General features: G+C 60.1%; 50 protein-coding genes. 23 read left to right on the forward strand and 27 right to left on the reverse strand.

All coding sequences use genetic code 11. From position 1 onward, the window contains the following. The 7 genes from ACIOWE_RS21650 to ACIOWE_RS21680 all read left to right on the forward strand — a co-directional run. Positions 1-146, forward strand: a 146-nt coding sequence (locus ACIOWE_RS21650) for a c-type cytochrome (RefSeq protein WP_401395730.1), incomplete at its 5' end; no start/stop codon positions are given. Positions 147-178: 32 nt separating this feature from the next. Further along, positions 179-790, forward strand: a complete 612-nt coding sequence (locus tag ACIOWE_RS21655; protein WP_201236142.1) for a cytochrome c — start codon at positions 179-181, stop codon at positions 788-790. A 200-nt stretch (positions 791-990) separates the two neighbouring features. After that, positions 991-1,632 (forward strand): thiol:disulfide interchange protein DsbA/DsbL, encoded by a 642-nt coding sequence (locus ACIOWE_RS21660; RefSeq protein WP_077575197.1) that lies wholly within the window; start codon positions 991-993, stop codon positions 1,630-1,632. 14 nt (positions 1,633-1,646) lie between these two features. Then, a complete protein-coding gene (locus ACIOWE_RS21665; RefSeq protein WP_401395617.1) occupies positions 1,647-2,525 on the forward strand; it encodes an endonuclease/exonuclease/phosphatase family protein in 879 nt (292 codons plus the stop codon). Beyond that, positions 2,522-4,573, forward strand: a complete 2,052-nt coding sequence (locus tag ACIOWE_RS21670; protein WP_401395620.1) for a diguanylate cyclase — start codon at positions 2,522-2,524, stop codon at positions 4,571-4,573. Before ACIOWE_RS21665 ends, ACIOWE_RS21670 begins: the two co-directional genes overlap by 4 nt. Positions 4,574-4,674: 101 nt before the next feature. Continuing rightward, a complete protein-coding gene (locus ACIOWE_RS21675) occupies positions 4,675-5,457 on the forward strand; it encodes an N-acetylmuramoyl-L-alanine amidase (RefSeq protein ID WP_401395623.1) in 783 nt (260 codons plus the stop codon). 73 nt (positions 5,458-5,530) lie between these two features. Continuing rightward, positions 5,531-7,147: an EAL domain-containing protein gene (locus tag ACIOWE_RS21680; protein WP_401395626.1), complete on the forward strand. Its 1,617-nt coding sequence runs from the start codon at positions 5,531-5,533 to the stop codon at positions 7,145-7,147. On the opposite strand, the gene ACIOWE_RS21685 is transcribed toward ACIOWE_RS21680, so the two are convergent. Continuing rightward, complete coding sequence (locus tag ACIOWE_RS21685; RefSeq protein ID WP_401395629.1) at positions 7,144-8,934, reverse strand: KinB sensor domain-containing domain; 1,791 nt, start codon at positions 8,932-8,934, stop codon at positions 7,144-7,146. The genes ACIOWE_RS21680 and ACIOWE_RS21685 overlap by 4 nt on opposite strands. Before the next feature lie 10 nt (positions 8,935-8,944). Then, positions 8,945-10,291 (reverse strand): sigma-54-dependent response regulator transcription factor AlgB, encoded by a 1,347-nt coding sequence (algB, locus tag ACIOWE_RS21690; RefSeq protein ID WP_401395632.1) that lies wholly within the window; start codon positions 10,289-10,291, stop codon positions 8,945-8,947. Between the two features lie 427 nt (positions 10,292-10,718). On the opposite strand from algB, the gene ACIOWE_RS21695 reads away from it, so the two are divergent. The 3 genes from ACIOWE_RS21695 (at position 10,719) to ACIOWE_RS21705 (ending at position 11,708) form a co-directional block, all read left to right on the forward strand. After that, positions 10,719-11,003 (forward strand): hypothetical protein, encoded by a 285-nt coding sequence (locus ACIOWE_RS21695; protein WP_201236149.1) that lies wholly within the window; start codon positions 10,719-10,721, stop codon positions 11,001-11,003. A 73-nt stretch (positions 11,004-11,076) separates the two neighbouring features. Next, positions 11,077-11,241, forward strand: a complete 165-nt coding sequence (locus ACIOWE_RS21700; protein WP_003177151.1) for a DUF1328 domain-containing protein — start codon at positions 11,077-11,079, stop codon at positions 11,239-11,241. A 2-nt stretch (positions 11,242-11,243) separates the two neighbouring features. Further along, positions 11,244-11,708, forward strand: a complete 465-nt coding sequence (locus tag ACIOWE_RS21705; protein WP_201236150.1) for an inhibitor of vertebrate lysozyme family protein — start codon at positions 11,244-11,246, stop codon at positions 11,706-11,708. Positions 11,709-11,853: 145 nt separating this feature from the next. Here ACIOWE_RS21705 and ACIOWE_RS21710 read toward each other — a convergent pair whose 3' ends face one another. Then, entirely contained in the window at positions 11,854-12,105 is a 252-nt protein-coding gene (locus ACIOWE_RS21710; protein WP_401395637.1) for a hypothetical protein, read from the reverse strand. A 307-nt stretch (positions 12,106-12,412) separates the two neighbouring features. On the opposite strand from ACIOWE_RS21710, the gene gltP reads away from it, so the two are divergent. Both gltP and ACIOWE_RS21720 read left to right on the forward strand, forming a co-directional pair. Continuing rightward, on the forward strand, positions 12,413-13,744 hold the full coding sequence (gltP, locus tag ACIOWE_RS21715; RefSeq protein WP_401395640.1) for a glutamate/aspartate:proton symporter GltP: 1,332 nt from the start codon (positions 12,413-12,415) through the stop codon (positions 13,742-13,744). A 230-nt stretch (positions 13,745-13,974) separates the two neighbouring features. Continuing rightward, positions 13,975-15,204, forward strand: coding sequence for a nucleoside recognition domain-containing protein (locus ACIOWE_RS21720; RefSeq protein ID WP_401395642.1), 1,230 nt, complete (start codon positions 13,975-13,977; stop codon positions 15,202-15,204). A gap of 118 nt (positions 15,205-15,322) precedes the next feature. Here the strand turns inward: ACIOWE_RS21720 and ACIOWE_RS21725 are convergent, their stop codons facing one another. The 9 genes from ACIOWE_RS21725 to ACIOWE_RS21765 form a co-directional block, all read right to left on the reverse strand. Next, positions 15,323-15,946, reverse strand: a complete 624-nt coding sequence (locus ACIOWE_RS21725; RefSeq protein WP_401395645.1) for an ABC-type transport auxiliary lipoprotein family protein — start codon at positions 15,944-15,946, stop codon at positions 15,323-15,325. Then, positions 15,943-16,881, reverse strand: a complete 939-nt coding sequence (locus ACIOWE_RS21730; protein WP_401395648.1) for an MlaD family protein — start codon at positions 16,879-16,881, stop codon at positions 15,943-15,945. Before ACIOWE_RS21730 ends, ACIOWE_RS21725 begins: the two co-directional genes overlap by 4 nt. Before the next feature lies 1 nt (position 16,882). Then, the gene (locus tag ACIOWE_RS21735; protein ID WP_166222142.1) at positions 16,883-17,686 is read right to left on the reverse strand and encodes an ABC transporter ATP-binding protein; all 804 of its coding nucleotides are present in this window, start codon (positions 17,684-17,686) and stop codon (positions 16,883-16,885) included. Next, on the reverse strand, positions 17,683-18,831 hold the full coding sequence (locus ACIOWE_RS21740; RefSeq protein WP_401395653.1) for an ABC transporter permease: 1,149 nt from the start codon (positions 18,829-18,831) through the stop codon (positions 17,683-17,685). The genes ACIOWE_RS21735 and ACIOWE_RS21740 overlap by 4 nt, the downstream gene beginning before the upstream one ends. A gap of 55 nt (positions 18,832-18,886) precedes the next feature. Further along, complete coding sequence (locus ACIOWE_RS21745) at positions 18,887-19,915, reverse strand: DUF5924 family protein (RefSeq protein WP_201236157.1); 1,029 nt, start codon at positions 19,913-19,915, stop codon at positions 18,887-18,889. A gap of 257 nt (positions 19,916-20,172) precedes the next feature. Continuing rightward, on the reverse strand, positions 20,173-21,552 hold the full coding sequence (locus tag ACIOWE_RS21750; protein ID WP_401395656.1) for a M16 family metallopeptidase: 1,380 nt from the start codon (positions 21,550-21,552) through the stop codon (positions 20,173-20,175). A gap of 175 nt (positions 21,553-21,727) precedes the next feature. Further along, positions 21,728-23,386, reverse strand: coding sequence for a Na/Pi cotransporter family protein (locus ACIOWE_RS21755; protein ID WP_401395659.1), 1,659 nt, complete (start codon positions 23,384-23,386; stop codon positions 21,728-21,730). Between the two features lie 437 nt (positions 23,387-23,823). Continuing rightward, positions 23,824-24,591, reverse strand: coding sequence for a TerC family protein (locus tag ACIOWE_RS21760; RefSeq protein ID WP_401395662.1), 768 nt, complete (start codon positions 24,589-24,591; stop codon positions 23,824-23,826). 85 nt (positions 24,592-24,676) lie between these two features. Then, entirely contained in the window at positions 24,677-25,984 is a 1,308-nt protein-coding gene (locus ACIOWE_RS21765; protein WP_201236161.1) for a CitMHS family transporter, read from the reverse strand. A 320-nt stretch (positions 25,985-26,304) separates the two neighbouring features. On the opposite strand from ACIOWE_RS21765, the gene ACIOWE_RS21770 reads away from it, so the two are divergent. Then, the gene (locus ACIOWE_RS21770) at positions 26,305-26,706 is read left to right on the forward strand and encodes a GFA family protein (RefSeq protein WP_401395665.1); all 402 of its coding nucleotides are present in this window, start codon (positions 26,305-26,307) and stop codon (positions 26,704-26,706) included. Positions 26,707-26,722: 16 nt separating this feature from the next. Here ACIOWE_RS21770 and ACIOWE_RS21775 read toward each other — a convergent pair whose 3' ends face one another. Beyond that, positions 26,723-27,049 carry a DOPA 4,5-dioxygenase family protein gene (locus ACIOWE_RS21775; protein WP_401395668.1) on the reverse strand — a complete coding sequence of 109 codons (327 nt, stop codon included), beginning with the start codon at positions 27,047-27,049 and terminating at the stop codon, positions 26,723-26,725. An 83-nt stretch (positions 27,050-27,132) separates the two neighbouring features. On the opposite strand from ACIOWE_RS21775, the gene ACIOWE_RS21780 reads away from it, so the two are divergent. Further along, positions 27,133-27,798 (forward strand): NAD(P)-dependent oxidoreductase, encoded by a 666-nt coding sequence (locus tag ACIOWE_RS21780; RefSeq protein ID WP_401395671.1) that lies wholly within the window; start codon positions 27,133-27,135, stop codon positions 27,796-27,798. A gap of 30 nt (positions 27,799-27,828) precedes the next feature. Here the strand turns inward: ACIOWE_RS21780 and ACIOWE_RS21785 are convergent, their stop codons facing one another. Then, positions 27,829-28,779: a choline sulfate utilization transcriptional regulator gene (locus ACIOWE_RS21785; protein WP_401395674.1), complete on the reverse strand. Its 951-nt coding sequence runs from the start codon at positions 28,777-28,779 to the stop codon at positions 27,829-27,831. A 114-nt stretch (positions 28,780-28,893) separates the two neighbouring features. Between ACIOWE_RS21785 and betC the strand changes: the two genes are divergently transcribed. The 3 genes from betC to ACIOWE_RS21800 all read left to right on the forward strand — a co-directional run bounded on the left by betC (position 28,894) and on the right by ACIOWE_RS21800 (position 33,124). Further along, entirely contained in the window at positions 28,894-30,408 is a 1,515-nt protein-coding gene (gene betC, locus ACIOWE_RS21790) for a choline-sulfatase (RefSeq protein WP_401395677.1), read from the forward strand. Positions 30,409-30,424: 16 nt separating this feature from the next. Continuing rightward, positions 30,425-31,345, forward strand: a complete 921-nt coding sequence (gene choX / locus ACIOWE_RS21795) for a choline ABC transporter substrate-binding protein (protein WP_401395680.1) — start codon at positions 30,425-30,427, stop codon at positions 31,343-31,345. A 210-nt stretch (positions 31,346-31,555) separates the two neighbouring features. Next, entirely contained in the window at positions 31,556-33,124 is a 1,569-nt protein-coding gene (locus ACIOWE_RS21800) for a SulP family inorganic anion transporter (RefSeq protein ID WP_401395683.1), read from the forward strand. Positions 33,125-33,240: 116 nt separating this feature from the next. On the opposite strand, the gene aroE is transcribed toward ACIOWE_RS21800, so the two are convergent. Together aroE and hemF are read right to left on the reverse strand one after the other, a co-directional pair. Further along, complete coding sequence (gene aroE, locus ACIOWE_RS21805; protein WP_401395686.1) at positions 33,241-34,062, reverse strand: shikimate dehydrogenase; 822 nt, start codon at positions 34,060-34,062, stop codon at positions 33,241-33,243. Positions 34,063-34,071: 9 nt separating this feature from the next. Beyond that, entirely contained in the window at positions 34,072-34,986 is a 915-nt protein-coding gene (gene hemF / locus ACIOWE_RS21810; RefSeq protein WP_401395689.1) for an oxygen-dependent coproporphyrinogen oxidase, read from the reverse strand. Between the two features lie 162 nt (positions 34,987-35,148). Between hemF and ACIOWE_RS21815 the strand changes: the two genes are divergently transcribed. After that, positions 35,149-36,126 carry a quinone oxidoreductase family protein gene (locus ACIOWE_RS21815; protein WP_401395692.1) on the forward strand — a complete coding sequence of 326 codons (978 nt, stop codon included), beginning with the start codon at positions 35,149-35,151 and terminating at the stop codon, positions 36,124-36,126. 7 nt (positions 36,127-36,133) lie between these two features. Here ACIOWE_RS21815 and ACIOWE_RS21820 read toward each other — a convergent pair whose 3' ends face one another. The 8 genes from ACIOWE_RS21820 to ACIOWE_RS21855 all read right to left on the reverse strand — a co-directional run bounded on the left by ACIOWE_RS21820 (position 36,134) and on the right by ACIOWE_RS21855 (position 44,283). Beyond that, the gene (locus ACIOWE_RS21820) at positions 36,134-37,420 is read right to left on the reverse strand and encodes a phenylacetate--CoA ligase family protein (RefSeq protein WP_401395695.1); all 1,287 of its coding nucleotides are present in this window, start codon (positions 37,418-37,420) and stop codon (positions 36,134-36,136) included. Further along, a complete protein-coding gene (locus ACIOWE_RS21825) occupies positions 37,413-38,678 on the reverse strand; it encodes an aminotransferase class I/II-fold pyridoxal phosphate-dependent enzyme (protein ID WP_401395698.1) in 1,266 nt (421 codons plus the stop codon). Before ACIOWE_RS21825 ends, ACIOWE_RS21820 begins: the two co-directional genes overlap by 8 nt. Continuing rightward, positions 38,675-39,529: a DUF3419 family protein gene (locus ACIOWE_RS21830; RefSeq protein WP_401395701.1), complete on the reverse strand. Its 855-nt coding sequence runs from the start codon at positions 39,527-39,529 to the stop codon at positions 38,675-38,677. The genes ACIOWE_RS21825 and ACIOWE_RS21830 overlap by 4 nt, the downstream gene beginning before the upstream one ends. 281 nt (positions 39,530-39,810) lie before the next feature. Next, the gene (locus tag ACIOWE_RS21835) at positions 39,811-40,545 is read right to left on the reverse strand and encodes an iron-containing redox enzyme family protein (protein ID WP_401395704.1); all 735 of its coding nucleotides are present in this window, start codon (positions 40,543-40,545) and stop codon (positions 39,811-39,813) included. Beyond that, entirely contained in the window at positions 40,523-41,191 is a 669-nt protein-coding gene (locus ACIOWE_RS21840; RefSeq protein WP_401395707.1) for a hypothetical protein, read from the reverse strand. The genes ACIOWE_RS21835 and ACIOWE_RS21840 overlap by 23 nt, the downstream gene beginning before the upstream one ends. Positions 41,192-41,464: 273 nt before the next feature. Then, complete coding sequence (locus ACIOWE_RS21845; protein ID WP_401395710.1) at positions 41,465-42,022, reverse strand: L-threonylcarbamoyladenylate synthase; 558 nt, start codon at positions 42,020-42,022, stop codon at positions 41,465-41,467. Positions 42,023-42,076: 54 nt separating this feature from the next. After that, positions 42,077-43,177 (reverse strand): DNA-processing protein DprA, encoded by a 1,101-nt coding sequence (gene dprA, locus ACIOWE_RS21850; RefSeq protein WP_401395713.1) that lies wholly within the window; start codon positions 43,175-43,177, stop codon positions 42,077-42,079. A gap of 80 nt (positions 43,178-43,257) precedes the next feature. Further along, the gene (locus tag ACIOWE_RS21855; RefSeq protein WP_401395716.1) at positions 43,258-44,283 is read right to left on the reverse strand and encodes a LysM peptidoglycan-binding domain-containing protein; all 1,026 of its coding nucleotides are present in this window, start codon (positions 44,281-44,283) and stop codon (positions 43,258-43,260) included. 158 nt (positions 44,284-44,441) lie between these two features. On the opposite strand from ACIOWE_RS21855, the gene def reads away from it, so the two are divergent. From def to ACIOWE_RS21880, 5 genes are all read left to right on the forward strand, one after another. Beyond that, the gene (gene def, locus ACIOWE_RS21860; protein ID WP_150603671.1) at positions 44,442-44,948 is read left to right on the forward strand and encodes a peptide deformylase; all 507 of its coding nucleotides are present in this window, start codon (positions 44,442-44,444) and stop codon (positions 44,946-44,948) included. A 57-nt stretch (positions 44,949-45,005) separates the two neighbouring features. After that, a complete protein-coding gene (gene fmt, locus ACIOWE_RS21865) occupies positions 45,006-45,965 on the forward strand; it encodes a methionyl-tRNA formyltransferase (RefSeq protein ID WP_401395720.1) in 960 nt (319 codons plus the stop codon). Continuing rightward, entirely contained in the window at positions 45,962-47,272 is a 1,311-nt protein-coding gene (rsmB, locus tag ACIOWE_RS21870) for a 16S rRNA (cytosine(967)-C(5))-methyltransferase RsmB (protein ID WP_401395723.1), read from the forward strand. Before fmt ends, rsmB begins: the two co-directional genes overlap by 4 nt. Positions 47,273-47,294: 22 nt before the next feature. Then, entirely contained in the window at positions 47,295-48,671 is a 1,377-nt protein-coding gene (gene trkA / locus ACIOWE_RS21875) for a Trk system potassium transporter TrkA (RefSeq protein WP_064389689.1), read from the forward strand. A gap of 147 nt (positions 48,672-48,818) precedes the next feature. After that, positions 48,819-49,133, forward strand: a complete 315-nt coding sequence (locus tag ACIOWE_RS21880) for a tetratricopeptide repeat protein (protein WP_401395726.1) — start codon at positions 48,819-48,821, stop codon at positions 49,131-49,133. Between the two features lies 1 nt (position 49,134). On the opposite strand, the gene ACIOWE_RS21885 is transcribed toward ACIOWE_RS21880, so the two are convergent. The 3 genes from ACIOWE_RS21885 to ACIOWE_RS21895 form a co-directional block, all read right to left on the reverse strand. Continuing rightward, on the reverse strand, positions 49,135-49,374 hold the full coding sequence (locus ACIOWE_RS21885) for a PilZ domain-containing protein (protein WP_025112264.1): 240 nt from the start codon (positions 49,372-49,374) through the stop codon (positions 49,135-49,137). A 123-nt stretch (positions 49,375-49,497) separates the two neighbouring features. Then, positions 49,498-50,385, reverse strand: a complete 888-nt coding sequence (locus tag ACIOWE_RS21890; RefSeq protein WP_064389687.1) for a lysophospholipid acyltransferase — start codon at positions 50,383-50,385, stop codon at positions 49,498-49,500. Positions 50,386-50,425: 40 nt separating this feature from the next. Further along, complete coding sequence (locus ACIOWE_RS21895; protein ID WP_201236181.1) at positions 50,426-50,983, reverse strand: DNA-3-methyladenine glycosylase I; 558 nt, start codon at positions 50,981-50,983, stop codon at positions 50,426-50,428. Positions 50,984-51,023: the final 40 nt, after the last annotated feature.

Here is a 51,023-nt window from a genome sequence, read left to right on the forward strand (position 1 = left end):
GGTGGGCGACAGGTATGGAGACGCTGGTGCAACACGTGACCCAGGGTTTCAAGGCGATGCCGCCGCGTGGTTGGTGCATGGACTGCAGTGCCGAGGATTACCAGGCCATCATCCTTTGGATGAGCGAGAGTAAACCCGGTCCATAACTCTTAACCCTTAGCCGTAGTTGGATTAGCTGATGAACAAACTGATCGTGAGTCTGCTGTTGACCGTGGGAATTTCAGGCTTCGCCCATGCTGCCGGTGATGCCGCCGCCGGCCAGGCGAAAGCTGCCGTTTGCGGAGCCTGCCATGGTCCGGACGGGAACAGCATGGCGCCAAACTTTCCAAAACTGGCCGGCCAGGGTGAACGTTACCTGACCAAGCAACTGCACGACATCAAGTCGGGCAAGCGCACCGTTCTCGAAATGACTGGCCTGCTGACCAACCTGAGCGATCAGGATCTGGCCGACATCGCCGCCTATTTCGCCAGCCAGAAAGGCAGCGTCGGCGCTGCCGATCCGAAGATCGTTGCTCGCGGTGAGGCGCTGTTCCGCGGCGGCAACCTGGCCAAAGGCCTGCCAGCCTGCACCGGTTGCCATTCGCCGAACGGTGCCGGCAACGCCGCTGCCGGCTTCCCGCATCTGGGTGGACAACACGCTCAATACATCGCCAAACAGCTGACCGATTTCCGCAAGGAAGAAGGCGGTCGCACCAACGATGGCGACACGCTGACCATGCAGACCATCGCCAAACGGTTGAGCGACGAAGACATCGCCGCCGTCTCCAGCTACATTCAGGGTCTGCACTAAGACCCGCGGATCGAGCGCTGCCGGTGAGAGACATCTCTTGCAATGTTAACGCTCGATTAATCCGTCGCAGCAAGTATAAAAAGGGTGGCTTTGGCCGCCCTTTTTTGTGGCCGCTGCCGTTACACTACAGAACTCATGCCCGCCAGGATCTGTCTGAAAACAGGTCGCGCGAGGCGACCAAAATTGTCCAGGAGTAAAGCATGCGTAATCTGATCATCAGCGCCGCTCTCGTCGCTGCCAGCCTGTTTGGCGTGACTGCCCAGGCCGCCGAAGCCCCTGCCGCCCCTTATGTTGAATTGGCCAACCCGGTTCCGGTTGCCGAGCCTGGCAAGATCGAAGTGGTCGAGCTGTTCTGGTACGGCTGCCCGCACTGCTACGCCTTCGAGCCGGTGATCAATCCATGGGTTGAAAAACTGCCTTCCGACGTCAACTTCGTACGCATCCCTGCCATGTTCGGCGGCCCATGGGACGCTCACGGTCAAATGTTCCTGACCCTGGAAGCAATGGGTGTCGAGCACAAGGTTCACAATGCCGTGTTCAACGCCATCCAGAAAGAACACAAGAAGCTGACCGACAAGAACGACATGGCTGACTTCCTCGCCACCCAAGGCGTGGACAAGGACAAGTTCCTCGCCACGTTCGACTCGTTCGCCATCAAGGGCCAGATCGTCAAGGCTCGTGAACTGGCCAAGAAGTATGAAATCACTGGCGTTCCAACCATGATCGTCAACGGCAAGTACCGCTTCGACATCGGCTCCGCCGGTGGTGCCGAGCAAGCTCTGCAACTGGCCGACCAACTGGTGGCCAAAGAGCGAGCGGCAACCAAGGCTGCTGCCAACTAAGCGCGGCAACTGCAATGCGCCGCTGGAAGTCTGAACGCATCGTTGGCCTGCATGATCCGCAGGTCAACGAACATCACCTGGCGTCTACGGGACTGCCAGCGGATCATCGCCTGCGTTTGCTCAGTTTCAATATCCAGGTCGGCATCAGCACTGAGCGCTATCGGCACTACCTGACCCGCAGTTGGCAGCATCTGCTGCCGCACACCGGGCGCTCAGGCAATCTGCAAAAGATCGGCGACCTGCTCGGCGACTTCGATCTGGTCGCCTTGCAGGAAGCCGATGGCGGCAGCCTGCGTTCAGGCTACGTCAATCAAGTCGAACACCTGGCCCATCTCGGCGCCTTCCCCTACTGGTATCAACAACTCAATCGCAACCTCGGCCGACTGGCTCAGCACAGCAATGGCGTGCTCAGTCGTCTGCGTCCGTGGGCGATCGAAGACCACCCGTTGCCCGGCCCGAAAGGTCGCGGCGCCATCCTCCTGCGTTTCGGCGAAGGCCCGGAAGCGCTGGTGGTGGTGATGATGCACCTGGCGCTTGGCGCGCGGGTGCGCAGCCTGCAACTGGGCTATATTCGCGAGCTGATCGGCGGCTATAAACACCAGGTGTTGATGGGTGACATGAACACCCATGCCAGCGATCTGCTACAACAGTCACCGTTACGCGATCTCGGCTTGCTGGCCCCGCAGGTGGAAGCGACATTCCCCAGCTGGCGCCCTCAGCGTTGCCTTGATCATATTTTGCTCAGCCCGACCCTGACCCTCGAAAAGGTCGAAGTGCTGGCCCAACCCATTTCCGATCACCTGCCGGTCGCGGTAGAGATTCGTCTGCCGGGTTCGCTCACGGCCGATGCATTGCCCGCGTTGAGTCCTGCCCCTCGCGGAACCCCTGAATGAGCGACGACGCCCAGCGCTGGAAAGAGAAATACCTCAAAAGCATCGAACAACAGGACAAGCTCGAACGTCGCTGGGCCGCCCGGCTCGACTTGCTGCGTCGCGGTCTGGTGCGCAGCACATTGGCGGCCGAAGGCACCGACCGCGTCGTTGATCAATGCATGAAAGAGATGCGCGACGTGGTGCGCACTGACGACATGGACGCTGGCCTCGCCGCCCTGTTGCCGCGCCTGGAAAAAGCCGTGCTCGATTCCGAGCAGCGCCGCGAGACCCGCATTGATCAGGTCAGCACCGCGCTGACGTCTCTGGTAACCCAGTTGCAAGCTCTACCGCTGCCGCGAGAAGTCGCCCAGCCACTGAAGAAGTTCGCCAAGCAATTGGACAGCCGTGTCGGTCAGGCGCGGGAAATGCCATTGCTGCTGAGTGAACTGAGCGGTTTGCAGGGCAAGGCGTTGAGTCAGTTGGAAACGCCACCAGAGCCCGGACGCCCGGGATTGTTGCAGCGTCTGTTTGGCAACCGTGACAGCGACGAGGTGCCTGCACCTGCACAGGCTACGCCTGAGCACATTGCGCCAGTCGAACAGCTGCATGCATCCGAACCTGTGCAAACTGCCCCTATCGCTGAACCGGCGTTAGCCACTACGGTTATCAAAGACACTGCGCCAATCACGGCAGTGGAAGCACCAGCGCCCTTAGCTCAGTCGGAAACAGACGTAGTTGCCTTCGTTCCGCCGACAGTCACTACTGAAGCGGCCTCACCGATTGAAGTGGAATCCATCGCGCCCGAGCCTGAAACCGTTACGGCTCCAGCTCCAGCTGCGATCCCACACCCAGTCGCACCTGTCGCTTTCAACCCCGACGAATTGATCCACCCCGGCGATCCCGCGCCGCTGTTCCTCGACAGTCTGCCCCTGCCCGAGCCCATCGCTCAGGCACTGGCGGCCATCGACCCGGAGCAGTCCGAGCACGACATCCTCTTTGCCCTGCCGGATTCTCCGGAGCCGTCCTACAGCTCCGTAGCCAAACACATCGAAGATACGCTGATCGGCCTGCTCGACGACCTGACGCTGCCCGAGCGCCACCGCCCACAAGCTGAAGCCATGCGTGAAAGGCTCAAACATGGCTTGAACTGGTACGAACTGATACCGATCCTCGACGATCTGGCGACGTTGATGCTGGCGATCACCGACAGCGGCCAACACGAGTTCGAAGCTTACCTGCAGCAACTCAACGAACGCCTCGAAGCGTTTCAGAGCAACCTGCAGGCCGCCAGCGAAGGCCATGCCGACAACAGCTCGGCGGCACGAGCGATGGACACGCAGATCCGTGAGCAAGTCGATGGCTTGCAGACCAGCGTTCAGGAAGCGGCGGACCTGGACGACCTCAAGCAAGTGCTGGAGAACCATCTCGAAGGCTTGCTCGGCACTATGGACCAACACCAGAAGCAGCGCGATGCCCGCGAGCAGGAAGTCGCGGCACGGCTTAAAGGCCTGTCCGAGCGCGTCGCGCATATGGAGCAGGAAGCGCAGGGCTTCCGCGAACACCTTGAAGAGCAACGCCAGAAAGCCCTGATCGACCCGCTCACCGGTCTGCCTAACCGCGCGGCGTGGAGCGAACGTCTCGAGCATGAGATCAAGCAATGGCAGCAACACGGCAACACGTTGAGCCTGGCGATGCTCGACCTCGATCATTTCAAACGGATCAATGACAACTATGGACACCTGGCGGGCGACAAGGTCCTGAAGATCATCGCCACCGTGCTGCGCAAGCGTCTGCGCGGCTCCGACTTCATCGCCCGGTTTGGCGGCGAAGAGTTCGTTCTGCTGCTGCCGGCGACTCCGCCCGCAGTCGGTGCGAAGCTGCTGGAAGCCCTGCGCGCGGCGATCGAGGCCTGCCCGTTTCACTTCAAGGGCGAGCGCGTGACCATTACCATTTCCATGGGCCTGGCTTCGTTCAGGACGGGTGAACATAGCGATCTGGTGCTTAAAAGAGCCGATCAGGCGCTGTACAGAGCCAAAAACGCAGGACGTAATCGGGTCGAGATGGGCTGAGCGAATTGTTCCATTTTGTTTAAATCCGCCCGCTGACCGTCTGCACGCAAGGCATTACGTTACACTGTTGCATTATTGTCTTGCGTGTACTGCCTTCTGCCATGAAATTTTTTACCCTCCTCGCGTCCCTGCTTGTTCTGGCCGGTTGTGCCAGCGGCCCGCGTTATGACACCAGCCATCCTTCCGCCAATCACGACAGCCGCATCCAGTTCGTGATCGTGCATTACACCTCGGCGTCGCTTGAGCGTTCGCTGCAACTGCTGACCCACGGTGAAGTGAGCAGCCATTACCTGATCGGTGACGACAAACGCGCCACCGTTTACAAGCTGATGGACGAAAACCAGCGAGCCTGGCACGCCGGCGAAAGCCAGTGGCAGGGGCGTACCTGGCTCAACTCCAGCTCGATCGGCATCGAAATCGTCAATCCGGGTTTCAAGGACACCCCAACCGGGCGCCTGTGGTTTCCCTATAGCGAAGCGCAGATTCAGGCGCTGATCGCCCTGCTCAAGGACATCAGTCAGCGCAACGGCATCAGCCCCCGTCACATCATCGGTCACAGCGACATCGCACCGCTGCGCAAACTCGATCCGGGGCCGTTGTTCCCCTGGAAGCGTCTCGCCGCCGAAGGCTTGGGTATCTGGCCGAACGAGCAAGCCGTGGACCGCCAGCAAGCCCTGTTCAACGGCGGTGAACTGCCGAGCATCAGCTGGTTCCAGGCACAACTGGCCCACCTCGGTTACGACACACCGCAAACCGGCGAACTGGATGTCGCCACGCGCCATGTGCTGGCGGCCTTCCAGATGCACTTCCGCCCTGCGCGTTTCGACGGCACGCCGGACGCGCAAACGGCGGCGCTGCTGCTAGTACTCAATCAGACAAAATAATGACGCCCGCCCGACGGTCAGGGCGAAACTGCAATCAGCAGCTATAACTCATTGGTAATTCTTCGGATATTCCATGATGGTTGCTACCCGAGCGACGCTGCGTAGCTGGTTCTATCGCCCCTGGTTTTTGGCGATGATCGCGGCTGTCCTCAGTGCCAGCCTGCTGATCGCCGGCGCAATGTTCGTGGCGATGCATCAGGTCGAGCAAAACGAAAGCCAGGCCATGAACGCACAGGGCGAACGCTTCCTCGCCCGCCTCGAACAATTGTTCGGCCAGTTGCGCGAAAGTCTCGATGATCTAGAAGCCCAGCCCCTGCGCAGTTGCGATGACGAAATGATCACCACGCTGCGGCAAGTCACCTTCAACTATCGTTTCGTCTATGAAGCCGCTTACATGGACGCCTCGCGTACTTGCTCCAACCGTCCGCGCCAGGAAGGCATGTCGGTTAACCGCGCGCCAGACATCAGAGGCCCGACCTACAGTTACTGGCTGAACACCACCACCGAACCCGATGAAAACCGCGCCGCGCTGATGCTTGGACGCGGCAACTTTCGTGTCGCCACCTCGCGCGGGCATTTGACCGACATGGTCGATCTGTCGCCCGGCAGCAGTCTGCTGGTGGTGCTTGACCATGGCACCCGGGCGATTCCGGTACTCGGCGCAGAACAGGCGTGGCCCCCGAGCGAACACTGGCCGCCGAAAAGCCGCGACGCCTTGCAAGTCACCCAGACCCGACTGATCTATCGCATGCCCACCAACAACCCGGAATATCAGCTGGTGCTGATTACGCCGCGTACCGGCATGCACATACCCGCCATCTGGTGGTGGATGATTCCGGCCTGCCTGGTGCTTGGCGCCTTCGTCGGTTTCGTCGTGTTTTTACTGGTTCGCCAGCGCCAGTCACTGGACGCTGAACTGCACGGCGCCATTCGCCGTGGCGAATTGCAGGTGCTCTATCAGCCGATCTTTGACCTCGACAGCCGCAACTGCGTCGGCGCCGAAGCGTTGCTGCGCTGGCGCCGTCCGGACGGCACGCTGACCAGCCCCGATCTGTTTATCCCCATGGCGGAAAATACCGGACAGATTCGCCAGATGACCGACTTCGTCTTGCAGCGCTTGCTGGAGCAATTGGGACCGGTGTTGCGCGCCAATCCGCAGCTGTATATCTCGGTCAACCTCGCCGCCTGTGACGTGATGGTGCCGCGTATCGGCCAGGTCATGTCGCGCCTGCTGGCCCTGCACCGGGTCGCGGCACGGCAGATTGCCTTCGAAGTCACTGAGCGCGGCTTGATTGATGTGGTGGTCGCGCGGGAAAACCTGCAAGCGCTACGCGATGTCGGTCATCAGGTACTGATCGACGACTTCGGCACCGGCTATTGCAGCCTCGCCTACCTGCAAACGCTGCCGGTGGACTGCCTGAAAATCGACAAGGCGTTCATCGATGCCCTCGGCCATGACGCCGCCAGCAGTGGCGTCGCACCGCACATCATTCACATGGCGCAGGCACTGGACCTGAAGGTGATTGCCGAGGGGATCGAGCTTGAGTCGCAAGCCGAATTGCTCAGCAGCGAAGGGGTGAAATTCGGTCAGGGCTGGCTGTTCGCCCACGCCCTGAGCGCGGTGCAGTTCATCGAGCTGATTACCCGCGGGCGGCGCCTCGCCGGTCGCCGGCTGGATGACGAGGCCTAGACCGCCAGCGCCATATAGAACTGCGTGCCCTGCCCCGGCCGCGAGTAAACCCCCATGCGCCCGCCATGCAGCTGCACGATTTCCTTGCACAGCGCCAATCCCAGCCCGGCGCCGCCCTTCTTGCGCCCGACCTGCACAAACGGTTCGAAGATCCGCCCTTGCTGGCCGTAGGCAATGCCTTCGCCGTTGTCTTCGACGCTGATGATCACCCGCTCGCCGTGACGACGCGCCTGCAAGCGGATCTGGCCGTCGCGGGCGGTATGCCGTAGGGCGTTGTCGATCAGGTTGTCGAGTACCCGATCCAGTTGCGCCTGATCCGCCTGCAAGCGCGGCAGCGGCCCCTGCACTTCGACGTTCAAGGCGATGCCTTTGGCTTCGGCCGTCTCGGCAAAGCGCAATTGTGCCTGCTCCAGCAAATCCTCGATGGAACACGGCGCCAGCGCCAGTTTCTGCAAGCCGTTCTGGTAACGGGAAAAGTTGAGCAAGTCGTTGATCAACTGCATCAGGCGTTGCATTTCTTCGTTAACGGTATCGAGCAGATCCGCTTCGCGGGAATCGGCGGCAAACTTCGCTCGCTCACGGAATAGACCGAACGCCATGTGCATGCCGGTGACTGGCGTGCGTAGCTCATGGGAGGCGCGCAGGACGAACTCGCTGCGCACCCGTTCGAAGGCACGCTGCTCAGTCACGTCGTGCAGCACCATCACCGCCCCGAGTATGTGGCCCTGCGTGTGGCTGACCGGCGTCAGGCTGTAAGTCAGCAGGCGGGATTCGCCGTCGACTTCGATGCTCAAGTCCTCCGGCGCCCGCTCAAGGGTGCCGCCACGCAGCACCAGTTGCAGCTGCGCATCCAGCTCCGGCCGTTCAAGTGCCGCGCCAAGGCCTTGACCGAGACGATCGTCATCCCAGCCCAATTGGCGCTGGGCTACCGGGTTGAGGTGTTCCAGATGCCCCTGGCGGTCGATCATCAACAAGCCGTCGTCGATGCTGTCGAGCACCGCTTGCAAGCGTTGTTGGCCAGCGAGCAACTCATCGACGTTGGTCGCCTGATGCTCGCGCAACGCTTCGGCCATCAGCCCGAACCGCTTGGTCAGCTGATTCATTTCCATCGCCGAGGAAATCGGCAGGGTCACTTCGAAATTGCCTTGGCCGATGTTGTCCGCCGCATGGGCCAGCGCCTCGATCGGCGCACCAAAACGCCGGGCAATGCCGTGGGCCGTGACAAAACCGATGATCAACACCGCCAGCCCAACCAACCCGAGCAGGCCAGCCACCAAAAGCGCCCGGTCGCGTGCGTCATGTTGCACCGCGTTGATGTTGTCGAGTGCATGCTTGTGCTCGGCAATCAGCCCGTTACGCAGCGTGTTGAAGCGTTCACGGAAGTCGGCGTTGCTGCTCAACGAAGTGGCCGGATCACGGGACAGGTCGAAAGCCTGCAGGAAGCTCAGATAATCCGCCTTGGCCTGACTGAAACCATACAGGCGACCATCGCCCTCCTGCTCCTGGGCAATGCCTTGGTCGAGGAGCTCAAAGTAGTGTTGCTTGGAGGCCTCAAACGCGACCGGGTCAGGCTTTTCCGCGAGCATGATGATCAGTTGATCACCCAGCGTCTGACGCAGCTTGAGCCCCAGATCGAGGGTGACGAAGTTGCTGCGCACCAGCGCTTCCTGGCTTCCGGCCATTTGCATCACGCTGACCAGCCCGAGCAACAGCCCCAGCAGAGCCACGGTGATCAGTGCGGAAATGCTCAGGAATAACCGGGTCCGCAACTTCATCGCCAGTTTCATCGCCGTGCACTCACAAGTTGTACTGCTTGCGCTTGCGATACAGGGTCGAGGCGTCGATGCCCAGGGTTTTTGCGGCTTGATCCAAGGTGCCGGCGGTGGCGAGGACGGCGCCGATGTGGGCTTTTTCCAGCTCATCCAGACTCAGCGCGGCGCCGACCCGTGGCGCGTTGTTGGCCGGCTGCTCGGCCATGCCGAGGTGGCTGATTTCTACCCGTTCCTGCGGACAAATGATGCTCGCCCGCTCGACCACGTTGCGCAGCTCACGGATGTTGCCAGGCCAGCGGTAGCCGAGCAGTGCCTCGCGGGCCTCGTCGCTGAAACCGCGCGCCGGGCGCGCATACTCCTTGACGAAGCGGGCGAGAAAGCGGTCGGCCAGGTTCAGGATGTCTTCGGCACGTTCACGCAGTGGCGGCAGGTGCAGGGTGATGACGTTCAGGCGATAGAGCAGGTCTTCACGGAAACGACCATCACGGACCATGTCCTCAAGATTGAGGTTGGTGGCCGCGAGGATGCGCACATCGGCGCGACGAGTGACCGGATCGCCTACCCGTTCGTATTCCTTGTCCTGAATGAAGCGCAGCAACTTGGGTTGCAACGTGAGTGGAAAATCGCCGATTTCATCGAGAAACAGCGTACCGCCATCCGCCTGATTGACTCGGCCCAAGGTACTTTCGCTGGCGCCGGTAAATGCACCGCGGCTGTGGCCGAACAATTCGCTTTCCATCAGTTCGGCAGTCAACGACGGGCAGTTGATGGTCACGCAGGATTTCTTCTCACGCTTGCTCCAGCCGTGAATCGCTCGGGCCAGCTCACCTTTACCGGTGCCGGACTCGCCGAGAATAAGAATGTTGGCGTCAGTGCTCGCCACCTGGCGCGCAGTCTCCAGTACGACTTTCATCGCCGGGCTGTGGGAATCGAGGCCGTCCTTCGGTTTGCGGATCTCGCCTTCCAGCGCTTCGAGTCGCGCCGAGAGTTGACGCACTTCCAGTTGCTTGGCCGTCGCCAGACGCAGTTGGTCAGGGCTGCATGGCTTGACCAGATAATCGGCGGCGCCGGCCTGGATCGCATCGACGGCGGTATCAACAGCCGAATGCGCGGTGACGATCACCACACGCATCCATGGCGCCTGAATGCGCATTTGTGCCAATACGTCGAGGCCGTTGTCTTCGCCCAGACGCAAATCAAGGAAGCACAGGTCGAACACCTGGCGTTGCAGCAGTGCGTCGGCCTGGGCTGCGCTGTTGGCGGTGGCCACCGTATAACCTTCGTCCTCGAGGCAATAACGGAAGGTTCGCAGGATGGCGGATTCATCATCCACCAGCAGAATGCGGCCTTGATGCTCAGTGGCAGATTCCATTTTTCCTACGCTCCATAAAGATTGGTCTTGGGTTAGTCCCGGAAAAATCGGGCAAGTTGCATGGTTGATTCTGAACGATGCCAGCCATAGGAGGGTAGCTCTCTCCTGCCTTTACGGCTAATCCACTGATTTTGTTGAGTTTTTAAACAAAAGCCGATTTGCAGGGCATTCCCTGCGTACTTTTCTGACATCCGCGCCCCGCTCTCAATTCCCTAAGAATGAATTCTCCTACGAAATAATCGTGCATTCCGCACGACCCTGGATGACTCATCGTGCAGGATGCGTCGCAGACAATTTTTGCAAGCTGTATAAGTCATTGATTTTATTGAATATTTTTTAGATAAAAAACTGGCATGCAGGCTGCAATACCTCATTCAGCCCGGGCAGATCAGCACTGCCCCAACCGAATAAGAGTGAGGAACCCAGGATGACTCGCCAACGTGCCGCCCAAGTGCGTATCTCGCCACTGCATATCCAGCAAGGCCTGTTTGGCGTACTTGCGCTGTTGATCACTTTGATCGCGTGTCAGCAATACCTGAGCTGGGAAAACAGCCAGAAGCCTGAGCCGCTGATCTCGATGCAGCACAGCACACAGAAGCACTTCAGCGCCGTCAGCAGCAGCCAGGCCGAAAGCGCTTCGATGCGCATGATGGACGTCGATCAAGCGCAACCACTGGACGAGATGCCACGCGAAGAGCGCTGGGTTTTCTGACTGATTGAACAAATTCGGGCGCGATGCGCCGGAACACGCAGCATCCCTAAATAGAGAAGTAAGGAGAATCACCATGTTGAGCTGGGCAATTACATTCTTGATCATTGCCATCATCGCTGCAGTACTGGGCTTCGGTGGTATCGCGGGCACCGCCACGGGTATCGCCAAGATTCTCTTTGTCGTGTTCCTGGTGATGTTCATCGCTTCCTTCTTCTTTGGCCGTCGCGGCCGAGGTTAACGATGAGTGCGTTAAAGACACTGGCAGCCGCCCTGCTTCTGGGCGGTAGTGCCATGGCGATGGCGGCCAATGACGGCCAGACGCGGGTCAACGAACTGTTGAGTTCCGACCCGCAATACCGGGAAACCTGGGAAGGCGTGGTGAAGAAGGAAGAACGCCTGCCGGAATGGGTGATGAACCTGTCCGGTACGCCGGACCAACAGATGAATGCCGTGACTGAAGATGGCGACAAGTATCTGGTCGGGCCGCTCTGCGAATCGCAGGACAAGTGCCTCAATCACCGCTTGATCGTCGCGTTCAGTTTCGACAAGAAAGACGCTTACGCCATGCTCGTCGATGTGCCTGAAGGATTGCCGGCCGACAAGTCGCCAACGCGACATGCCACCTACCGCTTCCTCGGCAAACCCGATCAGGGCATGCAGGATCTTTTGATGGAAACCCTGAAGAAAGATCCGAAGTGGTACTGATTCGAACATGAAGGCAGCAGCCCTGCTGCTTTCCATTGCGCCCACCTGAGGAAGGCGAGCGCATGACCAAGGGGTCGGGACGTTCTGACTGTTTCAGGGTCGGAGTGACCTACGGGCACAAGGAGTGCCTGCGATGAGGGCCGGGTCAGGGTAAAAGCTGCGCCGCAGGTTCGCCGACCCACAGCGGTTCGACGGACTTGCGCTGAGCTTTTCGCCAAGCCAAAACATTGATCCAGAGCGCTCCGCTCATCTTTTTATCGCTCACACTGCGCGCGAAAAACATTTCGCGGTGTTTCCGGGCGACCGTATATCGACAAAGAGACCGTTTAAACAGTGGGACTTCTACTCTCTCCGCGTAAGCTTTTTCCTTAATTTCCAGTCGATTTTTCTCGTTCAAAAAATAACCAACCTACGCTGTAATGGCCGGTTCACGGCACTTATGCCGGCTGAAATGTCACAATCGAACCGGTTGGGACGCCAGTTTCAATTAAAAAAGCTCATGCCGATTCGGCATAGGGTAGGCGTTTACGGCATTAGACGGCGCAACCTTGCATCGGAATAGTTGCGCCTTTTTTCGCCTGCCGAAGAGCCGTAAACACTCGCTTCGGGGCACCTTATACGGAGGCAGATGCACAGACTTTTCCGCTAAAGAGCGTTCCAGTTCCTGCATGTGCCTGAGTCAAACGCAAGTAAGGGTAAAGATAATGAAGAAGGCAAAACTCAGCCTCGCCTGGCAGATCCTCATCGGTCTGGTTCTAGGGATTGCAATTGGTGCGTTGCTCAACCATTTCAGTGCCGAGAAGGCCTGGTGGATCAGCAACGTCCTGCAACCGGCAGGCGATATCTTTATCCGTCTGATCAAGATGATCGTGATCCCGATCGTCATCTCCTCTCTCATCGTCGGCATCGCCGGCGTGGGCGACGCCAAGAAGCTCGGGCGTATCGGCCTGAAGACGATCATCTACTTCGAGATCGTCACCACCATCGCCATCGTCGTCGGCCTGCTGCTGGCCAACCTGTTCCATCCGGGAACCGGCATCGACATGAGCACGCTGGGCACAGTGGATATCTCCAAGTACCAGGCGACCGCCGCCGAAGTACAGCATGAACACGCGTTCATCGAGACCATCCTCAACCTGATCCCGTCGAACATCTGCGCGGCCAGGGCCCGCGCCGCACTGCTGCCGATCATCTTCTTCTCCGTGCTGTTCGGCCTCGGTCTGTCGAGCCTGCAGTCGGACCTGCGCGAGCCGCTGGTGAAGATGTTCCAGGGCGTTTCGGAAAGCATGTTCAAAGTCACCCACATGATCATGAACTACGCCCCTATCGGTGTATTCGCCCTGATCGCGGTGACCGTCGCCAACTTCGGCTTCGCCTCCCTGCTGCCGCTGGCCAAACTGGTGATCCTGGTTTACGTCGCCATCGCCTTCTTCGCCTTCGTGGTACTGGGCCTGATCGCCAAGCTGTTCGGCTTCTCGGTGCTCAAGCTGATGCGCATCTTCAAGGATGAGCTGGTGCTGGCCTACTCCACCGCCTCCTCGGAAACTGTGCTGCCGCGCGTGATCGAGAAGATGGAAGCCTATGGCGCGCCGAAAGCCATCTGCAGTTTCGTTGTGCCGACCGGTTACTCGTTCAACCTCGACGGTTCGACCCTGTACCAGTCCATTGCGGCGATCTTCATTGCTCAGCTGTATGGCATCGACCTGTCGATCAGCCAGCAACTGCTGCTGGTCCTGACCCTGATGGTCACCTCCAAAGGCATCGCCGGCGTACCGGGCGTGTCCTTCGTGGTGCTGCTGGCAACTCTGGGCAGCGTTGGTATTCCGCTGGAAGGCCTGGCGTTCATCGCCGGTGTCGACCGCATCATGGACATGGCCCGTACCGCGCTGAACGTGATCGGCAACGCCCTCGCCGTGCTGGTTATCGCACGCTGGGAAGGCATGTACGACGACGCCAAGGGCGAGCGCTACTGGAACTCTCTGCCGCACTGGCGCAGCAAGGAAAAACTGCCGGCTGGCGAGACTTCCAAGAACTGATTGCTGAGCATTGTGGGATTAGCTTTTCTGTGGGAGCGAGCCTGCTCGCGAAGGCGGTATGTCATTGAACATTGATGTGACTGGCAGGACGCTTTCGCGAGCAGGCTCGCTCCCACAGGGGATTTGAGCCAGACCACAAGTGACGCACACACAAACCCCGGAGAAATCCGGGGTTTGTCGTTTCTGGCGACCCCGCTATCATTCGCCGCATTCTTCGGGGGATTTGACTGATGCTTAATGGCCTGTGGCTTGGCTTCTTTATCGTGGCAGCCGTTTCTGCGCTGGTGCAGTGGCTGGTCGGCGGTAATGCCGGAATTTTTGCGGCCATGGTGGAAAGCGTTTTTGCCATGGCCAAACTCTCCGTGGAAGTCATGGTACTGCTGTTCGGCACCCTGACCCTGTGGCTGGGCTTTCTGCGGATCGCCGAGAAGGCCGGCATCGTTGAATGGCTAGCCAGGGTATTAGGTCCACTGTTTACGCGGCTGATGCCAGAAGTCCCGCCAGGGCACCCGGCTCTTGGCCTGATCACCCTGAACTTCGCCGCCAATGGCCTTGGGCTGGACAACGCCGCTACGCCGATCGGCCTCAAAGCGATGAAGTCGCTACAGGAGCTCAATCCCAACCCCACGGTCGCCAGCAACGCGCAGATCCTGTTCCTGGTGCTGAATGCCTCCTCGCTGAGCCTGCTGCCGGTAACGATCTTCATGTACCGCGCCCAGCAAGGTGCCCCGGACCCGACCTTGGTGTTCCTGCCAATCCTGCTGGCAACCAGCTGCTCGACCATTGTCGGCTTCCTGTCGGTGGCGTTCATGCAGCGGTTGCGGATCTGGGATCCGGTGGTGCTGGCTTATCTGATTCCCGGCGCGCTTATTCTTGGCGCCTTCATGGCGCTGCTGGCGACGATGTCCGCCACGGCTCTGGCTACGCTGTCGTCGATACTCGGCAACCTGACACTGTTCGGGCTGATCATGCTGTTTCTGCTGATCGGTGCTTGGCGCAAGGTGAAGGTATTTGAAGCGTTCGTCGAAGGTGCCCAAGAAGGCTTTGATGTCGCCAAGAATCTGCTGCCGTATCTGGTCGCGATGCTCTGTGCCATCGGCGTTTTGCGTGCCTCCGGAGCGCTGGACTTCAGCCTCGACGGGATTCGGCATCTGGTGGAATGGGCCGGTTGGGATACACGATTTGTGGATGCATTGCCGACGGCGATGGTCAAACCGTTCTCTGGCAGTGCTGCCCGAGCGATGCTGATCGAAACCATGAAGGTTTCTGGCGTGGACAGCTTCCCGGCGCTGGTGGCAGCGACGATCCAGGGCAGTACCGAAACAACGTTCTATGTGTTGGCCGTGTATTTCGGTGCGGTGGGGATTCAGCGGGCACGGCATGCGGTGGGTTGTGCGTTGCTGGCGGAGTTGGCCGGCGTGATTGGCGCGATTTGCATTTGCTACTGGTTCTTCGGCTAACCACAAAATCAGACTGTAGGAGTGAGCCTGCTCGCGATAGCTGGGTGACAGTCACCGATGATGGTGGCTGATAGACCGCTATCGCGAGCAGGCTCACTCCTACAGGGATTGTGGTGAATCAGGGTTTTGGAGGGGCGAGTTTCTGGCCCTGGTCGACGGCCCACGCGACGACTTTGGCAGTCAGGCGATCACTGGCCTGACCAAACCCGGCGACCACCGCCGGAACCTGCACATCGCTCAACGGCTGGCGCTCTTCAAAGCGGCGACTGGCGAGTATCCGCTGGTCATAACCGCGCACGATCAACGCGTCCAGGCGTACCACGACACTGGCCTGATTCCCCTGATACTCAGTCTGAAACGCCTGCAAATTCCCACCCAGCTCCAGATCCGCCGCAAAATTGCTGTCATCGGTACTCAGCAACGTCACCCGGCCATCACGCGCAAACCCGTCCAGCAAGCGATTGCGCAGCAGCACTGGCGCCGGATCGCTCCAGCGCGAAGCCTTGTAGCTGCTGATCACGTCGCCTTGCGGGATGACGGCGATGTTCGGCCGGTTCAACGCTTCGCTGGCCTGTAATTTGTTCAGTCGCAGCGACCAGTGTTGCGACGCTGCCGAACTGGCCGAGGCGGGCGCCTGAGTGATCGGCAGGCGATAGACATCCGCCGGTTCCGACTTGGGCAGGATCGAACACGAACTGATCAGTACAAAACCGGCTAGGAGGGCGAGGCGAGTCAGCTTCATGGCGTGAACTCCTTGTTCTTGTCACTGCCCAGCAGGTAACCGCTGGGGTTGGCCTCCAGACGTTGAGAGATGGCGCGCAGCGAGGTCAGGGTTTCGCGCAGTTCGCGAATCGCCGGAGCCAGGCCGTTGAGACCCTGCATGCCGTTGTCGAGGGAGTTCTGATTCTTGCTCAGCAAGGTATTGATCGTGGCGCTGCTCTGTTCCAGCGACTTCATCGCCTGCTCGGCGCTGCCCAGCGCTTGTTTGCCCTGATCGTTGAGCAGGCCGTTGGCGTTGCGCATCAACGCCGAGGTCTGTTCGAGCATGCTGCCGGCCTGTTTGCCGACAGCCGCCAGTTGCTGCATGGCCTGACGCAGATCGCCGCGCTGATCATTGATCGAGCCGGTGGTCTGCTCCAGATGCGCCAGGGTCTTGCTCACGCGTTCGACGTTCTCGGCGGAGAACATCTGATTGGCGTTACCCAGCAAAGAACTGATGCCGCTCATCAAGTCGTTGCTGTCATTGAGCAGCCGCGAAATAGGCGAGGGTGAAGCGACGATGATCGGCAGCTTGCCGTCGTGGCCCTTGAGCTGCGGACTGTCTGGCGTGCCGCCGCTGAGCTGGATGATCGAGGTTCCGGTGATCCCGGCCAGCGCCAGTTTGGCCAGAGTGTCTTCCTTGACCGGCGTGTCGCCGCCCAGCCGAATTCGCGCCAGCACCCGGCGTGGATCCTTGGGGTCGAGGCGCAGGCTGACCACATCGCCGACCTTGATGCCGCTGTACTGCACCGGGCTGCCTTTGGACAGGCCGCTGACCGCCTCGTTGAAGACGATTTCGTAATCCTTGAACTCGGTGTCGACGCTGGACTTGGCCAGCCACAGGCCGAAGAGCAGGGCGCCCGCCACGACAATAACCGAGAACAGGCCGATCAACACATGATGGGCTCGGGTTTCCATGTCAGACCTCGTTGAGCAATTTGGCGGCGTCCAGCGCCGAGCGGCCGCGCGGGCCGTGGAAGTATTCGTGAATCCACGCGTCATCCGTTTCCGAAACGACGTCGATGGGGCCGGCGACCAGCACTTTCTTCTGCGCCAGCACCGCCACGCGGTCGGTAATGGTGTAGAGCGTGTCGAGGTCGTGGGTCACCAGAAACACGCTGAGGCCCAGCGCATCGCGCAGGGTCAGGATCAGTTGATCGAACTGCGCCGCGCCAATCGGATCGAGGCCGGCGGTCGGTTCATCGAGAAACAGGATGTCCGGGTCCAGCGCCAGCGCCCGGGCCAACGCCGCACGCTTGATCATGCCGCCGGACAGCGAGGCCGGATACTTGTCCGCCGCCGACAGAGGCAGCCCGGCCAGCGCCAGTTTCACCGCAGCCAGATGTTCGGCGTCCTCGCGACTGAGGCCGGCGTGTTCGATGAGGGGCAGGGCGACGTTCTCGGTGACGGTCAGCGAAGAGAACAACGCGCCTTTCTGGAACAGCACGCCAAAGCGCCGTTCGACCAGCGAACGCTCATGCTCGGACAGGCTCGGCAGATTCTGCCCGAAGACTTTGACCACGCCCTCGCTGGGCCGACGCAGGCCGACGATGCTGCGCAGCAACACCGACTTGCCGCTGCCGGAGCCGCCGACCACAGCGAGAATCTCGCCTTTGTACAAATCCAGATCCAGATTCTCGTGCACGCTCTGGCTGCCAAAGCGATTGCACAGGCCACGGACTTCAATCACCGCCTCCGAGGGCGCGCGGGGTAGACGACTCACCAGCCCATCTCCATGAAGAACAGCGCAGCCACCGCGTCGAGCACGATCACCACGAAAATCGACTGCACCACCGCCGAGGTGGTGTGGGCACCGACCGATTCGGCGCTGCCGCTGACCTTGAAGCCTTCCAGACAGCCAATCGTCGCAATGAGAAACGCAAAGATCGGGGCTTTCACCAGCCCCACCAGAAAGTGCTGAATGCCGATGTCGGCTTGCAGCACCGAGAGGAACATTGCCGGCGAAATTCCCAGCGACACCGCGCAGACCACACCGCCGCCAATGATCCCGCAGAGCATCGCCAGAAACGTCAGCATCGGCAGCGCCACCAGCATCGCCAGCACCCGTGGCACCACCAGCAACTCGACGGGGTCGAGGCCCAGTGTGCGAATCGCGTCGATCTCTTCGTTGGCCTTCATCGAGCCGATCTGTGCGGTGAAGGCACTGGCAGTGCGCCCAGCCATCAGGATCGCGGTCAGCAACACGCCGAACTCACGCAAAAACGAAAATCCCACCAGGTCCACGGTGAAAATCGTCGCGCCGAAACTGGCCAGCACCGTCGCGCCGAGAAACGCCACCACGGCGCCGACCAGAAAGGTCAGCAACGCCACAATCGGTGCAGCATCGAGGCCGGTCTGTTCAATGTGGGCAATCATCGGCGTGATCCGCCAGCGCTTGGGCCGGAACAGTCCACGGGCGATGGTTTCGAGGATCAAACCGATGAAGCCCAGTACTTGCAGGGTGTCCTGCCAGACCGTATCTACGGCACGACCGATGCGCGTCAGCAGTTGCACGCTGACGCTGACTTCCGGCTCTTTGACCGGCACGCAGAAATCGGTAAGCGAGCGATACACCGTTTGCAGCAGGGCGCGGTCGGCCTGGGAAATCGTGCAATCGGGGTGTTCGGTGGATTTGCCGAGGCGCTCTGAGCCGAGCAGTTCCACCAGCAAAGAAGCGCCAGCGGTGTCGAGGGCGCCGAGACCGTTAAGGTCGATCGAGGCAGTGGTGTCGTATTGGCCGTGGAGCTTTTCGGTGAGTTGCTTGAGCTCGGCGTAATGGGCAAGCGTCCAGTCCCCGGACACCCGCAGGCGGGCAGGGCTGATCGATGTGTCCAGTTGGGCACTGCCGGTGATCGAGCTGCTGGTCATAAGCTCCGTGCTTTTTCGGCTAAATACGCTGGCATACGTAATAGCACGAACCCGATTACTTTTCTTTGATCGCTGTGCTGTCCGTCACTTCAAAACGCAGCACGCCGATCACCTGGCCGTCCTCGGTCAGCACCCGCACCTGCCATTTGCCCGCCGGGTTGCCGGGGAAATTCTGCTTGTGCGTCCACGCCCGGTAGCCTTCCTTGCGTCCGCCGTGGATGTCGAGGGCGATGCGGTCGACCTCTTTGCCGTTGAACTGCCAGACGTGATAAATCCGCTCATCGAGGCCGCGCGGCGCATTGATCGCGGTGTAGGCGTAGAGCCCGCCGTTGCGGATCTGCTCGGCGCTGACCGTATCGAGGCTGGCGCCGGGGGTACGATCCTGCAACTGCGTACTGATCGCCACATCAGTCATCCACAGCGTTGCCGGCGGCACCCACGAACGCAATACCCAACCGACGCCGCCAATGCCAATGGTGATGCTGAGAATCGCCAGCGCGTTACGCACCGTGCGGATCGGGAAAATCGACGCCAGGCTCGGGAACGACAACAACACGGCAATGCCCAGTGCCCATTTGAAACTCTGCGCGGTGGTCAGGTGCATGATCACCGGCAGCGCGGTGAGCAGGGCGGCGAACAGGGTCAGGGTGTGCAACGCGAGAAACGCCCAGCGCCGGGGCGCTAGCCATTTGTAGTAAAGCGGATCGACGATGGAGATCAGTGCGGCGACGCTGAGCAGGCCGGTGAAAATCAACTGGCCGCTGTTCCACGTAGTGGTGATGAAGAAAAATGGCAGGACGAAAAACAGGCTTTCCTGGTGGATCATCTGTGTCGCGTAACGCAGCAACGGCTGGGGGATTTCCCGTTTGAATACGCGGGTGAAAAGCCCGGTCAGGGTGTTTTCCAGCATCAGCCAGATCCAGCTGAGCAGCATGATGATGGTGATCCAGCTCGCCAGCCCCTGCTGGCGGTCGACCAGAATGAAACTGCCGACCCCGGAGATGAAACCGCCAAGCGCAATGACCCCGGGATAGCGCTTCATCAGTTCGAGAATGCGCTGGATTAGGAGCTGTATTTTCGGCATTTTGGCGGTTCACAACACTGTAGGAAAAAACCCCGAAAGGTTAACGCCGCCGGGCCCCTGTGGCGAGGGGATTTATCCCCGGTCGGCGGCGCAGCCGTCGCAAATCCTGCGCATGCGTTTTGTCTGGAGGAACGGGTTTGTCGGGGTTGGGGCCGCTGCGCAGCCCATCGGGGATAAATCCCCTCGCCACAAGGACCTCATCATCACAACAGGGGTATTCCATGTAGGAGCTGCCGAAGGCTGCGATCTTTTGATCTTCAAGCTCGTTTGCGATGCAACCGCCAGCCAATCAGCCCCAGCAACACCACACCCAATCCACCCGCCACCAGCCACAACACCTGATCATCACTGATTAACGGCTTCTCGATCCGCAGATAACCCGGTTGCAGCAGCAACTCACGCATGGCCTTGTTCGCCGTCTCCAGCGTCACGCCTTGCAGCTCCCGCGCCGGGTTGGCGAAGCGGCCATCCTCGTAATCTCCCAGCGCGCTCCAGTAGTAATCGGCCATCGCGCTGTTGCCCTGTACGGCCCAGGCCTGATGGGCAATGGCAGCTTGCTTGATCCGGGCGAAGGTGTCGGCGTCGAGGCCGTTTTTCAGCAGATCGGCCTTGAGGTCTTCCAGCACCTGGATGGCTTCGTTGACGTCATCGCGATCCAGATCGGCATTCAGGCTCATGAAGCCGACGCCGCCAAACACTTCACGCTCGGCCCACGGCCCGTAGGACAAGCCATGGTTCAGGCGGATTTGCCGGTACAGCGCCCAATCGAGATAGTCCTTGAGGATGTCGAAGGTCTCGTCGTATTGATCATCCAGCACCGGCTCCGGCACCAGCCAGTGCAGCTTGGCGCTGTCGCCGATAAAACCACGGGTGAGGGTGCGCTCATGGGCGGCACTGGTGCGGATGTCCGGCAAGGCTCGGTGTTCGCTCGGATCAACCGCTTCGAGCGCGCCCCAGGTGCGTTCCAGATAGGCCGGCAGCAGTTTGTCGAGCTCGCCGACGACGATCAGCGTCATGTTGTTCGGTGCGTACCAGGCCTTGCGCACCTTCTCCAGTTGCGCCTGGGTCAGATGGCCGACCTCGGCGCGCTGCGGGCATTTCAGGCCCAGCTCGACAGCGAGCTGGTTGCTCGCGGTGTGGCCGAGGTCCTGGCGATCGAGAAAGCGTTGCAGCCGTGTGTAATGGCCGCCGTCCTCGCGTTCGACCACGCGTTTGGCGGCGTTGATGGCGTTGTCGTCGATGCGCGTCTGCGTCAGCAGATCGAGCAACAGGTCGAGCACCTTGCGCTGGTTTTTCGCCGGGGCCTCGATAACAAACGTGGTGTCGGCGTTGCTGGTGAAGGCATTCCATTCGCCGCCGAGCGCTTGCATGCGCTCTTCGAGGCCACCTTCGCCGGTGGCATCGATGCCGCTGAACAGCAAGTGTTCAAGCAGGTGCGGTAGCTCCTTTTCATCGCAATCAAAATCGTCGAGGCCGACGCCGACCACCAGCCGGATCGCCACATGCCCGCGTTCCGTGCCGGGTTTAAGCAACAACTGCAAACCGTTGGGCAGCGCATAACCTTCGACCTGGAAACGATCCAGCGCGAAGGAGGGCAGGGAACCGAGCAACAGACAGGCGAACAACAGGCAACGCATAACAGGCTTCCATACGGCTGATTTGGAGATCCGTGTCGTCAGTCAGGGCCCCATCGCTGGCAAGCCAGCTCCCACAGGTTGATGAACGCCATAAAACCCTGTGGGAGCTGGCTTGCCAGCGATGAGGGCCTCGAGGCTGAACTCTGAGTTACTGACTGACCACAACCGCAGACGTTCAAGGCGAATGCGTGATGTCGGCAATATCGTCCGCCGCCAGCGCGCCGGTATCCGTCGTTTCCAGCACCACATACGCGCTGCTGCAAAACAGCGAGTTCAGCCGTTTCATGTCCGCAATCAACTCCAGGTGCAGCGAACTGGTCTCGATACTCTGCACGATCTTACGTTGCAAGCGACTGACATGCGCATGGGCCAAACGGCGTTCCTGTGCGCGAAAGCGACGTTTTTCACGGAGTAGTTGCCGGGCGCTTTCCCGGTCGCCACTGAGAAATACCGACAGACCCAGGCGCAAATTGGCGGTCAGTTGCTGCTGCAACCCGGCCAGATCCTCCAGACCTTCTTCGGAAAACGACCGCCGCTGGGATGTCTTCTGCTGCTGGATCTTGCGCAGCATGCGTTCGATCAGATCACTCGCCAGTTTCAGGTTGATCGCCAACTCGATGATCTCGGCCCAGCGCCGACTGTCCTGCTCGCCGAGGTCCTCGCGGGGCATCTGCGCCAGATACAGCTTGATCGCGCTATACAGCGCTTCGACGTCATCGGTCAGCCGGCGCATTTCCTGGGTAACGGCGGTCTGCTTGCCACGCAGAACGTCGAGGGTGGCGTCGAGCATGTTGTCGAGCAGGTCGCCCATGCGCAGGGTTTCCCGAGCGGCGTTGGCCAGGGCCAGGCTCGGTGTGACCAACGCGGTCGCATCAAGGTGACGCGGTTTGGCGGTGCCGTTGACCTCCGGCCGCTCTGGCAGCAACCACGCACACAGTCGCGCCATCGGCGCCACCGAAGGCAGCAGAATCAGGCAGCGCGCGGTGTTGTAGAGCAGGTGGAAGCCGATGACCATTTCCTGCGGGCTGAAGTCGAGGCTGTCGATCCAGTGCACCAGCGGGTCGAGCACCGGGATGATCAGGAGCAGACCGATCAGTTTGTACAACAGACTGCCCAGCGCCACTTGCCGGCCGGCGGCGTTCTGCATGCTGGTGCTCATGAACGCCAGCACGCCGCTGCCGATGTTGGCGCCGATCACCAGGCCGATCGCCACCGGCAGACTGATCACACTGGCCCCGGCCAGCGTCGCGGTAAGCAACACGGCGGCGAGGCTGGAGTAGGAAATCATCGCGAACAACGCGCCGACCAGGGCGTCGAGGAGGATGTCGCCGGTCAGCGAGGCGAAAATCACTTTCACGCCTTGGGCGTGGGTGATCGGCGCAGCGGCCTCGACGATCAGTTGCAGCGCAAGAATGATCAGCCCCAGACCAATCGCCACCCGGCCCATCTGCCCGAGCCGCGTCTGTTTGCGCGACAGAAAGAAAATCACCCCGAGGAAGATCAGCAGCGGCGACAGCCACGACAAGTCAAACGTCAGCACCCGCGCCATCAACGCCGTACCGACGTCGGCGCCGAGCATGGTTGCCAGCGCCGGGGTCAGCGCCATCAGGCCTTGGCCGACAAAAGAGGTGACGAGCATGGCGGTGGCGTTGCTGCTCTGCACCATCGCGGTCACGACGATGCCGGCGACAAAGGCGAGCCAGCGCTTGGACATGTTCTGGCCAATCACATGGCGCAGATTGGTGCCGTAGACCCGCAGGATCCCGGTTCTGACGATGTGCGTGCCCCAGATCAGCAGGGCGACGGCGGAAAGCAGATTGAGCAGGGTGAGCATGCAGACCCCCTGTAGTTGCAGCGCCCCAGAGGGGCAAGTTGACGGTACCGCACGGTTTCTACGTTCTGATACTTAAGCTGTAGTTGGCGAACGGTCTGGGCGCCAGCATTGCACAGCTAAAGTGCCGATTGAAATAAAAGTGTCATGAAAACAGCTTCATCCACCTCATCTGAATTCAACACGGCCCCCTGTAGGAGTGAGCCTGCTCGCGATAGGGCCATCAGCTTCAAAATTGTTGCCGACTGACAGAACGCTATCGCGAGCAGGCTCGCTCCTACAGGTTTTGCGCACTGACGCAGATTTATCGGTGCATGAAAAAACCTGTGGGAGCCTGGCTTGCCAGCGATGGCGCCCGTTCAGCAAACATTGATGTTGCTGACACTTCGCTATCGCTGGCAAGCCAGCTCCCACAGGTTTTGTATTTGCGGCTATCCCGATTACTGCCCCGGGATGTCCTTGCGCAGTTTCACCGGATCCTGCTGCTGTTTCTTCTTGGCCATTGCGCCGCGCAGCTTGATGTTGATCGCCTCAACCGCCAACGAGAACGCCATCGCGAAGTAGACGTAGCCTTTCGGTACATGCACGTCGAACGACTCGGCAATCAGCACCGTACCGACCACCAGCAGGAACGACAGCGCGAGCATCTTCAGCGACGGGTGCTTGTCGATGAACTCGCTGATCTTGCCCGAGGCCAGCATCATCACCAGCACGGCGACGATGATCGCTGCAATCATCACCGGTACATGGGAAACCATGCCGACCGCAGTGATTACCGAGTCCAGCGAGAAGACGATGTCGATGATCGCGATCTGGATGATGGTGTAGAGAAAGTTGCCGCCCTTGCCGCCAGGCGTGTCATCGCTTTCGTCCTCGCCTTCCAGCGCGTGGTACATCTCTTGCGAGCTCTTCCACAGCAGGAACAGACCACCGAAGAACAGGATCAGGTCGCGGCCGGAAATGCCCTGGCCGAACACCTCGAAAAGGTCGGCGGTGAGGCGCATGACCCAGGTGATCGACAGCAGCAACAGGATTCGCGTGATCATGGCCAGGCCAAGACCGAAGATCCGGGTGCGCTGCTGCATGTGTTTGGGCATGCGGCTGACCAGGATCGAAATCATGATGATGTTGTCGATGCCCAGAACGATTTCCAGGGCTGTCAGCGTAAAGAAGGCAACCCAGATCTCAGGGTTGGTCAGCCATTCCATGTGTATTCCTTTGTACGAGTGTTAAACCGAAAAAGGTCCGGGCTTCAAACCGCGAAGCCAGGACCCGAAACGGTGAGTCTTGGGGTTATAGAGTGCTGAACACCGGGAAAGTCCCCAACAGCAGTGCAGCAATCAGGATGCAGATACAAACCAGAATCGCCCATTTCAGGGTGAAACGCTGGTGGTCACCGAAATCGATGCCGGCCAGGGCCACCAACAGATAGGTCGATGGCACCAATGGGCTCAGCAAGTGGACGGGCTGACCGACGATCGAGGCACGGGCCATTTCCACCGCGGTGATTCCGTAGTGGCTGGCAGCCTCGGCCAACACCGGCAACACGCCATAGTAAAAAGCGTCGTTGGACATGAAGAAGGTGAAAGGCATGCTCACCAGCGCCGTGATCACCGCCAGGTACGGGCCGAGGAAATCCGGGATCACCGCCAACAGGCTTTTCGACATCGCATCGACCATGCCGGTGCCGCTCAGGATACCGGTGAAGATACCCGCCGCAAAGATCAGCCCGACCACCGCCAGCACGCTGCCGGCGTGGGCCGCAACGCGATCCTTCTGCATTTGCAGGCACGGGTAGTTGACGATCATCGCGATACTGAACGCGACCATGAACAGCACCGGCAGCGGCAGCAGGCCGGCGATCAGCGTGCACATCAGGCCGAAGGTCAGGGCGCCGTTGAACCAGATCAGTTTCGGACGACGGGCATCCGGGAATTGCGAGACGCTGATTTCGCTGTGATCGATCTCGTCGCCCGCCAGGTGCAATTCACCCAGACGCGCACGCTCACGTTTGCCATAGAAGTAGGCAATCAGCAGGATCGCCACGACACCGGCCGCCATCGCCGGGATCATCGGCACGAAAATATCCGACGGATCGACATGCAAGGCACTCGCCGCACGCGCGGTCGGGCCGCCCCACGGGGTCATGTTCATCACGCCACCGGCCAGGATGATCAGGCCGGCCATGATTCGCGGGCTCATGCCGATGCGGCTGTACAGCGGCAGCATCGCCGCCACACAGATCATGTAAGTGGTCGCGCCGTCACCATCGAGGGAAACGACGAGCGCCAGTACGGCGGTACCGACCGAAACCTTCAGTGGGTCACCCTTGACCAGTTTGAGGATCTTGCGCACGGCCGGGTCGAACAGGCCGGAGTCGATCATCAATGCAAAGTACAGAATGGCGAACATCAGCATCACGCCGGTCGGCGCGAGCTTGGTAATACCTTCGAGCATCATCGGGCCGATCTTCGGCGCGAACCCGCCGAACAGGGCAAAGATGATCGGGATGATGATCAGAGCGATCAGCGCGGACAGGCGCTTGGTCATGATCAGGAACATGAACGTGATGACCATGGCGAAGCCAAGGAAAGTCAGCATGGGAATACTCCAGGCGTAGCGCGGCTAATTGAGTGAGCGGACCGGGGGGATCAGCGCAGAACGGCAAGCACGAGGCGTACGGGCGGAGTGACAGCGAGGAGGCGGGCTACAGAGGACATCAGAATCACCATTGTTGTTGTTAATTGGGCCAGGCGCGCGAGCAATCACACGCGTTGGCCAACCGGTCTGTTGCCGGAAGTGAGGCGATCCTAATGGGGCAAGCTTTCAGCTACCTTTCGCTGAAGAAAGCTTTGAATGAACGGTCAACCGGCCGTCGGATGCGAACCAGGTCAATGAACACGGGAAGGAGGGCTTAGGCGATGAGTGAATTGCACAGCGGTGGCTGCCATTGCGGACACATCCGTTATCAGTTCAGCGGGGCGCTTCACGACATCGCGCACTGCCACTGTTCGATCTGCCGCAAGGTCAGCGGCGGGATCGTCACGACATGGATCAGCGTGCCGGCGGCGAATTTCCAATGGCTGGCCGGGACGCCGTCGCGTTATGACTCGTCGAGCAGTTGCGCACGGTTCTTCTGCCCGAACTGCGGTGCGCAATTGGCGCTGGTGACGTTGCTCAGTCCTGAAAGCATCGATCTGACTATCGCCACCCTCGATCACCCGGAGCAGGCCCCGGCTGAACGACACATCTGGACCGACAGCCAATTGCCTTGGCTGCATCTGGATGAGCACTTGCCGGGCGAACCTGAAGAAACATTGTAGATTTACTAAAGTCTGATCAAAAAATAGACAAATCCAGCGGCCGCATCGCGCCCATCCAGATCGCATGCTCGGTGTGATCGAGCAAGTCATCACCAGTGTCCGGATGCAGAAACACCACCAGACCTTTGCGATTGAGCGCCAGCCACGGCAACACCGCGCCGATCAGCTCCGAGCCGAAGGCCAGTTGGCAGCTCCAGTCCGGGTGCGGGCCGACCGGGCGCTCATGAACGCGGCCCATCTTTAACGGAAACAATTGTGCGGCCTGCTCACACAAGGCCCGTGCCTGTTCAATCGTGCCGGCATCGAAATAGACGTGGGCGTGATAACCCTTGATCGCTTGCATCTGTAAGCCTCGAAAATCGGTTCGAACCCTCGGCGTTGCCCATGTGTCACACGCCTTACAAGGGATAACGAAAGGGCTCAGCCATGAAAAATGCCGAAACCCCGGCGGTAAAAGTGGTGCTCTATGGTGCCATGAGTAGCCTGGGCAGCGCGTTGATGGCTGAACTGCTGCGCCGACAGCACGAAGTGATCGCGATACTGGATGATTTGAATGTGCTCGCACCGCGTCCGGGCCTGCGCACCAAAAGCGGCGACCTGTTCGACTCCGAGCGGGTCAATCAAAGCGTGGCCGGCAGTTCGGCGGTGATCTGTCTGCTTGATGCGCCGGGCCTGCCATTCAGTAGCGATCAAGTCGAACGCTCGGTGTTGCTCGGGCCAGTCGAGCAGGTATTGGCCGTCGATTCATTGGTCGATGGTCTGCAGGCAGCCAACATCTCGCGGTTGTTTGTCGTCGGCGACTTTGCCGTGCTCGACGAGCCGGATCTGGATGATCGCCTGCAACGCCACGCCGCCGAGGAAATTCGCGAAGCTCTGCAAAGCAGCCCGCTGCACTGGACGCTGGTCAACGCACCGCGCGGCGTTGCGGGTTTGACGATTGAACATTTCAGTCAGGTCGGCAGCACGCTCGAACCGGGTCTGGCGGAACCGCTGGAGCGCTTGAATCGCGTGGCCGTGGGCATTGCCGATGAGCTGAGATTGAATCTGCATGTAGGCCAACATGTGAATTTCGTCGCCGCCACCCCCCTATAGGAGCTGCCGCAGGCTGCGATCTTCTGCTTTTCAAACCGCAATCGAAGGCAACGCCAACCCAGCCAACGATTCGGCACTGCTCGCCTGTTCCGCCATCAACCAATCGACAAACTGCTGAATCAACGCCCCACGCCGTTTGCGCTGGGGCAACACCACGTAATAGCCCAACCGCGACAACGTGGTTTCGGCGATTGGTCGACACAACAAACCTTGGGTCAATAAGTTATCCACAAGGTGCCGCCAGCCGATTGCCACGCCCTGGCCACCAATCGCCGCTTGAATCAACAGCGTGTAATTGTCGAAACGCAATTGCCCCGGGGCCGGCGGGGTAGTGATGCCGAGTTCGCGGAATAATCCGCTCCAGTCGAACCAGTCACTGCTGTTCTCACCGCGCAGGTGCAGTAACGGAAACTCCAGCAAGGCCTGAGCAGGCAGGGGCGCTGAGCGATTTTTGAGCAATTGCGGACTGCACACCGGGAATACTTCTTCGCTGAACAACCAATGACTTTCGCCCTGTTTGAAACGGCCGTCGCCAAACAGGATTGCCACGTCGATGTCGGTGCGCAGCATGTTGTGGTTGCGTTCGCTAGTGACCAGGCTGACATCGACGTGGGGGTTGGCTTCGTGGAAGCGGTGCAGGCGTGGCATCAGCCAATACGCGGCGAAGGCGAAATCGGTGGCGACTTGCAGGACTTCATGTTGCTGCTGTGCGCTGATTGCGCTCAATCCTGCATCGATATTCTGCAAACCAAGGGCAACTTGTTCGAACAGGATCGTACCGACCTCCGTCAGCTCAATACCGCGGTAGATGCGATCAAACAGGCGTGTGCCGAGCTGCTCCTCCAGCCGTTTGATCTGCTGACTGATCGCCGGTTGCGTGGTGCCAAGCTCCACTGCCGCAGCGGTGAAGCTGCGTTGCCGAGCGGCGGCCTCGAAGGCGCGAAGCAGGTCCAGCGACAGATCACCAAGGGCTTCATACATAAGCTGTGCTTATCCTAGTCATTGTCCGGCGCGGGCTTTACCGGATACAGAATGGGCTCCATGCTCGATCGCAGCAATGTCGCATAAATATTCACTATGGAATGACGCGATCACATGAAGCGCAAGAATATTCTTTTCATCATGGCCGATCAGATGGCCGCGCCAATGTTGCCGCTCTACGGCCCTTCGCCGATCAAACTGCCCAATCTTTCCCGCCTCGCCGCCCAAGGCGTGGTGTTCGACGCCGCGTACTGCAACAGCCCGTTGTGCGCACCGTCGCGCTTCACCCTGGTCAGCGGCCAGTTGCCGAGCAAGATCGGCGCCTACGACAACGCTGCCGATTTCCCCGCCGACATTCCAACCTACGCCCATTACCTGCGGCGCCTCGGCTACCGCACCGCACTGTCGGGCAAGATGCATTTCTGCGGCCCGGACCAGTTGCACGGCTATGAAGAACGTCTGACCAGCGATATCTACCCGGCCGACTACGGCTGGGCGGTGAACTGGGACGAGCCCGATGTGCGGCCGAGCTGGTATCACAACATGTCTTCGGTACTGCAAGCCGGGCCATGCGTGCGCACCAACCAGCTCGACTTCGATGAAGAGGTGGTGTTCAAGGCGCAGCAATATCTGTTCGATCACATCCGCGAAGACGGCGATCAACCTTTCTGCCTGACCGTGTCGATGACGCACCCACACGACCCGTACACAATTCCCAAGGCCTTTTGGGATTTGTACGACGATGCCGATATCCCGCTTCCGACAACGCCGGATCAACATGAACTCGATCCACACTCGCAGCGTTTGCTTAAGGTCTATGACCTGTGGGACAAGCCACTGCCTGTGGATAAGATCCGTGACGCGCGACGTGCGTATTTTGGAGCGTGCAGCTATATCGATGCCAACGTCGGCAAACTCCTGCAAACCCTCGAAGAAACCGGACTGATCGATGACACCATCATCGTGTTCTCCGGCGACCACGGCGACATGCTCGGCGAAAAAGGTCTCTGGTACAAAATGCACTGGTTTGAAATGGCGGCCCGCGTGCCCCTGTTGATAAGTGCTCCGGGGCAATTCAGTGCGAACAGGGTCAGCGCGGCTGTGTCCACCGCCGACCTGTTGCCAACTTTCGTCGAACTGGCCGGCGGCACGCTGGAGCCGGGTCTGCCGCTGGATGGCCGTTCGCTGTTGCCGCATCTGCAAGGGCAGGGCGGCCACGATGAAGTCTTCGGTGAGTACATGGCCGAAGGCACGATCAGTCCGTTGATGATGATCCGTCGCGGCGCCTTCAAATTTATCTACAGTGAAAGCGACCCTTGTCTGCTCTTTGACGTAGCCAACGATCCGCGAGAACTGGAAGAACTCAGCCAATCACTACAACATCGCCAACTATTCGCCGATTTTCTCGCCGAGGCGCGAGCCAAGTGGGATGTTCCGGCGATTCACCGCGATGTGTTGGCCAGCCAGCGCCGTCGTCGTTTTGTCGCCGATGCGTTGACCATCGGCAAGCTGAAGAGCTGGGACCACCAGCCGCTGGTGGACGCCAGTCAGCAGTACATGCGCAACCACATCGACCTCGATGATCTGGAACGCAAGGCCCGTTATCCACAACCCTGCCAAAACAAATAATGTTAAGGGGAAGTCCATGCGCAAGTTATCCACAGCACTGACGATCAGCCTATTGGCGCTGGGCAGCGGATCGGTATTCGCCGAGCAAAGCTGCGAGACAGTGAAAATGGCCGATCCGGGCTGGAGCGACATCGCCGCGACCAATGCCATTACCGGGTTTCTGCTGGACGGCATGGGCTACAAGGCCAAGGTCGACACACTCGCGGTGCCGATCACCTTTGGCGGTTTGAAGGACGGCCAGGTCGATGTATTCCTCGGCAACTGGATGCCGGCGCAGCAGGGTTTCTACGACAAGTTCGTCGCAACCGGTGACGTCACGCAACTGGCGAAAAACCTCGACGGCACCGAGTTCACCCTGGCGGTGCCGGACTACGTATGGGACGCGGGTGTGCATAACTTTTCCGACCTGAACAAATACGCCGACAAGTTCGAGCGCAAGATCTACGGCATCGGCTCCGGTGCACCAGCGAACATCTCGTTGCAGGAAATCATCAAGAAGAACGACTTCGACATGGGTCAGTGGAAACTGATCGAGTCCAGCGAACAGGCGATGCTCGCCGAGGTATCGCGGGCGGTGAAAAAGCAGAAATTCGTCACCTTCCTCGGCTGGACGCCGCACCCGATGAACGTGCAGCTGAAAATGCATTACCTGAAGGGTGGCGAGAAATACTTCGGTGATACCGGCAGCGTGTTTACCCTGACGCGCAAGGGTTACGCCGAGGCTTGCCCGAACGTGGGTAAATTGCTGACCAATCTTTCGTTCACTCAGGAGATGGAGAACAGCATCATGGCCGAGGTGGTGAACAAGAAGGTCAGTAATGCTGATGCGGCGAAGGCGTGGATCAAGGCTAATCCGGCGGTGCTGGACAAGTGGCTGGATGGCGTCAAAACCGTGGATGGCAAGGATGCGTTGCCAGCCGTGAAAGCCAAGCTGTAACGGTATCCAACAGTTGACCCACTTCCTGTGGTGAGGGGATTTATCCCCGTTGGGCTGCGAAGCCGCCCCAAATCCAGTATTCACGGTGTATCAGGTAAACCGAATGCGATGGTTTTGCGACTGCTGCGCAGCCGAACGGGGATAAATCCCCTCGCCACAATGATTGCTGAGTCCTGATAGGCTTGTTGAAAACCCCAACCGCGAGGACCCATGGCCTTCCCCAGCCGCCGCTCACTGCTGCCCTTCCTCACCTGGCTCCCGCGGCAAACCCGCGCCAGCGTCGGTCGGGATCTGATCGTCGGCCTCAGCGGTGCGATTCTCGCGTTACCCCAGTCGATTGCCTACGCCCTGATCGCCGGTCTCCCACCGGAATACGGCCTCTACGCCGCGATCATCCCGGTGCTGATCGCCTGTCTGTGGGGTTCATCGTGGCACCTGATCTGCGGCCCGACGGCGGCGATTTCGATTGTGCTGTATGCCAGCGTCAGTCCGCTGGCCGTGCCAGCCTCCCAGGACTACATCACCCTGATCCTGCTGCTGACCTTTCTCGCCGGGATTTTCCAGTGGTTGCTCGGTTTGCTGCGGTTCGGCGCACTGGTGAATTTCGTCTCGCATTCGGTGGTGCTCGGTTTCACCCTTGGCGCGGCTGTGGTGATTGCCATTGGGCAGTTGCCGAATCTGCTCGGGCTGGAGCTGCCCGCGAAAGCCACGGCGCTGGCCAGCCTGATGGATTTGCTGCAACACCTTGGGGCTGTGGATAAACCCTCTTTGCTGCTCGGCATCGCTACGGTGGTGGTGGGCGTGGTGCTGAAACAATTGCTGCCGCGCTGGCCGACGCTGTTGATCACTCTAGTGTTGGCCAGTTTGCTGGTATGGCTGTGGCCGGCGATGTTCGGCCACGTGCATCTGGTCAGCGCTTTTGTCGGCCGCTTGCCGCCCTTCAGCGGGTTGCCGCTGGATCTGGACTTGATCCTGCGCCTGCTGCCGAGCGCTGTGGCGGTGGGCATGCTCGGGCTGGTCACCAGTCTGTCGATTGCGCGTTCGATTGCCGCGCGCTCGCAGCAGTTGCTCGATGCCAATCAGGAAGTTCGCGCGCAGGGTTTATCGAATATTGTCGGGGCGTTCTTTTCCGGATCGCTGTCGGCCGGATCATTCACCCGCTCGGGATTGAGTTATGAGGCGGGTGCCTGCTCGCCGCTGGCCGGAGTGTTTTCGGCAATCTGGGTCGCGCTGTTCGCGATTTTCGGCGCCGGGCTGATCGCGCACATTCCGATCCCGGCCATGGCCGGCAGCATTTTGCTGATCGCCTGGGGGCTGGTGGATCATCGTGGCATTCGCGCATTGCTGCGAGTCAGCCGTGCCGAGTTCGTGGTGATGGGCCTGACTTGCCTCGCCACGTTGCTGCTGGAATTGCAGACGGCGATTTATGCCGGGGTGCTGGCGTCGCTGTTCTTTTATCTCAAGCGCACCTCGCAACCCCGGGTACAGCATTGGCGTGATGGCGAGGACGATGTGCTGCGCGTCGGCGGCTCGATCTTTTTCGGCGCCAGCCATTACCTGCAAGTGCGCCTGCAACGCATGCACGGTGCGCGGGTGGTGATCGAGGCGCAGCAGATCAACTTTATCGACTATTCGGGCGTGGAAATGCTGCACCAGGAGGCGCGGCGCTTGCTGAGCCAGGATCGCAGCCTGACCTTGCGCGGGGCGCGGCCGCAGGTGGTGGAGGAGTTGAGAAAGCTTGAAGGGCCGGAGAAATGTCCGATCCGGTTTGAAGATTGAACTGATATCAGCACATACCCTGTGGGAGCGAGCCTGCTCGCGAAGACGGAGGCACATCCAATATTGATGTGTCAGACAGACCGCATTCGCGAGCAGGCTCGCTCCCACAGGGTGATTTATTGTGCCAACTGGCGGCGTAGCTCGGCCAGGACCGGCGCAGTGTCCGGGCGCACACCGCGCCACAAAAAAAACGCCTCCGCAGCCTGCTCGGCCAGCATCCCCAAACCATCCATCGATACCGCCGCACCATGCTCGCTTGCCCAGCGGCAGAATGCGGTCGGTTCCTTGCCATACATCATGTCGTAGCACAGGGTCTTGCCCGGCTCGATCAGGCTCGGTGAAATCGGCGGCACCTCGCCAGTGAGGCTGGCGGAGGTGGCGTTGATGATCACGTCCACCGGCTCCTGCAACCAGTCGAAACCGCTGGCCGACACCGGCCCCAGATCGCAGAACAACTCGGCCAGCAGCTCGGCTTTATCCACCGTGCGATTGGCGATGATCACCGACGCCGGTTTCTCCGCGAGCAACGGTTCCAGCGCCCCACGCACCGCGCCACCCGCGCCGAGCAGCAGAATACGTTTGCCGGTCAGGCTGAACCCGGCGTTTACCGTCAAATCACGCACCAGTCCGGCGCCGTCGGTGTTGTCCCCGAGCAGCGTACCGTCAGCGAGTTGGCTCAAGGTGTTCACCGCACCCGCCCGTTGCGCCCGTGCCGTCAGGCTGTTGGCCAGACGGTAGGCGTCTTCCTTGAACGGCACGGTGACGTTGGCGCCGCGACCTTCCTGGAAAAACGCCGTGGCGCAACCGACGAAGTCGTCGAGCGGCGCCAGCAAGGTGCTGTAGTCGAGGCTTTGCCCGGTCTGTTCGGCGAACAGCTTGTGAATCATCGGCGACTTGCTGTGGCCAATCGGGTTGCCGAAAACGACGTAACGATCCATCAGATGTCCTCAGGCCAGGGCCAGCCAGTCGCGGTCTTGCAGGAAGTACTCGGTCAGGCGCGCCTCTTCACTGCCGGGCTCGGCCTTCCAGTCATAGCCCCAACGCACTTGCGGCGGCAGCGACATGAGGATCGACTCGGTACGCCCGCCCGATTGCAGACCGAACAGCGTGCCTCGGTCGTAAACCAGGTTGAACTCGACGTAACGGCCACGGCGGAATTCCTGGAACTCGCGCTGCTGGGCGCTGAACGGATCATTCTTGCGGCGCTGCACGATCGGCAGATACGCGTCGATGTAGGCATCACCGATGGCACGCATAAACGCGAAACTGGTGTCGAAATCCCACTCGTTCAGGTCATCGAAGAACAGCCCGCCGATGCCGCGCGGTTCGTGGCGATGCTTGATGTGAAAGTAGGTGTCGCACCACGCTTTGTAGCGCGGGTACACGTCTGGACCGAACGGTGCGCAGGCCTGCTCGGCGACGCGGTGCCAGTGGATGCAGTCTTCTTCATTGCCGTAATACGGGGTCAGGTCGAAGCCGCCGCCAAACCACCAGACCGGCTCTTCACCTTCCTTCTCGGCGATGAAAAAGCGCACGTTGGCGTGGGACGTTGGCACGTGCGGGTTGTGCGGATGAATCACCAGCGACACGCCGAGGGCTTCGAAACCACGGCCGGCCAGTTCCGGACGATGAGCACTGGCCGATGGCGGCAGACCGCTGCCGAAGACATGGGAAAAGTTGACGCCGCCCTTTTCGATCAGCGTGCCGTTCTCGATCACGCGGGTCCGACCGCCACCGCCGGCAGGCCGGGTCCAGGCGTCTTCGACGAAACGCGTGCCGCCGTCCTCGTTTTCGAGTGCGGCGCAGATGCGGTCTTGCAGGTCGAGCAGATAGGCCTTTACGGCGTCGGTGCGGGTCGTCATGGCTTCACCTTGAACGGGGCATAACTACGCGGCGCCCCGCAGGCGGGGGTCGGCGCAAATGGGCGCGTAGCATACCACCGCAGGCGAGCGCGCCGCAGTTGACGAAGATCAAGCATGAGAGTTGGATAAGGACCTCGCAAAAGACCCAAGGAGAGCAGGCAGATGGCAAAGCGTATCCAGTTCCGCGCCCACGGCGGTCCCGAAGTGCTCGAGTATGTTGACTACCAACCCGCGGCACCCGGTCCCAATCAAGTACGTGTGGCCAACAAGGCTATCGGCCTGAACTTCATCGACACCTATTTCCGCAGCGGCCTCTACGCGCCGCCAGCCTTGCCGTCCGGTCTGGGCGCTGAAGGCGCCGGCATCGTGGATGCGGTCGGCAGTGACGTCACCCGTTTCAAGATCGGTGACCGTGTGGCGTACGGCAGCGGCCCGCTGGGCGCCTACAGCGAATTGCACGTCCTGCCTGAAGCCAATCTGGTGAAACTGCCGGACGAGATCAGTTTTGAAACCGCCGCAGGGGTGATGCTCAAGGGCCTGACCGTACAATACCTGCTGCGCCAGACCTACGAACTCAAGGGTGGCGAAACCATTCTGTTCCACGCCGCTGCCGGCGGCGTTGGCTCGCTAGCCTGCCAATGGGCCAAGGCGTTGGGCGTGAAGCTGATCGGCACCGTAAGCTCGAAAGAAAAAGCCGACCTGGCCAAGGCCAACGGTGCCTGGGCAACCATCGACTACAGCCACGAAAATGTGGCTGAACGCGTGCTGGAACTGACCGACGGCAAGAAAGTCCCGGTGGTCTACGATGGCGTCGGCAAGGACACCTGGCTGACTTCGCTCGACAGCGTGTCGCCGCGAGGCCTGGTCGTCAGCTTCGGTAATGCTTCGGGTGCCGTGGACGGTGTGAATCTGGGCATCCTCTCGGCGAAAGGCTCGCTGTACGTGACCCGTCCGACCCTGGCGACCTACGCCAACAACGCCGAAAACCTGCAGCGCATGGCCGATGAGCTGTTCGAGATGATCATCAGTGGCAAGCTCAAGGTTGATATCAGCCAGCGTTATCCACTGGCTGAAGCAGCAAAGGCGCAGACCGAGTTGTCAGCCCAGCGCACCACCGGCTCGACCATTCTGCTGCCGTGACACGACGTTACCCCGGTGAGTCCGGGGTAACGCCCAGCTCGATAAAAAACGGCGTCTTGCCGGCAAAGGTTGTTTCGAAGCTACTGCGGTCAAGACGCTGTACCCGCAATCCCAATACTCCGGGCAATCTGAGCAGAGCGCTGGCTTGCGCTTCGCTTTGCAGCGCCTGTTCGAGGACGACTTCTGCACCGGCTGGCAGTTTGTCCTGAGCAATGACCAGTCGCATGCGGACACCGTTGACCTGCCGATTGATTTGTACCTGAACGTCGGTAGTGTCCAGGTCAGGCAACGCCTGGGCGAGTACGCTCATGACCTGTCGCTGCGTGACGATCGCGCCGCCCAATTTTATTGTTGTTTCGACGCGCCCCTCGAGTTGCAGCACGGGCAGCGCGCTGCCACAGGCGCAATTCGCCGCATTGCGCAGCACCCGGCCACGATCTCCAATCCGATAACGCAACAGCGGCACATGGTCGGGCAGCAACGGCGTCAACAGAAACTCACCGCTTGCACCTTCGGCCACCACTTGCAGCGTCTGTGGATCAACCACCTCAAGCAGCATCGCGTCGGCGTGCAGATGATACAAACCGTGTTCAAGATGAGCGCACTGAAAACCGATGGGCCCGGTCTCCGTGGAGCTGTAGCCCAGCGACCGCAGATTTATGGCGGGCCAGTCCCGCGCCAGTTGATCGCGCAGCGGTTTACTGCAGGGCTCCCCGATGTAGTAGAGCCATCGCAGACTCGTCAATTGCTCTGCATCGATATCGTCATGGTTGAACAGAGCAGCCGCGAAGGACGGGGTGCATATCAACGCATCGGCCGCTTGCGACTGAATCAACTCGGCGATCCGCTGAACCCCCATCAACGAACCGGCAGGCAACAGGCGCGCACCGATGTGCTGGACGATGGCTGCGGCGTACTGGAAGGCGCCCTGCATCTCGCCGGCAGTCAGGCAGTTGATGACCACTCCCGGGCGTTCATTCGCCACACCAAACATCCTCGCGCCCAACGGCACGATGCTCGCGTTGAATGCCCAGGAATGGGTGATGTGTTTACGGTTGCCCGTGCTCCCTCCCGACGTCAGGGTCAGTCCGCCACCCGGCGCACGGTGCGAGGCCTCGCCAAGCTCGGAGAACAGCACACCGCCATGCTCGTCCTCCACGGCTTGAATCGGCAATCGATGCAGATCCTCCAGGCTCTGCACATGCCGGATCTGTGGACACAATGCGCAGAACCACGGCAGTGACCGCGCGTGAGTCATCTTGCGTGCAAAGGCTTGGTTCACGTCGTCATTCATCACCAGCCCCTCGCTGACGAATGCCCAGTTCAGCAAAACCGCCCGTCACGGCATTGGCCAGATTCTGCAATTGCGCCTGGCTGTGATTCGCGCTGATGGCCAGGCGCAGCATTGCTTCACCTTTGGCGACCACCGGAAACAACGCGGTGGTGACGGCGATCGCCTGTCGCCGCAGGTGCAGCGCCAGGCTGATCGCATCGCGCTCGGCACCGACGCGGACAAAACGAATCGGTGATGCGACGTCATGATTGCCCAGCACCGGCCCGAGCAATCCGTCGATCAAGGCAGTATTTCGCCACAGCGCCGCCTGTAACTCACCGATCTCCGGTGAAAGATGGATTTTCCCGGAGGCGACTGCCGCGCCGACCCCGCCCATCGACAGTGGCCCGCCGAAGGTATAGGTCGACGCATGACGCCGTATCATCTCGGCATCGCCCGCCGTGAGCACGGTGATCGCCCCTCCGGTCGCACCAAACGCCTTGGACAATGACGACAAAAGGATCAAGCGGTTGCGCAGTCGTTCATCAGCAGCGACGAGCGCATATCCTCCCCCGGCAGCCCCATGGATCGAAGTGCCGTGGGCATCATCCGCATACAGATAGCCTTCAAAGCGCTCCGCCAGCTGTAACAGTCGATTGATCGGGTACAGGCCGCGCATCGAGCCAATGCTGTCGGTCAGGATGATCGGTGTATGGCCAGCCGCGACTGCCGTGGAGCATGCCTGTTCAACTTGCTCCACGACGCTGCAATCACAACGCTGGACGGGGCCGAACTGCCACAGAATCCCTTGCAGCACTTGCATCGAAGCATGGGCAGCCCGGTCGACGATCCAGCTCGGGCCGCGACGCAACGGATAGGACGGCAATTCGCCTGACCCCAGTAGCGGCAGGCAGCCGAGATGCGCACTGCCCACCGAGTTGAAGGTGACCGTGTGCCCCTGAAATATCTGGTTCAACAGCTCATCCAGTTCACACATTGGCGGCAGCAGCGCCCGGGTTCGCGCGGCAGCGAATTGCACGCCGAATGATTCGACAGCCTCCACCGCGCCTTGAACCAGGCGTGGGTCGTATTCCAGCCCCAGATAGGAGCATGAGAGAAACTCGGTCAGTCGCTCGCCGCTGCTCAATTCAATATGCTTGCCGTCGCGCCTTGCCAGTTTCAAACCATTGAGCCCGGCGTCGAATAACTGCTGCTGATCATCGCGCGCCTGACGGACACGATTTTTCACCCAATTGACGGTCGGTTGCTGAGTATTCATCGGGATGCCTGCAAAGGAGATGTCCGGCGATAAACCTGCACGCGCCAGAGTTGAGTTTTTTCTCGTGCGATCGCGGCCTGGTACTCGGCGGTGGTATCGCAGAAACCTGCACAATCGGGTCGGACAACATGCAAATGGCCACGGATGACCGTCAACGCCGCTTCGGCAAGCGACGGGCGCAGGCGCTGCAAGACGCTGGCGCCAGTGGCCTTGGGCATGAAGGAGGGCACGTCCGAGAGCGAGACGAAATCGATGTCCGTGTGACTGGCGGCACACTCGAAAATGTCAGCCTGCATCACCCTTAATTCGCACTGCTGAAGAGCTTCTCGGGCCTTGTCGAAAATCTTCGGCTCGCACTCCAGCGGGAAGCCTTGCGGGTCGCGCAGCTCACCGAAAAACAGCATTTGCAGGAAAAAGCTCTCACGCACGACTTGCGTGGTGGACAGGGAATGGAAAATCCCCAGGTACACCTCGCGAGAACTGATCCCCAGGTTGTTGCGGGGAAACGAGCCCTTGTACAGCAGCGAGTTGAGCACCGCTGCGTTGCCCAACAACGCAATCACCGCCCGCCAGCGCTTCAGAGGAAACCGGCTGCGGTAATAGCTGGTTTGCTCGTCGAGGTCCCTGCACTGAAAGATCTCCCGACCCGCCTTACCGGTAAACAGCCGGTTGACCTTCGCCAACCGCTGCAAAGTCTGCTCGAAAGCCCCCATGTAGATCGGCCCTTGCCATTGACGGGCCTGGAAAAACTCCGCCAGCCAGCGCCGATCGGCCCGCGGTACGTCGAGTTGCTGCAGGATGGATTGGCGTCGTGATACCTGAATCCCCGCCCGGTACCCCATGAAATCCATGAACGTTTCGTGGTCGGTCTGCTCCAGTAGGGCGAATCGCAACCGCGTAACGTCAGTTGCGGCGCGCTGATATCAGTGCAGGTCATGCGCGTCGGACTGCGGGCCAACAGCGGCAAAAGCCGTCCGCCACTCCCGGCAACACCTATCACGTGCCTGGCACGCGCCGGCAGGATCGCGTATTCCAGCGCGGTGTCTTCATCCCCCAGTGCGTAGTTCAGTTGCTGGAAGTAGTCAGCCATGCCTGCCTCCCTGCACCCACTGGAGAAATCGCCGTGAAACCCTCATGAGTCGGCCAATGCATGGAGAAAGTCATAACGCGGTGCGAGGTCGTTTTGCCAGGCCTCATATTGCTCATAAACGGCTTCAAGCATGTTGCCGGTCAGGCGCAAGCTGGTTTCCATCACATTGGCAATGGCGTCCCAGTCACACTGGCGTTTACAAGTACGCTGCAGGATCAGTTTTATTTCGTTGAAGTGCTCGACATCAATATCGGAGTGGGCAACGAAGAATGTCAATTGAGCCGGTTTCAATGACAGTGTTTCGCTCAACTTATTGATAAGCGGAGTAATGAATTGATAGGCATTTTCCGCCCAATAACTGTATCCCAGACGCTGTAGCGGATTACCGGTGAAAGAGATCCAGTATAGATAGGCAATCAACACTTCGGTTGCTGGAAGTACCGGAGGCATATCAAAGTTCTCATTCTTCAGGCCAAGACTCAGGACATCATGCAATGCCATTTTTTCATGACCAACTTCTTGTGCCGCGTGTTCAAAACAGAATTTTGCATAGACCGGATTATCGGCATGACGCACACCGACCAGGCCCTGGTTTCGCGCATTGTGGGCGGTGTAGTGAAAGGTCTCGATCATGTAGATCGCATATAGCGCCTTGGAAACTTTGCCTTCACGTATGGCTTTTACCAAGCGTGAACTGTCGAGTATCTCGGCCCAGGATTTTTCGATTCGCTGATCAAGCAAGATCAACTGTTGTTCAAAACTGAGTGGCGCATTCATCGTGGTGCTCCGGTTGGTCGACGTTGGAATGATCAGGTTGTTGTACAGCCGCAAGGATCTGCTGCCATTGCGCGGACAGCAGCCAGTAGCCACCGCGAGCGCGTTGCTCGATTTGCAGGGCGTCGGAGGTGATCGGTGTCAGGCCGAATCGTTGGAACAGTCGCCGTTGCGGCGTTCGGCAAAGCGCCGTGACGCCTTGATAGCCCTGCTTGATCGCCCAGGCTGTGGCGGCTGCCAGCAGGCAGTTGATCGGCACGGGCAGATGATTGCGCGAGTGAGTAATCAAGCGGCTGAACTCGACATGGCGCGCCAACGCCACGGTGGGCGAAACCTGCCGATGCGCCAGTGACGCCCACTCGAACGGCGCAGGCGTTACCCTCAATACCGCCACCAGGTGGTCATGCTGATAAAGCAGGAAGTGCGTACTGCGTGACGTAATTCCCAGCCGTTTTTCAAGCATCCGGGCCCGGGATGTCAGCATGTAATGTTGCAATCGCAAGCGAAACTGCCGGCCAATAAATCGTTCAAACTCTTGCGTGTCTGAACCCGCTTCAAGAATAACAACGCGGCAATCTTCATGGCGACTGCTCAGGGTTGCCTGAAGTGACTGCAGATAATCCATGAGTTGCAAATCCGTAGTATCCATTCTTTCTCCGCAGACGTTAACTTATCGAAGTTTCCTTGGCGCATTTGAATAATGGATGCTTTTGGAAATATCGCCACTGCGTGACTTCTGATAATTACGTGGGAAAAGTTACTGAAAATGAATACTTACCGATTATTCTTACGCGCACAGCCAATAACAAAACAACAAAATTGTTGAACTTGGTTAATGACTTGAAGGATAAATCGCAGGCATGTGTAGTACTCCTCGCCATACAAGCCGAGGAGTATTCAATAGATGAAGTTCGAAGTGATGTCAGTCGGGACGAATGATATTGCCGGTGGCCAGATCACGGATGACGCTGGGGTTCTTGCGACCGCCCAACTCACCACCGAGGATCAAATCGACCTGTCCGCGGAAATACTGCTCGACCCGCAACCGCGTGCGCGCCGCCGGCCGTCCCTGCGGGTTGGCCGACGTCGAGATCAACGGCCCGACCATCGAGCACAAGTCACGCACCTGCGGGTGATCACTGACCCGCAGCGCCACGGTGTCGTGCACCCCGGTGACCCACTCCGGCAGCAGGTTCTGATGCGGCACCAGCCAGGTGTTCGGCCCCGGCCAAGTGCTAGCCATACGGTCGATCCACTCTTGCGGGAAGTCTTCGAACAGGAAGTCGAACTGGCGAATGTTGTCGGCAACCAGAATCAGTCCCTTGTCGACCGAGCGATTCTTGATCGCCAGCAGCCGATCCACCGCGTCTTCGTTCCACGGGTCGCAACCCAGCCCCCAGACGGCTTCGGTTGGATAGGCAATCACCGCCCCGGCGCGAATCTCTCGTGCGGCTTGTTGCACACGCCAACTGTTGACCATGAAAAAATCTCCGCAAACAGGTTTCGCGCAGTTTACCGATCTTCCTTGTAAAACCTAGCTCACCCGCGCAAACCAGCGGCCGTTTTCACTCACGGCACGGCCATCCATTTCCAGCTCGGTGAGGGCCGCCAGGACTTTGGGCAACGCCCAGCCACTGCTGTCGGCCAACGCCTCACTGGTGTGCGGCGCCGCATGAAGCAGAGCAAGCAACGGATGCTCAGGTTTCGGCGTGTCTGCGCAGTGCGGCAAATGCTGCCAGCCACGCAGGGCTTCGAGGATATGTTCGATGGTTTCCACCAGCACCGCACCGTCGCGGATCAACTGGTGACAACCGCGCGCGCCGGGGTGATGGATCGAGCCGGGAATGGCGTAAACCTCTCGCCCCTGTTCCGCCGCCAGCCGTGCGGTGATCAACGACCCACTGGCAACACTTGCCTCAACCACCAGCACACCTAGGGACAAACCACTGATGATCCGGTTGCGTCGCGGAAAGTTGCTCGCAGTGGGACCGGCGTCCAGCGGAAACTCCGAAAGCACCGCGCTGCCGGAGGCAATCATCGCGTCAGCCAGCCGCCGATTGCGCTGTGGATAAAACTTTTCCAGACCGGTGCCCAACACACCGACCGTGAGCCCGCCGACATCCAGAGCCGCCTGATGCGCCGCAGCATCAATGCCCAGGGCCAGACCGCTGGTGATGACAAAACCGGCCCCGGCCAGGCTGCGGGAAAACGCTGCAGCAGTGTCCATTCCCGGTCGCGATGCACGGCGGCTGCCAACCATCGCCAGTTGCGGTTTCTCCAGAATCAGCGGGTCTCCGGCCACGAACAGCAGCGGTGGCGGATCTGGAATCTGCGCCAGCAGCGCCGGATAATCCACCTGATCCCACATCAGCAAATGTTGTCCCGGCCGCTCTAGCCAGCGCATTGCGTGGCTGGCACCGTCGCGCACCTCGGGGCTGCGCCGCGCTTCGGCTGACGCCACCGGTAAACCGAGCGAGCGCCAGGCGCTCGCCGGAGCGCTGATGGCTTTTGACGCTGAGCCAAAGGCTTCGAGCAATTTGGCAAACCGCTTCGGACCGATTTCCGGCAGGCGGTGCAGGCGCAGGCGCGCTTCCAGTTCCGCAGGGGAAACCGGCGTACAGACAGACAGCGTCATGGATCATCCTTGATCGTTATAAGTCCCGAACTATTCGGAACAAGCTGTGGATAACTCTGTTGGTAACTTGTGAAGCTTGCTTACGGATTTCGCACCTTGTCGAGCACCGCCAGCGAGCGCGATGCATTGAGAACGAGGCCATAACTGAGTTTGTCGTAGGTGCGGAATACCATCAGCAGTCCTGCCCGTTCGTCGGGGATTTTCAGCGGTTGACCCGTGACCCGGTCGCGCACGGTTTCCCCGGTTTTCATGACCACCAGGACATTGCCCTCGGCAAGACCGTCACGTTTACCTTTGTTCAGGGTGACCACGTCCATCACGCCGATCTGCGTGACGCCGCGCGGCACGTCGATGATCACGCCGTTAATATTGCTGGTCGGCGCGCTGGGCATGAACGTCGAATTGATCGAGCGCTCCTCGCCGCTGAACAAGCGGTCGCCGAGGCGCACTTCCTGGGTGGTGCGTTGCAGGGCGAGAGTGGCGACATCGCCTTCGGTGGCGACGATCTCACCGCCGCCGATGTCATCGGCGTTGATCCCGAGAAATTCCTTGGTTTGTGGGTCGGTGTAGACCTTGCCCTGGCGGAAGATGCCGTAGACCGGCTGATTCGGGTCGAAATGTCCGCGAGCGAAGATCCGGTCTCCGGTACCGCTGAGCACCCGTTCGGCATCGCCGGCGACGATGTACGGCGCCTTGTCGAAATCCTCGACCTTGTCGACGATGCGGTTGCTCAGCAGAAAGCTGTTGATCGACTTCAGCGGAATACTCGGAATCGCCTCGGCCACCGGGCTGGTGCGGATGCGTGGTGACAGCTTGATGGTGCCGCGCGACTCGCCGCGATTGACGGTCAGGCGTGGTTCGCCATTGACGTAACTGAGCGTCAGCGTGTCGCCGGGATAGATCAGGTTGGGGTTTTCGATCTGCGGGTTGGCCCGCCACAGTTGTGGCCATTGCCAGGGCTCGCGCAGGTATTTGCCGGAAATGTCCCAGAGCGTGTCCCCGGAAACCACCGTGTATTGCTGTGGAAAACCATCCCTGAGTTGCACTTGCCCTTGTGCAGCGCCAGCCGAAGCCAACAGCAGCAGGGCGAGTAGTGTTTTCCTCATGCAGTGAATCCCTTTATCATGTGCACTCGCGTGAATCGTCAGAGCCCCCGTGGCTCGCTCCTGCAATTGCAGCAGCTACGCTTCACAACGGTAGCCTGCATCTTCGGACCTGCCAGGCCATCGACCCGACTTTACTCAATACGTGCAGCAATCAGCCTATGGCCATTTTAAACATCCTCGAATTTCCGGACCCGCGTCTGCGTACTATCGCCAAGCCTGTGGCTGTAGTGGACGACGAAGTGCGTCAGTTGGTCGATGACATGTTTGAAACAATGTATGAAGCGCCGGGCATCGGCCTCGCCGCGACCCAGGTCAACGTGCACAAACGTATCGTCGTGATGGACCTTTCCGAAGACCGCACCGAACCCCGGGTGTTCATCAACCCCGAGTTCGAATCGCTGACCGAAGAGATGGACCAGTATCAGGAAGGCTGCCTCTCGGTACCGGGCTTCTACGAAAACGTCGACCGCCCACAGAAGGTCAGGATCAAGGCGCTGGACCGCGACGGCAAGCCCTATGAACTGATCGCCGAAGGCCTGCTCGCAGTGTGCATCCAGCACGAATGCGACCACCTCAACGGCAAATTGTTCGTCGATTACCTGTCCACGCTCAAACGCGACCGGATCAAGAAGAAACTGGAAAAGCTGCATCGCCAGAACGCTTGATGCCCTCCTTCAAAGGCTTGCTGCGGCAAGCCTTTTTCTTTTTATGAGACTCCCTGAATGACTGAGCCACTGCGCATCGTTTTTGCCGGCACCCCGGAATTCGCCGCCGAACACCTCAAGGCCCTGTTGAGCAGCCCTTACGAGATCGTTGCGGTCTACACCCAACCGGATCGTCCGGCCGGTCGCGGGCAAAAACTGATGCCGAGCCCGGTTAAACAACTGGCGCTGGAAAATAATATCCAGGTGTTGCAGCCACCGACGCTGCGCAACACTGACGCGCAGGCTGAACTGGCCGCACTGAAGCCGGACTTGATGGTGGTGGTCGCCTACGGCCTGATCCTGCCGCAAGCGGTGCTGGATATTCCGCGTCTGGGCTGCATCAACAGCCACGCCTCGTTGCTGCCACGCTGGCGCGGTGCGGCGCCGATTCAGCGCGCCGTGGAACACGGTGATGCCGAAAGCGGCGTGACCGTGATGCGCATGGAGGCCGGTCTCGACACCGGGCCGATGCTGCTCAAGGTCGTCACCCCGATCAGTGCCGAAGACACGGGCGGTACGCTGCATGACCGTCTCGCCGAAATGGGCCCGCCGGCCGTGGTGCAGGCAATTGCCGGCCTGGCCGCCGGTACGCTGGAAGGCGAAGTGCAGAATGACGAGCTCGCCACCTACGCACACAAATTGAACAAGGACGAGGCCCGCATCGACTGGAGCCGTCCGGCGGTTGAGCTGGAACGCCTTGTCCGCGCTTTCAATCCATGGCCGATTACCCACAGCACCCTCAACGGTGAAGCGCTGAAAGTGCTGGCGGCAACCCTCGCCGACGGCAACGGCGCGCCGGGCACTATCCTCAGCGCCAGCAAGGACGGCCTGATCGTCGCCTGCGGTGAGCAGGCGCTGTGCCTGACCCGCCTGCAATTGCCGGGCGGCAAGGCGCTGAACTTCAGCGACCTGTTCAACAGCCGTCGCGAGAAATTCGCCGCGGGCACCGTCCTCGGCGCAGCGGTGGACGCACAATGAATCCGCGTCTGGCCGCCGCCAAAGCACTCGCCGCCGTGCTCAGCGGCAAAGCCTCGCTGAACAGCTCACTGCCAACACAGCTGGACAAGGTCGAGGATCGCGATCGCGGTTTCACTCAGGATCTGGCCTTCGGCACCGCACGCTGGCAGCCGCGTCTGTCAGCGCTGGCCGAGAAGCTGCTGCAGAAACCGTTCAAAGCCGCCGACGCCGATGTTGAGGCGTTGCTGTTGGTCGGTCTCTACCAATTGCTCTACACCCGCGTACCGGCCCACGCCGCCATCGGCGAAACCGTCGGTTGCGCCGACAAGCTGAAAAAGCCCTGGGCCAAAGGCCTGCTCAATGCCGTGCTGCGTAACGCCCAGCGCGAAAGCGAAGCGATTTTCGCCGAGCTGGAGCGCGACCCGGTGGTACGCACCGCCCACCCGCGCTGGTTGCAAAAATCCCTGAAAGCCTTCTGGCCGGAACAGTGGGAAGCTATCTGCGAGGCGAACAACGCGCATCCGCCGATGATCCTGCGGGTCAATCGCCGCCATCACAACCGCGACGCTTACCTCGGTCTGCTGACTGACGCAGGGATCGCCGCAACGCCGTGCATTTACAGCCGCGACGGCATCATCCTCGAAGCCGCCACCGACGTGCGCAGCCTACCGGGTTTCGCCGAAGGCTGGATCAGCGTGCAGGACGAAGCCGCGCAACTGGCCGCTGATCTGCTCGATCTGGCACCGGGCCAACGCGTGCTCGACGCCTGCTGCGCCCCCGGCGGCAAGACCTGCCACATCCTTGAAGCCGAACCGGCGTTGGCCGGCGTGGTGGCGGTGGATCTGGAAGCCAAGCGTCTGGTGCGCGTCAGGGAAAACCTTGAGCGCCTCGGCCTCAACGCCGAACTGATCGCTGCCGACGGTCGCGATACCGAAAAGTGGTGGGATGGCAAACCGTTTCAGCGCATTCTGCTCGACGCGCCGTGCTCGGCCACCGGCGTGATCCGCCGTCATCCGGACATCAAGCTGACCCGTCAGCCGGACGACATCGTCGCCCTCGCGCAACTGCAAGGCGAGCTGCTCGACGCCATGTGGAAAACCCTCGAAGTGGGCGGCATCCTGCTCTACGCCACCTGCTCGACGCTGCCGACCGAAAACACCGAGGTGATTGCCGCATTCCTTGAGCGCACGCCAGGTGCCCGGGAACTGGATCTGGCCACGACTGCCGGGATCAAACAGCCTCACGGTCGCCAATTGCTGGCCCAGCAGGGCGGGCATGACGGGTTCTACTACGCCAAGCTGATCAAGATCGCTGCCGCGCGCGGCTAAACGGATTCAATGGAGTGACTGGATGAAAATCATCATCCTCGGTGCAGGGCAGGTCGGCGGTTCGCTGGCCGAACATCTGGCCAGTGAAGCCAATGACATCACGGTGGTCGACACCGACGGCGAGCGCCTGCGCGACCTCGGCGACCGTCTCGACATCCGCACCGTGCAGGGCCGTGGCTCGCTGCCGTCGGTGCTGCGTCAGGCCGGCGCCGACGACGCCGACATGCTGGTCGCGGTGACCAACAGCGACGAAACCAACATGGTCGCCTGCCAGGTCGCTCACACACTTTTCCACACGCCGACCAAGATCGCCCGAGTACGCGAAGCGTCCTACCTCAATCGCGAAGAACAACTGTTCCAGAACGAAGCGATTCCGGTCGACGTGCTGATCAGCCCCGAGCAGGTTGTTACCAACTATATCAAACGCCTGATCCAGCATCCCGGCGCCTTGCAGGTGATCGATTTCGCCGAAGGGGCGGCGCAACTGGTGGCGGTGCGGGCCTATTACGGCGGTCCGCTGGTGGGCCAGCAACTGCGCCAGCTGCGCGAGCACATGCCGAACGTCGAGACCCGCGTCGCCGCGATTTTCCGTCGTGACCGGCCGATCCTGCCGCAGGGCGACACGGTGATCGAGGCCGATGACGAAGTCTTCTTCATCGCTGCCCGTGAGAATATTCGTGCGGTGATGAGCGAAATGCGTCGTCTCGACGAGACCTACAAGCGCATTGTCATCGCTGGCGGCGGGCAGATCGGCGAACGTCTGGCCGAGGCCATCGAAAGCCGCTACCAGGTGAAGATCATCGAGATGAACCCGGCACGTTGCCGCTATCTCTCCGATACCCTCGACAGCACCGTGGTGTTGCAGGGCAGCGCCTCGGATCGCGATCTGCTGCTGGAAGAAAACATCGCCGATGCCGACATCTTCCTCGCGCTGACCAACGATGACGAAGCCAACATCATGTCGTCGTTGCTGGCGAAACGGCTGGGGGCGAAGAAGGTCATGACGATCATCAACAACCCGGCCTACGTCGACCTGATCCAGGGCGGCGACATCGATATTGCCATCAGCCCGCAACTGGCGACCATCGGCACCTTGCTGGCCCACGTGCGGCGTGGCGATATCGTCAGCGTGCACTCATTGCGCCGCGGTGCGGCGGAGGCCATCGAGGCGATTGCCCACGGTGATGCGAAATCGAGCAAAGTCATCGGCAAGCCCATCGAGAAAATCGGTTTACCGCCGGGTACCACGATCGGCGCGGTGATCCGCAACGAACAGGTGATCATCGCCCATGACGACACCGTGATCGAAGCGGGCGACCATGTAATTCTGTTCCTTGTGGATAAAAAGCATATCCGCGATGTGGAGAAGCTGTTTCATGTGGGGTTGAGCTTTTTCTGAGGTTTGCGCTGACGGCACTGGCCCCTTCGCGAGCAGGCTCGCTCCCACGTTTGGAATGCATTTCCCCTGTGGGAGCGAGCCTGCTCGCGAAGGGGGTCTCAATAAACCCCATCAACACCTGACACTTCGAAGAAAGGAAATCCACCGATGCTCGAATCCCTGGAAAAAATGCTCGCCAAGGGTGTGGATAACTCCCTGCTGCGCTTCGGCCTCGGCAAGGGCTATCTGGACCTGGGCGAAAACGCCAAGGCTGCCGAGCATTTCCAGCGCTGCGTCGGTTTCGATCCGAAGTATTCAGCGGCATGGAAACTGTTGGGCAAGGCGCAGCTCGCACTGGGCGATCATGCCGCTGCGCGGCAGGCATGGGAGCAAGGTCTGGAAGCGGCCCGTGCCCATGGCGACAAGCAGGCCGAAAAGGAAATGACGGTGTTTCTGAAGAAGCTCGAGCGTCAGGTGCAGTAAATCAAAGGTAGCGAAGACCGATGCCCTCGGCATCCACCGTCACCACTTCCATCCGCACCCGTGGCGCGCCTGTGGGTAAATCCTGCACCTGGCCATAAACCACCGCGCCTTTGGGCAACGACGCCAGGCGCGGGTGCTGCACATACACCCCGGTGGGCGACAAATTGCGCGTCTGCCCGAGGCATTCGCCGAAACTGTCGTGGGTGATCTTGATGCGGAAGGATTTGCGTTGTTCGGACATCTTCATGCGCCCTTGAATGAACGAAGTTGTGGATAACCATAGAAGCCAGATCAAGAGATCGTCCGATCGCGGCCCGAACCTTCGGCAGCTCCTACAAGTTATCCACAGAATGTGCCAACTTCTTCAGTACCAGCGTTCTTCGCCGGGTGGACGCTTTTTGAAGCGCTTCATGCTCCACATGTACTGGCTTGGATACGCCGCCACATAGCGCTCGACCACTTTACTCATCGCTGCGCAGGATTCAGCGGTATCGGTGCTGTACATGGCTTCGGGCGCGGCTTCGAGGATCACTTTGTAGCCAGAGCCGTCAGGCAGGCGCAGTGCATGCAGGAACACGCCAACCGCTTTGCCGCCGGCCAGCATGTTCGGCACGAATTTGCTGGTCAGCGCCTGGGTGGCGAAGAACGGTACGAAGATCCCGGCGGATTCGGCCGGTTCCGGGTCAGCGGGAATGCCCACTGCACCACCTTTGCGCACTTCCTTGATGACGCTGAGAATGCCTTCCTTGGTGGAGGCGGCGACTTTGTTGCCCAACTGCACGCGTTGCTTGCGCAGCAATTCGTCCACCGCCTTCAACTTGGGCGGCCGGTAGAAAATGATCGGTTTGCACTGGCTGCAATAGAAGTGGTTGAGCACTTCCCAGTTGCCCAAGTGGCTGGTGATGCCGACCACGCCTTTGCCCGAGGCCAGCGCATCCTTGAGGATGTCGAGGCCTTCGACTTCGCGCACCAGGTCGATGGAGCGCTGGGCTGGCCAGATCCACGCGCAGGCGCTTTCGGTCAGCGACTTGCCGATGTCTTTCAGGCTCTGCCCGACCAGACGCTCACGCTCGGCCGGGTCCATCTGTGGAAAACATTTGGCAAGGTTGATCCGCACCACGTCGCGGGAACGGTTGGGGGTTTTCCACATGATCCAGCCAATCGCCGAACCCACGGCCTGCACGGCCCGCCATGGCAGCAGGGCAAACAGCCGCAGAGCGCCTACCAGCAAGGCGCCTTTAAACTTTTCCACAGGTCACTCCTGATCTTGTGCTGTGCGCGAGGCGGCCATTCTAACCGCCGTTGACGAGCTGCGCGTAGCGGTCGCAGTCCCGGGTGTGATCCATGACCATGCCCGAGGCCTGCATCAGCGCGTAGCAAATGGTCGGTCCGACGAACGTGAACCCGGCCTTTTTCAGGCCTTTGCTCATCGCCAGCGCTTCGGGAGTGATCGCCGGGACTTCACTGCGATCCTTGAAATGATTGATGATCGGTTGGTCGCCGACGAACGACCAGAGGAACGCCACCGGATCCTCCAGCGCCAGCCAGGCCTGGGCATTACGGCGGGCGGCGTTGAGTTTGAGACGGTTGCGGATGATCCCCGGATCGAGCATCAATTCGTCGATTTCAGCGTCGCTCATCTGCGCCACGCGCTGTACGTCGAAGCCGAACAACACCTCGCGATAACGCTCGCGCTTGCGCAGCACGGTGATCCATGACAGCCCTGCCTGGAACCCTTCGAGCAAAAGCAACTCGAACAAACCCTGCGCATCGCGTAGCGGCGTGCCCCACTCCTGATCGTGATAAGCCATGTACAGCGGATCTTCGGTACACCAAAAGCAGCGTGGCATAAGGCTCCAGGGGGTGGAGGTGCGACTGACTCGGTTATAT

It is taken from the genome of Pseudomonas sp. NPDC087598, assembly GCF_044743525.1.
GTDB lineage: Bacteria > Pseudomonadota > Gammaproteobacteria > Pseudomonadales > Pseudomonadaceae > Aquipseudomonas.

Bases quoted from the DNA above. Each gene is read 5' to 3' on its own strand.
- ACIOWE_RS21655 (WP_201236142.1), top strand. From the start codon at position 179: ATGAACAAACTGATCGTGAGTCTGCTGTTGACCGTGGGAATTTCAGGC.
- ACIOWE_RS21660 (WP_077575197.1), top strand. From the start codon at position 991: ATGCGTAATCTGATCATCAGCGCCGCTCTCGTCGCTGCCAGCCTGTTT.
- ACIOWE_RS21665 (WP_401395617.1), top strand. From the start codon at position 1,647: ATGCGCCGCTGGAAGTCTGAACGCATCGTTGGCCTGCATGATCCGCAG.
- ACIOWE_RS21670 (WP_401395620.1), top strand. From the start codon at position 2,522: ATGAGCGACGACGCCCAGCGCTGGAAAGAGAAATACCTCAAAAGCATC.
- ACIOWE_RS21675 (WP_401395623.1), top strand. From the start codon at position 4,675: ATGAAATTTTTTACCCTCCTCGCGTCCCTGCTTGTTCTGGCCGGTTGT.
- ACIOWE_RS21680 (WP_401395626.1), top strand. From the start codon at position 5,531: ATGATGGTTGCTACCCGAGCGACGCTGCGTAGCTGGTTCTATCGCCCC.
- ACIOWE_RS21685 (WP_401395629.1), bottom strand. From the start codon at position 8,934: ATGAAACTGGCGATGAAGTTGCGGACCCGGTTATTCCTGAGCATTTCC.
- algB (WP_401395632.1), bottom strand. From the start codon at position 10,291: ATGGAATCTGCCACTGAGCATCAAGGCCGCATTCTGCTGGTGGATGAT.
- ACIOWE_RS21695 (WP_201236149.1), top strand. From the start codon at position 10,719: ATGACTCGCCAACGTGCCGCCCAAGTGCGTATCTCGCCACTGCATATC.
- ACIOWE_RS21700 (WP_003177151.1), top strand. From the start codon at position 11,077: ATGTTGAGCTGGGCAATTACATTCTTGATCATTGCCATCATCGCTGCA.
- ACIOWE_RS21705 (WP_201236150.1), top strand. From the start codon at position 11,244: ATGAGTGCGTTAAAGACACTGGCAGCCGCCCTGCTTCTGGGCGGTAGT.
- gltP (WP_401395640.1), top strand. From the start codon at position 12,413: ATGAAGAAGGCAAAACTCAGCCTCGCCTGGCAGATCCTCATCGGTCTG.
- ACIOWE_RS21720 (WP_401395642.1), top strand. From the start codon at position 13,975: ATGCTTAATGGCCTGTGGCTTGGCTTCTTTATCGTGGCAGCCGTTTCT.
- ACIOWE_RS21725 (WP_401395645.1), bottom strand. From the start codon at position 15,946: ATGAAGCTGACTCGCCTCGCCCTCCTAGCCGGTTTTGTACTGATCAGT.
- ACIOWE_RS21730 (WP_401395648.1), bottom strand. From the start codon at position 16,881: ATGGAAACCCGAGCCCATCATGTGTTGATCGGCCTGTTCTCGGTTATT.
- ACIOWE_RS21740 (WP_401395653.1), bottom strand. From the start codon at position 18,831: ATGACCAGCAGCTCGATCACCGGCAGTGCCCAACTGGACACATCGATC.
- ACIOWE_RS21745 (WP_201236157.1), bottom strand. From the start codon at position 19,915: ATGCCGAAAATACAGCTCCTAATCCAGCGCATTCTCGAACTGATGAAG.
- ACIOWE_RS21750 (WP_401395656.1), bottom strand. From the start codon at position 21,552: ATGCGTTGCCTGTTGTTCGCCTGTCTGTTGCTCGGTTCCCTGCCCTCC.
- ACIOWE_RS21755 (WP_401395659.1), bottom strand. From the start codon at position 23,386: ATGCTCACCCTGCTCAATCTGCTTTCCGCCGTCGCCCTGCTGATCTGG.
- ACIOWE_RS21760 (WP_401395662.1), bottom strand. From the start codon at position 24,591: ATGGAATGGCTGACCAACCCTGAGATCTGGGTTGCCTTCTTTACGCTG.
- ACIOWE_RS21765 (WP_201236161.1), bottom strand. From the start codon at position 25,984: ATGCTGACTTTCCTTGGCTTCGCCATGGTCATCACGTTCATGTTCCTG.
- ACIOWE_RS21770 (WP_401395665.1), top strand. From the start codon at position 26,305: ATGAGTGAATTGCACAGCGGTGGCTGCCATTGCGGACACATCCGTTAT.
- ACIOWE_RS21775 (WP_401395668.1), bottom strand. From the start codon at position 27,049: ATGCAAGCGATCAAGGGTTATCACGCCCACGTCTATTTCGATGCCGGC.
- ACIOWE_RS21780 (WP_401395671.1), top strand. From the start codon at position 27,133: ATGAAAAATGCCGAAACCCCGGCGGTAAAAGTGGTGCTCTATGGTGCC.
- ACIOWE_RS21785 (WP_401395674.1), bottom strand. From the start codon at position 28,779: ATGTATGAAGCCCTTGGTGATCTGTCGCTGGACCTGCTTCGCGCCTTC.
- betC (WP_401395677.1), top strand. From the start codon at position 28,894: ATGAAGCGCAAGAATATTCTTTTCATCATGGCCGATCAGATGGCCGCG.
- choX (WP_401395680.1), top strand. From the start codon at position 30,425: ATGCGCAAGTTATCCACAGCACTGACGATCAGCCTATTGGCGCTGGGC.
- ACIOWE_RS21800 (WP_401395683.1), top strand. From the start codon at position 31,556: ATGGCCTTCCCCAGCCGCCGCTCACTGCTGCCCTTCCTCACCTGGCTC.
- aroE (WP_401395686.1), bottom strand. From the start codon at position 34,062: ATGGATCGTTACGTCGTTTTCGGCAACCCGATTGGCCACAGCAAGTCG.
- hemF (WP_401395689.1), bottom strand. From the start codon at position 34,986: ATGACGACCCGCACCGACGCCGTAAAGGCCTATCTGCTCGACCTGCAA.
- ACIOWE_RS21815 (WP_401395692.1), top strand. From the start codon at position 35,149: ATGGCAAAGCGTATCCAGTTCCGCGCCCACGGCGGTCCCGAAGTGCTC.
- ACIOWE_RS21820 (WP_401395695.1), bottom strand. From the start codon at position 37,420: ATGAATGACGACGTGAACCAAGCCTTTGCACGCAAGATGACTCACGCG.
- ACIOWE_RS21825 (WP_401395698.1), bottom strand. From the start codon at position 38,678: ATGAATACTCAGCAACCGACCGTCAATTGGGTGAAAAATCGTGTCCGT.
- ACIOWE_RS21830 (WP_401395701.1), bottom strand. From the start codon at position 39,529: ATGGATTTCATGGGGTACCGGGCGGGGATTCAGGTATCACGACGCCAA.
- ACIOWE_RS21835 (WP_401395704.1), bottom strand. From the start codon at position 40,545: ATGAATGCGCCACTCAGTTTTGAACAACAGTTGATCTTGCTTGATCAG.
- ACIOWE_RS21840 (WP_401395707.1), bottom strand. From the start codon at position 41,191: ATGGATACTACGGATTTGCAACTCATGGATTATCTGCAGTCACTTCAG.
- ACIOWE_RS21845 (WP_401395710.1), bottom strand. From the start codon at position 42,022: ATGGTCAACAGTTGGCGTGTGCAACAAGCCGCACGAGAGATTCGCGCC.
- dprA (WP_401395713.1), bottom strand. From the start codon at position 43,177: ATGACGCTGTCTGTCTGTACGCCGGTTTCCCCTGCGGAACTGGAAGCG.
- ACIOWE_RS21855 (WP_401395716.1), bottom strand. From the start codon at position 44,283: ATGAGGAAAACACTACTCGCCCTGCTGCTGTTGGCTTCGGCTGGCGCT.
- def (WP_150603671.1), top strand. From the start codon at position 44,442: ATGGCCATTTTAAACATCCTCGAATTTCCGGACCCGCGTCTGCGTACT.
- fmt (WP_401395720.1), top strand. From the start codon at position 45,006: ATGACTGAGCCACTGCGCATCGTTTTTGCCGGCACCCCGGAATTCGCC.
- rsmB (WP_401395723.1), top strand. From the start codon at position 45,962: ATGAATCCGCGTCTGGCCGCCGCCAAAGCACTCGCCGCCGTGCTCAGC.
- trkA (WP_064389689.1), top strand. From the start codon at position 47,295: ATGAAAATCATCATCCTCGGTGCAGGGCAGGTCGGCGGTTCGCTGGCC.
- ACIOWE_RS21880 (WP_401395726.1), top strand. From the start codon at position 48,819: ATGCTCGAATCCCTGGAAAAAATGCTCGCCAAGGGTGTGGATAACTCC.
- ACIOWE_RS21885 (WP_025112264.1), bottom strand. From the start codon at position 49,374: ATGTCCGAACAACGCAAATCCTTCCGCATCAAGATCACCCACGACAGT.
- ACIOWE_RS21895 (WP_201236181.1), bottom strand. From the start codon at position 50,983: ATGCCACGCTGCTTTTGGTGTACCGAAGATCCGCTGTACATGGCTTAT.